Origin of the sequence: Paenibacillus sp. EKM211P, from assembly GCF_011066175.1 — a bacterium.
Lineage (GTDB): Bacteria > Bacillota > Bacilli > Paenibacillales > Paenibacillaceae > Paenibacillus > Paenibacillus polymyxa.
The window spans coordinates 1-57,136 of the sequence record NZ_JAAMNS010000023.1 but is presented as its reverse complement, the minus strand read 5'-3'; the positions used below and the strand labels follow the sequence as shown (position 1 = coordinate 57,136).

Below are 57,136 nucleotides of genomic sequence, written 5' to 3'. Positions count from 1 at the left end.
ATTCGAGAACAATTAGAAAACGATATTTAATTATATTGGTTTTGGGTTCCCCACTCACATAACCCTTCCAAAACAGGTAATAGTGTTTCCGCTTTTTCTGTGAGGCTGTACTCGACTTTAGGGGGAACTTGCGGATACTCTTTCCTATTTACCAATCCATCCGCTTCCAATTCCTTTAGCTGTGAACTCAATGTTTTATAAGTAATAGCTCCGATTTGTCTTTTCAGATCATTAAAGCGAACCACTTGGTTTTCGGCCAGAAGATAAATAATAACCATTTTCCATTTACCACCAATAACTGACACTGTATAACCAAAAGGTGTATCTTGAATGTTTTTAACTTTACCTTTATATTCAGCCATACTCATATGTACACTATCCTTTCGGGTAGTACCTATCAAATTAGTACGTACTACGTTTTTATTTGCGTTCAGTTTATACTAACCGTAATTTGAAGTAAAGGAGAGAAAATATGACTAAAACAATACGCCTGTTAATGCCGCAATGGCAAGGAGGAAACAATCCTAACTACTCTTTTGGAGCTGAACTGCTGGCTTGGCTAGCCCCAGACAATGATCAACCCCTTATTCATGTTCCAGTTCAAGCTTATGATGGAACTCCGCTTGATAACGAGAACGGTATGTATGGGAGAAAACAGCTACTTGAACAATTAGAGGCTGCTCAACATATCATTGACGCTCATAAGCCAGATCGCATAGTAATGTTTGGTGGTGACTGTTTAGTCGAGCAAGCCCCGTTTGCCTATTTGAACGAACGATACGGCGGAGAATTAGGGCTAATTTGGATCGATGCTCACAGTGATTTAGTTAGATATGTGGGCTATGATAACGGACATACATTACCACTTGGGAATCTGTTGGGAGAAGGAGATGAGGAGTTTGCAAAACATGTGAAAGTTCCTCTTAAGCCTGAAAATGTCTTTATCGCTGGATTAGCAGCTCCTACAGAAGAAGAAACAAAAGCATTTTCAGAGACATTTCAAAGGTTAGGTGTTACCACTACAGAAACAGATACTGAAGTAATTCAAAGATTAGGGATTCGAACTGCTGGGACCCAAGAGTTAACGACCAGTACCGAATCAATAAAAGAGTGGATTAAAGAAAGCGGCATCAAGCACCTGGCGATTCACCTTGATTTAGATGTACTTGATCCAAAAGCATTTCGTTCTTTATTATTCGCCAACCCTGAAGCTCCCTATAATCTTTCTCCTGCGGGAACAATGCAAATACCTCAACTACTTCATCTGATTAAAGAACTATCTGAAGAAACCGATGTAGTTGGGTTAGGTATAACCGAACATATGCCGTGGGATTCCATTAACTTAAAGAATCTGCTTGGGGAAATACCTATTTTGAATCATTAATTCTACTTACGATCTATACATGTTTTTTTGACTTAATTTTCGAAATGGAATTATTAGAAATTCGTTTGAATTAGAGTATTGTGTAAAGAAAGGACTCCTGGGGATTTATGCTGTTATGGAGTCCTTTTTTATTTTTTACTTTTTATTTTCATTTATTAATTTTAGTACTGGATTAAGGAACTCTTCAAAAAAGAAGTCGCCTCCCTCACCCGGAGTTAGTGCTTTATTATGATCAAAAGATTCGAAATCTTCTGGTACCGAAATATGATAGAGCGTGCCATTTTCCATTAATTCTCCTAAATCCTTATAAGCATTTGTTGGACGTGCAAAGCAGAGAACCCTAGAATTCTCAAGTATATATAAGTGAGTATCAGTTAACCTATATTGCATAAAATAACACCTCAATTATGTGACTTGAATAGCTCAGCACCGGATAAAAAGGAATACTCAGGAGATCAAGTAGTCGCTCGCTCTACTAATTTGAATTCCAAGGGATGTAATTCTTCATGAAGCCCCTCTAGGGCATTTCGAATCATAATGAATGCATTTTCCGCTTGCTTGTCAATCGGGTAATGAATGGTGGTTAAATCAAGCAAATGCGAAATTTCGGTGTTATCAAAGCCCACCACTGCAACATTACTCGGGATAGAAACACCGAGCCTACGTGCTTCGGTCAACAGCCCTGCAGCCAAATAATCGGTAGAACAAGCGAAGGCATCAGGCTTGTTGGATTGTTCGCCCCACCAGTGAGCAATTTGTTCACCCGCTTCTATTGAATTTAAGCCATAAAAATGCGGGAAAGCATCAGCGTTCAAATCATATTTTTTGCAAAAATCATGATAAGCCCGTATGCGCTCCTTCGTATTCAATCCCCTCATATTCCCATATACATTCACAATGCTGCGATAGCCTCTGGCATACAGATGCTCCAGCGCAAGCATGTACCCCTGATACTGGTCCATAAATACAGACGGGATTGCCTCAATGTTTACACGCTGCCATGTCACAATTGGACCATATTGGGTGTAGTGCTCAATCACACTCCACTCATTGACGCGAATCATACAGACCAAGGCGTCCAGTTGCTTTCTCCGCAACATTTCCAGTGCTTCAAGCTCCCGCTCCTTCTCTCCATTCGTAATAAATAGTGCCATATTAAAACCATGCTCCTGGGCATAGGTTGTAAATCCACGCACAAATGAACCCAATGAATCATTAAAAGAAATTGAAATAATTCCTATGAGCTTGGTCATGCCCTTTTTTAATGAAACCGCATTCAAATTAGGTACATAATCCAGTCGGTCTATGATCTCCTGTACACGCTGCCTTGTCGGTTCACTTACGTACGGATGGTTATTAATGACACGGGACACCGTTGCCGAGGATACACCCGCCAGCTTTGCAATTTCATGAATATTTGCCACATTTCTCACCTCGTTCTTTCTATTTTAGCATGTTCGTGTTTAGCATGTTTCGTGGCCCCGCCCTATAATTGTCACCTTCCCCAAATAAGTTTTTTAAAAGCGCTTGACCTGTAATGCATTACAGGGATTACAGTGAATTTGAGCTTAAGAAAGCGGTTTTAAAAAACATACTCAGGAGGCACTAACCATGAAAAAAGGCATAAAGATCGCAACTATTGGCGGAGGCTCCAGCTATACACCAGAATTAGTAGAAGGTTTTATCAAACGCTATGCAGAGCTTCCCATCCGGGAATTATGGCTGGTAGATATTGAAGCAGGACGCGAGAAACTGGAGATCGTAGGGGCCATGGCCCAACGGATGGTGAAAGCCGCCGGCATTGATTGTGAAGTACATTTGACACTGGATCGTCGGGAAGCCTTGAAGGATGCCGATTTTGTAACGACCCAATTTCGGGTAGGCTTATTGGAAGCCCGGATTAAAGATGAAAGTATTCCTTTGAAACACGGTATGATCGGTCAGGAAACCAATGGGGCTGGTGGGATGTTCAAAGCTTTTCGTACCATACCCGTTATCCTCAGTATCGTAGAAGATATGAAAGAACTGTGTCCGAATGCATGGTTGATTAACTTCACCAACCCTGCGGGCATGGTCACCGAAGCAGTGCTTCGTTATGGTCAGTGGGATAAAGTCATCGGATTATGTAATGTTCCAATCGGCGCGATCAAGAGTGCATCGGCTGTGCTGGACAAACCGGAAGAAGAGCTGTTCTTTAAATTTGCAGGAATTAACCACCTTCATTGGCACAAAGTTTATGATAAAACTGGAGAAGAATTAACAGAACAAGTTATCGAAGGACTGTATGCGCCTGGCGCAAAACCGGAGAAGGTCGTTGAAAATATTAAGAACATGCGCTTCCTGTATGATCAGGTTCGTCAATTGAAAATGCTACCTTGTCCTTACCATCGGTATTACTATATGACCGATAACATGCTTAAGGAAGAATTAGAGGAGGCCAAAAACGAAGGAACTCGGGGCCAAGTCGTCAAACGTCTGGAAGAAAGTCTGTTTGAATTGTACAAAGATCCGAATCTGGATTACAAACCAGAGGAATTATCCAAACGCGGCGGTGCGCATTACAGCGATGCTGCCTGTGAAATCATCAACTCTATTTATAACAACAAAGGCACATTGATGGTAGTTAGTACGCGTAACAACGGTGCGATTGATGATGTCCCTTATGATAGCGCCATCGAAGTAACTAGTGTCATTCGCGCGCATGGTGCGGAGCCTGTTAACTTTGGCAAATTCCCTCCAGCACAACGGGGACTGCTGCAAGTCATGAAGGCGATGGAAGAACTGACCATTGAAGCGGCGGTCACTGGTGACTATGCGACAGCACTGCAAGCCTTCACCTTGAATCCGCTCGTTCCAAGCGGCGATATCGCCCAAACTGTGCTGGATGAATTGCTGGAAGCACACAAAGAGCATCTGCCGCAATTTTTTGCTCATAAAGAGAAGGCGACAGTATAAAGCCAGAATCAATGATACTGCCGGAACACAAAAAAACTTCCTAATATTGAATTAGGAAGTTTTTGCTATACGTCCCAGGAGGGATACTCTCCCTACGGTCGAGACTGCGAAGTTTATGCTAACGATGCTTAGCTCCGACGTCCCCCCAAGGGGTTCTCATCCCACTGGAACACAAAAAAAACTTCCCAATATTGAATTAGGAAGTTTTTGCTATACGTCCCAGGAGGGATTCGAACCCCCGACCGACGGCTTAGAAGGCCGTTGCTCTATCCAGCTGAGCTACTGGGACAAAATGATAATCCATAAAACCTTATGTATTCAGTGCATTAATGATTATATCACATTTTGGGCAACTGTCAAAAGCATTTTTTCATTATACAGGAAAGCAGGCTGCAAAAGGAATCATTTGGACGCTAACGGGGTATTATGTACAAAGAACGATGCCAAAAAGGAGGGGTTAATCCGTGAGAGGCCTTTTGTCTTCACTTTGTTATTTTAGCATTTTTTTCGCACCTTTTCTGGTGCCGGTCATTGTGTGGATTGCAGTCCGGGACGAATATGTTCAGGGACACGCGAAAAAAGCCATTTTATCGCACATTTTCCCCATTATTGCGGCGATTCCGCTAGTTTATTTTATTATCACTGCCAATCATGCAGGCTCGGTTATCGGGTTTGTAATGCTATTCGTAGTGGTCTATCTCGGCGTTTTTGTCTATAACATCTACAAAGGGATCATGACGCTGCGTGAAGCGGCCTAATTCAAAAGAAGCCTCTCGCATTCGCAATTTTGACGAATACAGAGGCTTCTTCAGGGTCATTTATAAATGAGCGTTTCTCAGTTTATGACTGTTTATTTATTACCGAAGCGTCTAGGACTTCTTCGCACCTCATGTCTTACATTTTTCTCCATCACTTCTTCCGCGAACTCATTGTTATGAATATAACTGCTGCCTTTGTTTTTCTTATACTTCGCTTTGCCGTCTATGATTTCCCCCTCCTTTCACGCTGATCTGGCGATGGCGCCGGTGTCCAAATTAACAAAAGCCGAGGTAGTGCACACCATATCCTCATGCCCCGAACTCCTTGGCAAACTCTGTACTAAGCTGCCCATAGGAGAGCAACTCCCTTTTGAACTTTTCCCGTTCCTCACCAGCGGTAATGTGCGTAGAGTCCGTAAAAGCCTTGTCGGTCACTTCTTCAAATGCCGAATGCAGATTATTGTCATACCAATCCAGCTCCAGATCGGCATCATTGCGGATGATCCGTACCATGTCATAATCAGGCTGACCATCCTTCTGATTCGTAGCTGTGATATAAACCAGCAGCTCCGGGTCATCTGCGGCACCGGGACGCACTTCTACCTCAGCACAGCGCACTCCGTCAAGTTCAGTGAAGCGGCGTATTTTGGCATCCTTGATGTAGTACATTGTCTCCCTCCTTCCTCACGTGTAGGCGGGTTGCCCCATCTGTAGTTTTCGGAACGGACAGACATTTTATGCTTCATTTCGGCATATATACTGATGAACTGGGGATTTAGTTTTTGATTCATTCCAACACTGGATGAACACGACAAAGAGAGGATGAATAGACATGTGCGGAATTACAGGTTTCATACAGTGGAACGGAGATTTAATGCATCAATCTGAGCTGCTGCTGAATATGACGCAAACGCTCTCCGATCGCGGACCGGATGCTGCGGGTACCTGGATATCCAATCCGTGTGCCTTCGGACACCGAAGACTAAGCGTAATGGACCCGGAAAACGGCGCTCAGCCCATGATCCGGCAGCTTGAGGATATCACTTATACGATTGTATATAACGGGGAAATATATAACGCGCCTGAGCTGAAAAAAGAGTTGCAACAACGCGGGCATTTTTTCCGTACACAATGCGACACAGAGGTACTGCTCGAATCCTATATCGAATGGGGCCCGGATTGTGTAGATCGGTTGAACGGCATTTTTGCGTTTGCGGTCTGGGATAGTGAGCGGGAGCAGGTATTTCTGGCACGAGATCGACTGGGAGTGAAGCCGCTATTTTATAGCCAAACTGAAGATGTATTTGTATTTGGCTCCGAACCCAAAGCCCTACTCCAGCATCCAGCGGTAGAGGCAGCAGTAGACGCCGAGGGATTGGCAGAAATTTTTATCATTGGGCCTGCACGCACCCCCGGACACGGCGTCTATTCGTCGATGAAGGAGCTCCGTCCCGGGCATACCCTCACCTACAGCCGCGACGGCGTACGCATTCAAGCCTATTGGAAACTGGAAAGCATTGCGCATGAGGATAACACCGAAGAAACGGCACTCAAGGTACGACAGCTGTTAATGGATACCGTGGAACGGCAGCTTATTTCGGATGTACCGGTATGTACCTTATTGTCTGGCGGGCTGGATTCAAGTGCTCTGTCCGCATTAGCAGTTGATTATTACAAACGTACCGGGCAGGGACAAGTTCATACGTATTCAGTCGATTATGTGGACAACGACAAGCATTTTAAAGCCCATGCGTTCCAGCCCGGAGCCGATGCTCCCTGGATACAGCGGATGGTCGATGAATTAGGGACAAATCATCACTGGATTGAATTCGATACACCTGAAGTTGTAGCCGCTCTGAACAACTCCACGCTAACGCGGGATTTACCCGGCATGGCGGACGTGGATTCGTCACTGTATCTCTTTTGCCGGGAGATTAAAAAGGGCGCTACCGTTGCCATTTCTGGTGAAGCAGCGGATGAAGTGTTTGGCGGATATCCGTGGTTCCATCGGGAGGATATGCTGAACTCAGGCACATTCCCGTGGGCGGTTGCTCCCGATATGAGAGCGAGTCTGCTATCCCCTGAAGTGCGGGACTGGATCAAGCCGCTGGAGTATTTGAACGACCGTTACTCAGAAGCAGTCGGAGAAGTACCAAAGCTACCGGGGGAAACAGGAAAAGCTGCGCAAATGCGCGTCATGTCCTATTTGAACATCACCCGCTTTATGCCTACCCTGCTGGATCGCAAGGATCGGATGAGTATGGGGGTCGGACTCGAAGTACGGGTGCCGTATTGCGATCATCGGTTGGTGCAATATGTATGGAACATTCCGTGGAGCATTAAGATGACAGGCGGACGTGAAAAAGGTATTTTGCGCAAGGCGCTGGAGGGCGTATTGCCGGATGATGTGCTATATCGCAAAAAAAGCCCGTATCCCAAAACGCATAATCCCTCCTATCTTGCCGCTGTGAAAAAGCAGGCGCTGCAACTGCTGGATGATTCCTCTTCCCCACTGCTCAAGCTGATCGATACGAAAAAGATACGGGATATTGCCGCCTCACCGGAGGCATCCACCAATCTGCCTTGGTTCGGCCAGCTAATGTCGGGTCCTCAGTTGTTTGCTTACTTGACCCAAGTGGATAACTGGCTGCGCACTTACAAGGTGGCTATTCGATAAAATGTGCTAACTGCTTAAGCCGTAAACTACGAGATGGTAACCGCCTGTTTTTCTCAATGCATGCTATACGTGGAACAGAAAATACCAAAAAGGCTATCCGCGCCTATGACTGACGGATAGCCTTTTTTTCGTATATGACAGGTATATATTCAACCTGCTGCCAAACTATGCCTGTGGATTTCCCAGCTTTGTTGCCAAATTACGCAGGGCTATGCCTCGGTGACTGATAGCCTGCTTTTGTTCCAACGTCAGCTCCGCCATTGTCTTTTCAAACTCTGGCAAATAGAACAGCGGATCATACCCAAACCCACCGCTGCCCGCGGTTTCAGTCGTAATCCAGCCTTCCACGGAGCCCGTCGATTCCAACGTCTCCCCAGTCTGTGGATTATACAGAATCAAGGTACAGACGAATTGAGCCGGGCTCAGCAAAGGCTGTCCGGTATCATCACCAAGCTGCTTTGATTCCAGAACATCAAGCAGCTTGATATTGTTTTCGTGATCGCTGGCGCCTTCTCCCGCATAACGGGCCGAATATACGCCTGGCGCACCGTCCAGCAAGTCCACGCACAGGCCGGAATCATCGGCCAGCACAGGCAATCCGAGCACATCTCCCACCGCTTTGGCTTTTTTCAGCGCATTTTCGGCAAAGGTTGTGCCATCCTCAACGACATCAGGAATGTCTGGATAATCGTACATACTTCTGACTTCCTTGCCAAACGGCGCAAAAGCATGTGCAAATTCCCGCACTTTCCCTTTATTCTTCGTAGCGACAATGACAACCGGACCATCCAGTCGCATTAGGCCCCAGCTCCTGTACGTCCAGCACCGATCTTATCGGCAATCGGTCCGAGTACTTCTTTTTGGCGCTCGATCATTTGCAAAATCCCTTGTTCACCCAAGCTAAGCAGCTGATCCAATTCATGACGGTCGAATGGGCTTTCTTCCCCCGTACCTTGCAGCTCGACGTATTTTCCACTGCCAGTCATGACGAGATTCATGTCCACCTTAGCCTTGGAATCCTCTTCATAATTCAGATCCAGCAGCGCCTTGTCACCAACAACCCCTACGCTGACGGAAGCCAGAAAATCCGTAATAGGGAAAACAGGCAACTTGTGCTGGATCGCAATTTTATTTACTGCAATCGCCAACGCTACGAAAGAACCGGTAATGGAGGTTGTACGCGTCCCGCCGTCCGCCTGAATGACGTCACAGTCCAACGTAATCGTCCGTTCACCAAGCGCCTGCAAATTGACAACCGAACGCAACGCTCTTCCGATCAGACGCTGAATTTCCATAGTACGGCCTGTCAGCTTGCCGCGCGCAGCTTCACGCTGATTGCGGCTATGTGTCGCCCGCGGAAGCATGGAATATTCGGCGGTCACCCAGCCTTTTCCTTGACCCTTCATAAAGGGAGGAACGCGCTCTTCCACTGTAGCCGTACAGATGACTTTCGTCTCGCCAACCTCTATAAAAACAGAGCCCTCCGCGTATTTATTTACTCCTGCTGTCAATTTCATCGGGCGCAGCTCATCACCGTTTCGTCCGTTAGATCTACTCATGCTTTTTCCTCCTACGTCGTATGCAACCTGTTCTTATATGTTTATTTTACCAAAGTGTGCAGGCAAAAGCACCCCAATGACGATTCCCTGTCCTTAAAGAGGAATTTCGTTAATGTGCTGCGGCTTGGCTACAGGCTCTCCATAATTTTGATTATTTTGTCCAATCACGCTTTTCTCACCATTCAGTTCAATGCGAATCTTCGTTTTGACCGCATCATCCGAATTGTCCGCTGCTGTCAGTACGACCGATTCCAAAAATTCAGCAGGTACGGCCTCCCCTTTGGCAAACATATCATCCGAGAGTGATACCGTAATGACGTTATCTTTGGAGCGTTCTACCGATTTCAGCGCCGTCTCCCCTGTCATCACTTCCTGCAATCCATCCTTGGTCTGTGGACCTTGAATTAATTGATGTAGAGCGGACTGGACACGATCTTTTTCCGGACTGACCAGTCGTGTTACAGGTACATAATATTGTACTCCAGCAGGCGAAGATGAAGAGAAATATACGGTGACTGGACTGGAATCCAGAGGGGTCACACCATGACCGACCTCCAAATTAATCCCTACTGCGCGCGTGAGCGGATGGTCCAGTGGTGTGCCGCCAACAGGCATTTCGTTCAGCTTTTTACCATCCACCCAAATCTGCACGCTTTTAATATCGGGACGGTCGGTCAAGGTCCAAGTCAAGCTTTCCATTAATTTGCGTTCTTCCTGTGGCTTATAGTTGGCGAAAGATTTGTTAAATTCGACAACAGCCAGCTTGTTATCCTTGTCCACTGTCACACTTTTCACTTCTGTACCCTGAGGCAGTACACCTTTAAATCCTTCTGGTAATAAGCCGGCATAAGGCCCGCCCTCAACCAGTGTTTCCAGCGCCGACTTGGCATCTGCCTGTACATCGCCTGAAGCAATCGGTAAAGATACAGGGGCCAGCAAGCCGTTATGATCTTGCAAAAAAACAGCCCTCAACTGCCCGGTAGTGGCAGGTGCTTTTCCGGTTACAGCCTTAATCATGGACTGCTCTGTCGTGGACGGCGGAGGGTCAATGGACGCGGCTTCGTTGCCGAAAAGGCTGCATCCGGACAACAACAGGGGCAGGGATAGCAGCCCGGCTACAGAGGTCATACGCCATGGGTGTTTTATGTTCATAAATGAAGTTCCTCCCTAACAATTTTGTACAGATTGTACTAATATGTATACGAGCCCCGCGTAAAAAATAACTACTTTTTTAGCAGACTGGACACACTGGTCATAATTGCAGTAGAAAATTAGGATCTACACGAGGAGGGTAACTTCAACTTTATGGACAAGAAAAAAGTACCTTACAGCCTGAATAGTAAAAAGGTAGCCGATGCCACCCGTGAGTGGCTGCACAAGCGTGGTGTAAGTATGACTGAAATCGCAGAACTGGTTATGCTTCTACAGAAAAAATATTACCCGAACCTAACGATGGAAGAATGTATGGACAATGTGGACAAGGTGTTAATGAAGCGCGAGGTTCAAAATGCCGTGCTTACGGGCATCCAGCTAGATATTCTCGCGGAACAGGGGGCTCTTCTTCCCCCATTGCAGGATATGATTGAGAATGATGAGGGATTATACGGAGTGGATGAAATTCTAGCCTTTTCCATCGTCAATGTGTACGGCAGTATTGGATTTACCAATTACGGTTATGTCGATAAGCTCAAACCGGGTGTGCTGGAACGCCTGAACGATAAAAGCCTTGGGCCGATTCATACGTTTCTGGACGACATTGTGGGTGCGATTGCAGCCTCGGCCAGCAGTCGTATCGCCCATCGCAAGCAGGCAGAGCGCGAGCAGGAGCTTGGAGAAGAAAGCGCACCGAATACAACACGGTAACAATGACATGCCAGTTGCAAACAATGCGTTGGATTACAATAGATATATACAGGGTAAGGGAGAACTAGACATGGCAGACGTAATTGCAGGATATACATTCCGTACGATGCAGGCTGATGATTACGATCAGGCCATTGAGCTGTGGAATGGCTTAGACGGATTGGGATTAAGTGAGGCCGATTCACCGGAGCGGATTGCACGCTTTTTGCAGCGGAATGAAGGACTTAGCTTTGTCTGTGAGTACGCTGGAAACATCATAGGCACGATTTTAGCAGGCCATGATAGTCGCAGAGGGTTTCTGTATCATCTGGGTGTAGCCACAGAACATCGTGGTCATGGGATTGCGCCCAGACTGGTGGATAAAGCGTTATCTGCTTTGCTTAAAGAAGGTATTGATAAATGCCATCTGTTTGTGATGGAGCATAACATAGGAGGTCAACGCTTCTGGTCAGCTAACGGCTGGGAGAAGCGAGATGGGATTTTATTATATTCGCGAGATCTGGGATAGCATCTGAACGCTTGATCTATGTAAATTAGGAACGCCGGGGCTGCTGATTCTATTGAATTAGAAGCAATCAGACCCGGCATATAAGAAATCTCAGCTTATTGAGCGGTAATCCTGATTAAAGTATAGGCTATCTTGATTCTTAAATTGCAATCAATTTTGAGGTCGTAGTGTACGTTCCACAATGTTAAGTGTGGATTGACGAGAGAAAAATCGGGATACTTGGGCTACCCAATAGTTTTGTCGACCCGATATCATATGACTGCGCCCTTTTTCAAATGCTTTCAAGGCATTATTGACGACAGTCTGGGGTGTTTCTCTGGAACCTACAGAGGCTTCACTGGAGCCTACCACATCAAAAAATGAGGTTTCGGTTGCACCTGGACAGAGGGCGAGCACTTTGAGTCCTCGTTTTCGATTTTCGGCCCACAGCGCCTCGCTAAACGAAAGTACGAATGCTTTGGTTGCTCCATATACGGCCATATAGGGATCAGGCTGAAATGCAGCGGTGGATGAAACATTGATGAGTCCCCCATCCCGGTTACGCAACAAATCAGGCATAAATGCATGTGTGATATCGACTAAAGCAGCCACATTGAGCATCACTTCCTCATGCTGTCTTTCTCCTGAAACCTGCTCAAAGTACCCGTAGGTGGCAAAACCGGCGTTGTTAATCAGAAGATCTACCTTGAGTTGTTGATTTTGAACCTCCTGATGCAATGTTTGGGGAGCTCCCGATGAGGATAGATCGAGCGCAATCACCGTAGCTTTTACGTTATATTTAGCGGAGAGTTCTTTCGCCAGTGCTTTTAGTTTTTTTTCATTGCGCGCTACCAAAATGAGATTACATTGCTTAGCCGCGAGCGAATAGGCAAATGCCTCACCAATCCCGGATGAAGCCCCTGTGATGAGTGCTGTTTTGTTTGCATACCTAAACATGATGATGACCTCCATAGTATCGTCGTTTTATTTAAGAAACACTGTTACCACTACTCTATAATGAACTGAAGCCATCACGATGACGACCTCAGTACACTTCATATTTACGCTGGAGATGAAGAGGGTTTACATCCATCGAGCGTATTCTTCAGTGTAAATGCATACACCTCTTGGGCCATGTCCACAGTCAAAAAATGACCTGCAAATTGTAGATGTATCACCCCGTGTAAAGCTGACCACAGCATTCGGACAACCAGCAGTGGGTCCTGTTCTTTCAGTGCTCCCTGCTCCATAGCATGTATGACGGTTTGTAAGATTCGCGATAATGCCGTTGTGGTACCCTCCAAGCTCTGTTCATCCGGCTTAAAATCAGATAATGCCCCGCCAAACATCATTTTGTAATAGGCTGAATGAAGCCGCGCAAATTCCCAATATGCCCAGCATAAAGCTTCCAGATCAGCGAGTACGTTTTTCGTAACAGGTACTTGTTCAAAGGTTTCAGCCAATAGCCGGCATCCATCCAGATACATTTCATTGGCAAGACCGTCCTTACTGCCAAAAATACTGTAAATGATCTTGGTGGAACAGCTTAATTTCTGTGCAACTCGCCGTACAGTCACAGCCTCAGGCCCTTCTTCTACAAGAAGGATGCATGCGGCATCAATCACATTTTTACGGAGCAATTGCTGCTGCTGTAGCTTCACCTCAGAATAGGTTTTATAAGGTTGCGATGACTCAGACATCGTTCAATGCACTTCCTTTGCTCATCTCAGAAACACTGTTTCCTTATAGAATCATAGTATTCCATCCCTAAATGTTTGTCAAATAAAAAAGAGCGCAACATAAGTAGATACACTTACTGCGCTCTGGTTGGATGTTAAAAATGAAGCTATGTTTTGCGTTCCACGATCAATAGGCAATGCCCACCCTTGTGCGGATAAAATCGCAACTTGTCCATTGACGATAGGTAAAATCAGCTGTATCCGCAGTGGAAATTTGTGAGCCGTCTTCAGGCAGAAAATCTTTTTCCACGCGATATACACCTGTACGTCCGCCATCTGGCAAATAGGTTGGACATACGACTGTCCAATCTAGTGCCGATTCACGCAGCAATTCGTACACTCGCCGATGCTCCTCGGCCGCGCGGGTGCTGCGTCGCCGGGTATCGGAGGACTCGTACCGATACAGGCTCGGTTCGGTCCGGCTTTGCAAAATCCCTGCCGTTCCTACCGTTATGAGCCGGTGAATGGACTGCTCCTGCATCAGCCGGATCAGCAGACCTGCACTAACGGATAAGGTGGTGGTTCCATCTGTATTCAGCGCACTGATCACAACTGTTGGCCCGCCTTTCAGCGCTTGTGCTACGTCCTCCGCGTTGGTGGCATTACCTTGTACAATTTGCAGCTGTGTCCCGTATTGGGATGCGAAATTCTCCAACTTGTCCGGTGAACGAACTAGGACGGTTACGGTATGACCATCCGCTAACGCATATTCTAATATAAAACGGCCCACACGTCCGGTAGCTCCCAGCAGCACCAAATTCATAAAAGCCTCTTCCCCGGCATGCATGCCGTTCATGTTGTTCTGTCATGTTGCATTGTCATATCACTGTACTCGCTCGTTAACTCCACGCCATTATTGATAGCAAAGAGGATAAAAGCGAGTGATAGGACTCTCCTCACTCATAGAGGCTCGTTCACGGCGCACCAGCTCCACCAGGTGGGCCAGCGTCTCAGACATGGCAAACCTTAGCTGGTGAATCCCCAGCTTGTCGCCAAACACGGCAATGCACAGCTCATAAGCTGTGCTGCCTTCCGGTTGGACGAGCTGCAAGAATTTGTCCAGCCGTTCTTCATGATGCGCCAGCAATGCTTGCGTCCGTTCGCGAAAATATCCAAACGGATTGCGATGCCCGGGATATGCCCATGCCACCTCTAGCTCACCTAGGCACTGCAAGCCATCTATATAAGACTTCAGCGGCTGGGCGTCACTGCCCGGCAGCAGGCTGATATTAGGGGAAATCTGCGGCAGCACTGCGTCACCGCACAGAATAACGCCGCTATTCGGCTCATATAAGGACACGTGTCCAGGCGCATGCCCTCCAGTCTCTACGGGCATCCAGCTGCGTCCGTCTAATTCCAGACGAGCGTCTATTCCGGTAGGAATGAAGGTAATCTCAGGCTGCGGATTCACTTGCAAATAAGCCTGCCGCATATGTAATTCCAAGGCTGATACCTGTTCCAAAGGAAAGCCATGCTGGACAAAAAAGCTGGGCAGCATCTTCTCCATAGCGGTCGTCAATTCTGGAGCGTCCCACATCATCATCGCTTCCTGATGGCTGCGAGCTGACATATGTACGCGAGCCTGACCTTGCTGCTGCATCCACCCCGCCAGTCCATAATGATCGGGGTGATGATGAGTCACCACAATGTCTGAAATATCCTCAAAGGACATTCCCAGCTGTTGGAACACATATGCCCATTCCGCCTCTGTATCCAGATTGCGCGGACCTGGGTCTACAATTGTAAAACCGTGCTGTCCCTTGAGCACATAGCTATTCACCCAGCGCAACGGAAAGGACATGGATATTTTGACCTGAATGCCTCCATCTATTCGCTCACACGGCGTAAGCTCTGGCAATTTCATGGCTTCCCCTCCGGCCTTCTGTTTCAAGCCCGCACACCGACAAAAATCATTCGGGGCGAAGCATCTTCTATATATTGATCTTCATCATAACTTCCGTGCACCTGCTCTACGGATAGCCCGGCTTGTTCTAGCAATCCACGGAACTTTTCATACGGATATAGCTTTACTCGCTCATAGTACACACGCGCAGGTTGTGCGTCAGCACGAGTGGCATCCAGCTCAGAGGCTGCTTCTGTGGTCGTCACAGATGCGGCTGACCGGATGGCAATTTGCTTTTTCACAAATCCATCTTCAATGACCCGATGCTCCTCAATCCAATTTCCCTCATCCTCCCGGGACGAATGCGGTACCAAATGTGCAGCTACGTAGGAAGGGTTCAAATAATCTATAATAAAACGACCTCCCGGTTTCAACAGCCGATAAATTTCCTTTAATACCTTAAGCTGCTCCTCATCCTTCTCAAAATAACCAAAGGAGGTAAACAAATTGACCACCGCATCAAAGCTTTCATCCAGCGGCACCGCTCTCATATCCCCTTGATGCCAGCTTACCCGCCCTTCGGAATCCGCCGCATGCGCCTCTCTCAGCAGTACATTGGACAGGTCCACACCCGTCACCTTATACCCTGCATCGGCGAGCGCAAGCGAATGACGTCCCATCCCGCAGCATAAATCCAATACGCTGGAACCTTGCGGTAATTTGAGCCAGGAGATCATTTTTTGCACTTCCTGATAGGCTCCCTGAAAGTCGCGATGCTTGTATACCAATAAATAATCTTCCCCAAAGCTTTGCTCGTACCATTCTGCCATATCGTTTCTCCTCCATGAACTCATTTCGCTCTATTACATATTATATTAGCTTTTTCAAACTGGAAACTCAAAAACATTACGAATAAGCATTTTGCAAAAGCACCAAGCTTCCTGACATGAGAGCATGTTACAATAACCGTATTTGAGCTTAAATAATCATAGGAACTTCATACCCACTTCATGTGATTTATTCCATTTTATCATTAAAATGAATCATGGGAATGCCTTTAGAGAGGTTTCATGCAGGAAAGGAGCGGCAAAGTATGATTCAAATTGGACTGACGGGTTGGGGCGATCACGATGACTTGTATCCAACGGGCACTAAAGCTAACCAAAAACTAAGTGTCTATGGAAGCCATTTTCCCGTAGTAGAGATGGATAGTTCTTTTTATGCGGTACAACCTACGGATCGTATGGCACGCTGGGCGGCGGAAACTCCGGACTCCTTTTCATTTCTCGTCAAGGCCTATCAAGGCATGACCGGCCATACCCGCGGCAAACAGCCTTACTTCAAAACCATTGATGCGATGTATGAAGCGTTGCATGCATCCATACTGCCTCTTCGCGAAGCGGGCAAGCTCAAAGCTGTGCTGTTTCAGTACCCACCCTGGTTCGACTGTACACGTGAGAATGTCGCCATATTGCGAGACACGAAAAATAGGATGGGAGAGGTCCCATCCGTACTTGAATTCAGACATCAAAGCTGGTTCACACCAGAATTTCGGAAGCAAACGCTGGCATTTATGCGTGAAGAAGGCTGGATACATAGCGTATGCGACGAGCCGCAGGCAGGCCCCGGGTCAGTTCCCATTGTACCGCTGGCTACAGACAGCAACCTGACCATCGTACGTCTCCACGGACGGAACATATCAGGCTGGAATCAAAGCTCGGCACCTAATTGGCGGGAGGTTCGTTATCTGTATCGGTACAATGAACAAGAATTGACCGAATGGAAAGACAGATTGCTGGAACTGGAGCAGCAAAGCCGTGAGGTATGCGTTATATTCAACAACAACTCAGGTGGAGACGCCGCTGCCAACGCCAAGCAACTCATGACCATGCTGGGCATGGAGCCTAGACCTTTTCCACCTCGCAAGCCACCTGAAGTGGATCAAGGGCCGGAACAGCTTGAGCTATTTTGACGGCCGGGCTGTGAGTGAAAGTTTGGGCATAGCCTCTCTGAGCTTGCGTTCGTTATCCAGCAAATGCGGGTCATCTGGCAAATAACGTAAAGCGACTTGGTTGTGCTCATATGAAGCTTCCAGCTTACCTACATGGGCGTAGCAATGACTGAGTCGTACATGAGGTAACCAAGAGTAGCATGGCAGTGGGACAGGTCTCATACCAGGAAGGTGATGCTGTTGCTCCAATGCTCTTTCATACCAGTATGCGGCAGTACTCCATTCATTTCTTGTGAAAAACCAGTCCCCGATCATGCAGCACAAGTCTGCTTGCGGCACCCCGTATCGAAAAGAGCGTAACAGACGATCCAGCTGTTGCTCTGGCTTTCCGAGGTGGAGATAGCATTCAGCCGCTCGCGCACAAGCAGTAATGCGATCCTCCTGGTAGCCGCTCGGCTCCTCCAGCAGATGGTCGAAGTCCTCTGCGGCCTCGGCATATTCCTTACGGTCAAAGCATTCATTGGCGTGAAAATACAGCAGACGCCCTTCCAGCTTGCCGCTTTCGCTAATCCACCGGGCGAGAATACGCTGGTTACGGAGCGTATGGTCTTGCATTCGGCGATGTGTCACTGCCACATCCGCATGCACGATTTGCCCCTGAGGTATCACCAGATCCTCATGCAGACGCCCTTCCCAGCGGTATTGTCGCTCCCGCTTCACAAGGCGAATACGGCGTGAGCTGAACAACGGTTCACCCCGCTCACCCTCTGCCAAGTGAAGTGGCATCACCACCGCGTCGATATTTTCGGACAAACGCTGTTTTAAGGAACGAAGACGTTCACGATCGGGTTCCAGCAGCACATCATCCGCATCCAGCCACATGATATAGGAACACGTTGCCTTGTCAAACGATTCATTACGAGCGGCGGCAAAATCGTCCTTCCATTCAAACGTATATATCCGATCCGTATAGCGGGCTGCTATCGTCTTCGTCTCATCCGTTGATCCTGTGTCCACAATGATGATTTCATTCATCAGGTCTGCGACCGAATCCAGACACCGGGACAGTGTTAACGCCTCATTTTTTACGATCATGCACAAGCTGAGGGTCATTGGATGCTCATTCATGACTTCACGTCATCCCCTTTACCGTTGGCTGACTCTTCCGTTGTTTTTCCGGTAGACTTGCCATCAGTATATGCACCTCTCCTCTCAGCCTGCGTCTTGTCTATCTGTTCGACATGCGTAACCCTTTCCAACGGCAAAAGTTGTTCCTCCAGTTGTCGGATTCGCTGTACCGCCTTGTCGAGTGCAGCCTTTCGCTGATTCATTTTGCGAACATGCTGCTGCTCTACCCGTTGAAACTGCTCCTCATCCATTTTCACCCACTCATTCAGTTGCTCTGCCCCTGGCTTGGCCTCACGCAGCTCTTTCGGCTTCTTGCGACCTGCAAAGCACAAATATTTATGATGCACCTCCAGCGTTTGTTCTATAAAGTAAGGGTACAGCACACGAGAGAGGCTTCCGGCATAGTAAGTCCGTTTGTGATCGTGAAACGGATGATATCCATAAGGTACAGACAGGACGAGCATCCCCTTTTTATTCAACAGGCGGTAAGCATGAGCCAGCAGAGTGTCGGGATGCGCAAAATGTTCCAAAATCTCTCCTAAAATAATAGTGTCAAATCCGCCGGGAGGACGTTCAAATTGTGAAATGTCCTTTAACTGAAAGTGGACTCGTCCCCTGACGGGTGCAGATTCCTGTCGAAGCTCTTTTTTTGCATACGAAATGCTGCCCTCTTCCAAATCAATAGCCGTTACCTCAAAGCCTTCCCGCGCGAGCAAAATGGACGTTATCCCCTGACTGCACCCGACATCCAGCACGGTACGTCCCTGTACATGGCGGCAAATCCAATGAATTCGATTGCGGGTGGCTTCATGGGATTCCTCTGAATTGATCTGCCCGTAATAACGTTCGTTTACCTGATCACGGTTAGCCAATAGCGGCGCCCCCTCCGTCACCGGGTTGCCCCAAGATCACGACATGTCCACCAGTGCAGTGTGCAGTCGCATTACGTGTGTCGAAGACCAGCGGAGCATGGTCAACCAACTGTTGATAGTTCACCATAGAATGGTCTGTCGTGATGACTACGATATCTGCACTTTCCCACAGCTGGGCATTTGCCGTCCGCGATGGAATTTCTTCACCGTTCAGCTTAAAACCCGATACATACGGGTCGGTGAAGCTAACCGAAGCGCCCATTTTAGTTAGATGCTCGAACAAGACAAGCGCTGGGGATTCGCGAACATCATCAATGTCCTTTTTGTAGGCCACGCCTGCCAGAATAATATTGGCCTTGTTTATGGCTTTCCCTTCCTGAGCGAGCATGGATTCGATTCGCTCCGCGATATACAGCGGCATACGCCGATTCATGCGGTCTGCCAGATCTACGAATTCCAGCGGAAAACCGTGCTGTTCCGATTTCCACGACAGATATAGCGGATCAACCGGGATACAGTGTCCCCCAATGCCTGGTCCTGGATAGAAAGGCATGTAGCCGAACGGCTTGGTTGCCGCTGCATCCAGTACCTCCCATATATTGATGCCAATTTTCTCACACGCCGCTGTCAGCTCATTGACCATTCCAATGTTGACACTGCGAAACGTATTCTCAAACAGCTTGGCGGCTTCAGCCACAGTTGTCGAGCTAACCGGAACAATCTGATCCAAAAAGGATCCGTAAAAACCTGCTCCTGCTGCCAGACAATCTGGTGTGCAACCGCCGATCACCTTAGGGGTGTTGCGAATGTTAAAATGGACGCTGCCCGGATCGACACGTTCCGGTGAAAAGCACACATAAAAATCCTTACCCACTGTCCATCCCCTGCGCTGCTCTATCACGGGCCGAATCAGTTCTTCGGTCGTTCCCGGATAGGTGGTACTTTCCAGAATCAACAGCGTTTGTCTACGCAAATGAGGTATGGCCTGATCAATGGCTGTCTCAATATAGGACGTATCTGGTTGATGTTCGTCCGTTAGCGGCGTAGGCACACAAATCACGACGATATCCGCATGCTCCAGCACCTTGATATCCGTAACTGGATGCAATTGCTGCCCGATCAGACCTTTCAATGCATCATCGCCAATGTCTATGATGTACGACTTTCCTTGAAGTAGCTTGGCTACTTTGACGGGATCGGAATCCACGCCATATACATCATAACCGGCCTTTGCCATTTCCACTGCCATGGGCAGCCCTACATAACCGAGGCCGATCACTGCCACCTTTACAGTTCCTTTTGTGATTCTTTCCATAAGCTGCAAAATACCCACCTCTTTCATCGTTACTCCATACCTTGCAGTAACTCAGCAATTCCAGCGCGATCCATTAACTCATCGTCCGAGCGATATTGTTCGAAGTTCACCCGCTCCAATCCACCATATTGACTCAACAAACGCTTGTCTGCTTGCTGGGGAAGAATAACAAAATAACGATCATCATAGCGATACGTGTGCGGCACCTCATAGGGCGAAATCAGCACCTCATGTAGCTTTTCCCCACCACGTATACCAATTTCCTTCACTTTTAACTTAGGCTGCCCCGCCTGTTCTTTCATCACTTCTGCCAAATCCGCAATATTGCAACCCTTCATTTTCATGACTAGTGTCTCTCCACCAATCGCCGTAACAGAAGCCTTCAGCAGCAAGCCAATCGCCTCTCCGAGCGTGAGGAAGAAACGTGTCATGTCTGGGCTCGTCAGCGTTAAATCCTGACTTTCCGCGATCTGGCGTTTGAACAGGGGCACGACACTTCCACTCGTCCCTAGCACATTGCCGCCGCGAATACACACAAAGCGAGTACGCTCATTTAAGGCGTTGGCGCGGATCATCAATCTTTCGCCAATCGCCTTCGTCATCCCATATACATTCACCGGGTCTACCGCCTTGTCTGTAGAGACATCAATGACCTTGGCGACTCCCTGCTCTATGCTGGCCCGAATCACATTTTCCGTACCATGTACATTCGTCTTGAAAGCCTCTTCCGGCTGCTTCTCACACACAGGAACATGCTTTAGTGCCGCCAAATGGAACACATAATCTATCCCGCGACAAGCCTCCTGCAATGCCTGAAGGTCCCGAATATCTCCAATCATGAAATTCAGCCGGGGATCAGACTGGAATTGCCGCTGCATGGCAATCTGTGCAAATTCACCGCGTGAAAAAATACGAATTTCCGCTGGTCCCTCCTTCAGCAATTCAGCCGTCAGGCGTTGCCCCCAAGATCCCGTTCCTCCGGTCACCAGCAGTTTTTTTCCTTTGAACAATATAATCTCCTCCTGACCGTTACGAATTGGCAATGCCTGTGCCCAAAAATTCAGCCAGCACCGCGTTCATTTCATTTTCTGAGAGTCGATCCTTTGCCGGTACCTTTTTCACCGAAGTATTGGCGGCATGAATGACATTCACATAGTTGCGAAGCGGAATCACCTCATGCGGCAGCTCCGTTACATATCCGTGTGTGCCTTTCCCAGGAATAACGACACGGTAATCATTCAGAAATTCCTCTACTTGATAGCGGAACACATAAAAGGAAGGCGAGTGGTGAAACACAGGTGCCATCTGCCCCTCAACCGCATCCCACAAGTAACCCATTTGATTTACCAGCGCAACCGTATCCGGTTGAAACTTGTAATCATGTAATTGTTGTACAAAGGATTGGTGGTACAAATCATCGGAATCAATTCTAGCAATGAGCAGTTCGTCCGCTCCTTCGATGTACGCATTGATACGACGTTTACTTTCGATGCTCGTACCAAAACGGATGTGCTCAGGAATGGGCTCCCGTTGGGCCAGTTCCTCTTCCACAATGTCGCTGCATCCACCCGCCAGCTTGACGACAGATAAAAAATCCGTATTTGTCTGATTGAGCAGACTACGCAGCGTAAAGGTTCTGAATATATCCAGTCGCTCGCTGATCCACTCACGTGTCAGGCGGTTGGGATTCATCCCATAGTTATTAAAATTAATTTCAATCACAATCTTGCGATTCATTGATCTTCCTCCCTTTCATCCGTCTTCTCTCAAGTTATGAAGACGCTTCTGAAACGGCACGTACAGATGCAACAACTCTCGCAAAAATAGGTAGAATCGAAAAAGAATAGCCGTTCATACAAAAACCTTTTAACTTTCGACATATGATAGAATACGAAGTTTTTTGCTTTATTTGAAAAGTTGAACAAGCAGGACTGACAGGGAGGAAACGAGATATGACGGATTCAAAGTATCTGGAGATTGACGAGGTATTGAAACGTTTGAAGCTGGCACTCGATCAGCACCAGCCCTTCTCGCTCATACGTATTGGAGATGGCGAAAATTTGGTATTGGCTCAAGACACCGTCTGGCCGATGGAAAAGGTGTTACAGGAACGCTGGGCGGTCAAAGCCAATCTCGGCCAAAAGGGGCTGTTTCTGCCTAATACGGACCTACGAGACGCAGTGGCACTGGCAGTGAGCAAAGCCAGCGTCGCAGGCATTTTGCCATATGATGACGAATCTATTAAAGCACCCTCTTATATGAAGCGGGAGTTGACCGATCAGGTCTTTGCTCACTACGCTCTTTCCCCTGCGCTGACTTGCCATGCCTGCCTGAATCGATATTTAGCGGAGACACCCGCATTCTGGGACATCCTAAAAAATCGACGCATTCTGCTGGTGACCCGGACGGCCGCTGAAGTAAAGCCTGTTCTTGAAGCCAAGCCGTACGGGCTGCATATCGCGCACACGCTCGCATTTCATCAATATGAACAGATGCCGGAAACACTCGGGTGGATCACAGCACATAAAGATGACTTTGATATTGCGCTGTTCTCTTGTGGTGTCAATGCAGTAGTATTGGCGCAAAAAACGGCAGAATTAACTGGCAAAGTAGGTATAGACTTCGGCAAGGCGATTAATATCGTCATGTTCGGCAAAGCGAATTAAAGAATAAAAGTAATAGTCTGAAAAAAATCAACTTCGTTATTGGGGCTCCTCATATCAAAAAAAGCATCAGCAAAATGAAACCTGCTGGTGCTTTTTACTATCCATTGCTGCTCTAAACTTACTTAAAAATAGAATTGAGATTCTCTGTCACTTCTTTTACAATATTACAGAAACTAGCATTCATTCGAGATCATGAGGAGGATGTTGAATATGTCACATAACAAGAGATTGAAGACATATCCAATTGCAAAAACAAAGCATGTAAAGGTTCATGGTCGAACTACGCCAACACTCACCCCTCTCACTCTATTTTGGACAGGCAGCGGCATTGAATTAAATATGAAAGGCTCAGAGCTATGGATTGAAATAGAAGCCGATTATCAGGTATATGAGCCCTGGATCAGTATTGTCATCAATGGTGTCCCGATGAGTCGCCTGATGGTGACCGCTGGGCGACATTGGATCTGTCTTTTGAGAGGGTTGAACTCTGACACGGTCAAAAATGTCCGTATCGTCAAGGATGTCCAGCCTATGAGCTCGGACCCGCGCTGCTTGTTGCAAATTCATGCGCTGAAGGTTGACGGAGAATTGCTGCCGGTCCCTGATAAGCCCCTCAAAGTAGAGTTTATCGGGGACAGCATTACTTCGGGAGAAGGAACGATTGGAGCGAAGGAGGAGACAGACTGGGTTCCTATGCTATTCACAGCCCTACGCAATTATACAGCTATAACAGCCGAGGCACTGAATGCGGATTACCGAGTGTTCTCACAAAGCGGATGGGGTGTGCTAACCAGCTGGGATAACAATCCACATGGGAACATACCGGCATATTATGAGCAGGTATGCGGTGTGCTCACCGGAGAGAGAAATGAAGCATTAGGAGCATTTGCCGATCATGATTTTACCTCTTGGCAACCAGACGTGGTCGTAGTGAACTTAGGGACTAATGACGGTGGGGCCTTCTATTCTCCAGCATGGACAGACCCGGTAAGTGGGAAAGTGTATAAGCAACGTTTGAATGAGGATGGCACATTTAATGAAGAAGACGTACAAGCTTTTGAAAACGCTACCGAACGCTTTCTTGTCAAGCTTCGGAATTGCAATCCTACTGCCCATATTGTATGGGCCTATGGGATGCTTGGTACTCCGATGATGTCAGCGATCTATCGGGCGGTCGATGCGTACAAGAAAAAAACGAGGGATCGCAGTGTGTCCGTATTCCAACTGCCCAACACGACAGAAGAAACGATAGGATCTCGCAGCCATCCCGGACTCCTCGCCCATACCAAAGCGGCAGACGAGTTGACTCAGTATTTGCAAGAAATTTTAAAGAATTAGCAGCCCGTAAAAGCAAATCAACTCTGTTGTACACACCATGAAGTAATCACAACAACCATATCATTTATGTTCTCGGTGTTGTAAGGAGTACAGACAGCCACAAGCCTGCGGCAAATGTCTACCCCAGGCTGTGGCTGCTAGGCTTAAAGCGCAGCTGCCTAATCATAGGAAAACCATGAACAGGCAGCGAGCTCTGAACCGGAGAATACTTGTCTGATATATTTTACAAAAACGGAGTTGAAGCGATACCCGTGAATACTTCCGGACCATTGCGGACAGTAGTCGAAACACCGGAAATATAAGAAGAATATACCGTTTGTATGGCCCAGGGAGCGGACAAATCCTGTGCATTAAAAGCTTGCGTTTCATTAGCTCCATTCACGCCCAATACCCCCTCAGCGCGGTAGACTACCTCGTTCGGATCATAGTTAGCTCCACGTACAATCTCAACCGCATACGTATCACCAAACTCACCGATCAGACCAATCGAACCACTAAAAGTCACAATCGGACTCGGCACAAGATAAGTTCGCAGCGTAATCATACCGAATCGCTCTGGTACAGGCCCCAATTGAATATCGGGGCCCTCACCTGTTTTTGATGAATTGGTGGAGCTTCTCATATCCAGAAAAAAACCCATACCTTATCCCTCCAAATTGCAAGATACTCCATGCTATGCAAGCAATTCTTTGACGTATTGGACAAATTAGCAATAAATCTATCAATTCAGCTCCAAAAAACCGATAGTAAATACATATGGTATAAGCTTTTGAAATGAATATATAGTTAGAAAGCAGGGGTTAGATGAAACAACTGAAACGACTGAAAACATTAACACTACGCAAGAAATTGACAGCAGCTTTCCTGCTGGTCATGCTTGTTCCTAGTATTATTGTGGGCTCTTTCTCATATCAGGCAGCGTATAACCAGACAGATCGCCAATTACTGGACAGTGCAACATCTAGCGTGACTGCAGCTGATCGCGCAGTTACTCAAACGATTCAAGCCAAACTAGCTGATCTTGAATATTACTCCACAACGTTGACGGCTAGTGATAACAGCGCTGAAGCAGATGATGCCATTCTAAAAAGATTACAAGTGTATTTGAAAATGCATGCGGAAGTTGTTGATATGTTTGTAGGAACTCCCGAAGGTAAACTTATTATTGGCAAAGCCGTAGGCTCCACAAACGATCCTCGGGAACGTCCGTGGTATAAACAGGCCATGGAGAAACCCGGTCAAACCGTAATCAGCCCTGTCGGGCTCAATACGGCCAAGGTCCCCGTTGTGTATATTTCACGTACACTTCCCGACAACAGCGGTGTTCTCGGTCTTTCTCTGAATTTGAATAATTTAAAAGAAATCACAAAGCTAAGAATCGGACAAAATGGCTATATTGTGATATTTGATAGTACCAAACGTATCGTTACTCACCCGACAGAAGTCAGCGGGAGTACCGAAATGGGAGAAAAAACGCCTCAATTGTTTGACTCCAAGGAGGGTAGCTTCGATTACAATGCCGCTGGAGTAGCTAAACATCTGATTTTCAAAACCAATGAGTTGACAGGCTGGAAAATTGCCGGAACGATGGACAAATCAGAAACCCGTGCCTCCGCCCAACCTATTCTTCTCACGACAATCGTAGTGTTGGTCATTGCAGCCATCATCATTGGTGTGCTCGCAATGTGGCTGATCAACAGTATCCTTAAACCCATCCATAGATTGCGTAATTCTATGGATGCTATCAGCCAAGGTAATCTATCGATTAATGTGGCTACGAACAGCACAGATGAAATTGGCGAGTTATCAAGATATTTCCAACAAATGGTGGATAACCTGCGTAACATGATTAGAGAAATTCAAGCAATGACAGGTAATTTGTCAGCATCCTCGCAAGAACTTGCCGCAGGTGCAGAACAAACGACCCGTGCCATCGAGCATGTGACCATAGCCATTCAAGATGTCGCTGCCGGCAGCGAACGTCAGGTAGACAGTGCTAAAGATAATCAGAAACGAGTTAGCGGCATGTCTGCTGACATTACAGCTATGACCGACACCATGGCAGAAATGACCACTTATTCCGCACAAGCTATTCAGGCGTCGGATGCAGGCAGTGAGCATATCGGCAATAGTGTCATCTCCATCGATGGAATTCGCACTACCGTGGAAGAGCTCGATACGATTGTCAGCGCTTTGAGTGACCGTTCCGGACGAATCGGGACGATTGTCACCGTCATTACGGAAATTGCTAGCCAGACGAATCTGCTTGCACTGAACGCTTCTATTGAAGCAGCACGAGCTGGGGAGCATGGCAAAGGTTTTGCTGTCGTAGCAACAGAGGTCCGCAAGCTGGCTGAAAACTCAGCTTATTCCGCACAGCAAATTCGTGAACAGATTCAAGGGATACAGAGCGGTGTATCTGAAGCCCTGGTCGCTATGGAATCTGCCAAGGAACGCGTAACGGAAGGCATCAATTCCATTGATCTATCCGGTCGCTCCTTCTCACGCATCCGTAGAGCAGTAGCCAAATCAGCGAAGCAACTCGATAACGTAGCCGCTTCTACCGCGGGAGTAGCCAATGGAACGAATGAAGTCGTTAGCAGCATGGAGGAAATTACACGTATTGCTGAAGAAGCAGCATCTCATACAGAGACCGTGTCCGCAGCCGCAGAGGAACAGCTCGCCTCCATGGAAGAGATCGGTTCGTCTGCCGCAGATTTGACCCGTCTGGCAGAGCAGCTTCAAGATTTACTGACACAATTCCAATTGGATGAAACAAAATAACCATTCCTACCGATAAATACAGAGAAAGCGAATTATCAAAATGAAGGAGGATGGAACATGGATATCGCAGCATTATCCACAGGTATGAGTCAGGCCAGCTTGGCTCAAGCCGTAAGTGTGAAGGTATTGGGTATGGCTAAGGATCAGGCCAGTGAACAAGGACAGGCTTTGGTACAGATGATGGAAAAAAGCGTACAACCGCATCTTGGGGGTCATCTGGACATCCGAGCATAAGTACATCCTATTCATGATGAAAGGCGATTCTACTCAGGTCTGTACAGACCCGGGCAGAATCGTTTTTTTTCTCCCTATTTTTCGTTCAGCATAAAACGTAGTAAACTAGACATATCGTCCACAACCTCGGTTCGGAGGATAGCGCAATATAAACACGATTTACATTTAAAAGGAGGATACATAGTTTATGAGTTATACTGAATATTTTGAAAAAGCCAGAGAACAACAACTGGGCGAACTACAGGAATGGCTGTCCATTCCGAGTATCTCCGCATTATCGGAGCACAAAAAAGACATTAATCAAGCAGCCGAATGGCTGGCGGCCAAACTGACTGCTGCAGGCTTGGAAAACGTTGAAATTATTCCAACCAAAGGCCATCCGTTAGTGTACGCAGACCATTTGCATGCACCTGGCAAACCAACCATCCTTGTGTATGGACACTATGATGTGCAACCTGTGGACCCGCTTCACCTGTGGGAAACGCCACCGTTTGAGCCATCCATTCGCGATGGAAAATTGTATGCGCGCGGAGCGACAGACGATAAGGGGCAAGTTTTCTTGCACATTAAGGCGGTTGAGGCCATTTTGAAGCAGGAAGGCAAATTGCCGCTGAACATCAAGTTTTGCATTGAAGGCGAGGAAGAAGTGTCCAGTCCGAACCTGCTTGAGTTTTTGCACACTGGCGCTGAACGCCTAGCAGCTGATGCTGTACTGGTGTCTGACACCTCTCTGATCGAAAAAGGGAAGCCTGCGATTTGCACAGGTTTGCGCGGACTGTGCTCACTGGAAGTCGCCATTCACACGGCGAACACGGATCTTCATTCCGGCTCCTTCGGTGGCGGCGTGCCGAATGCCCTGCATGCTCTGGTGTCCCTGTTGGCAACCCTGCATGATGACAAAGGCCGCGTTAGCGTCGAAGGATTTTACAACGATGTTGCTCCATTATCGGCAGAGATGAGAGAAGAATTCGCGAAGCAAGGCTTCAATGAGAGCAAGCTGCAACAAGATCTTGCACTTGATTCGCTCTATGGCGAAGAAGGGTTTAGCTTCGTCGAGCGTGTTGGGGCTCGTCCTACACTGGAACTGAACGGCGTATATGGCGGCTTCCAGGGTGAAGGTACGAAAACGGTCATTCCGAAGGAAGCTCACGCTAAAATCACATGCCGCTTGGTAGCTAATCAGAATCCGCAAGATATTCTGGACAAAATCGAGCGCCATTTACGCGCACACGTTCAAGCAGGAGCTACCCTGGATATTCAACAAGGTGAGAAGGCGAACGCCTTTAACATCGACCCGTCACATGCGTTTTTACAAGCAGCAGCGGATGCCTTTGAGAAAGTATACGGTGTACGTGCCCTATTTACCAAGGATGGAGGCTCCATTCCGATCGTGGAAACCTTCTCCCGTGTGCTGAGTGCTCCAGTTGTATTGATGGGCTTCGGCTTGCCAGATGAAAACCTGCATGCACCAAACGAGCATTTTAATTTGGAGAATTTCGACAAGGGTCTGCTGACGATTGTGGAGTTTTTGAAATCTGTGTAAGCATATGACAACTTCTAATGGCTAAGTTACAATAGAGAGGGCGAAAGCCCTTTCTATTTTTTTAGAGGAGCGCTGCACAATATGATTATTCAGTTCATTCGTTTACGGTAATGTGAGGTACAGTTCATGAAAACTCAATCATTTTTTCGAAAAATGGGTTGGGTTTATTTGGCTGTGCCTTTTTTCATTCACCCAATACGAATGAACGAGGTGCTTTTCTATGTCCAAATGGAATAAACACGAGATGAAGGCTAGCCTGATCAGGAAGCATCAACATCTTTTTAGTTGTCCTGTATGTTCTCAACCCATGCGTATGGTGGAAGGTAAAAGCCTCCTATGTATGAATCAGCATTGCTATGATCTTTCAAAACACGGGTATTTACATTTATCCGCCCGATCCCATAAAACCAAATATGATAAACAACTATTTAACTCCAGAAGAATGATGTGCAATAGCGGATTTTTTGATCCTTTAAATGAAGCCATAAGCTGCACGATGATGAAGTTTATGAAACCCCTGTACGATCAAAAATCACATCTGTACTTGCTGGATGCAGGTTGCGGGGAAGGTTCCCCTTCGAGCCACATTCAGGATAAGCTTACCTGGAAGGGAATCACCGAGCTTACAAGCGTAGGTATGGACCTGTCTAAAGAAGGTATTGTGTCCGCAGCCAAAGCATATCCTCATGCTCTCTGGTGTGTTGCCGATTTGGCTCATTGCCCATTTGCAAATCAACAATTTGACGGTATACTCAATATTTTATCCCCTTCCAATTATGCTGAATTTAAAAGGATTCTTTCGGAGGATGGCTGCATTCTAAAGGTCATTCCCGAACCATATTATCTTCAGGAATTGAGATGCTTGTATGAACAGAAAAAGCCAACTTATTCAAATGACAATATATTAAGCCGGTTTAAAGATAGCTTTAATCTTTTATCCGCCGAACGAGTAACCTATCGCTTTATGCTAAATGCCGACCTTGTGGAGCCTTTGCTCCATATGACTCCCTTATCGTGGGGAGCTACGGAAGCAGACTGGCAGCGAATGCAGGAAATAGATTTACCGTATGTCACCGTAGATTTACTCATCTTATGTGGTAAAAAATAACATACCAAAAAGCATTCACAGCATGTGATTACGCATGCTCGTGAATGCTTTTTTTCGTTAATGCCGTCGCTTAAGGAAAACGAGTGTAGCGCAACAGGTGAACCAGCCGATTCAGCCGTTCTATCTCCCGATCCAGCTCATGCAGTGGCTGCCCCGCCAAAGCAGCGTTCGCTCTCCGATCACGTAGCGGATTTATTTTCCGGCCAATGAGTTTCAGCACGGTGGCCTTCCCCATGTTATTCACCACCACATATTGCGTTAGCGGATCAAGCTCAATCCACAATACATGGTGCTGTTGAAAAAACAACAGTAATTGCTTTTTTAACTCATCCAGCTCATGAGGCTCACCTGCAATTTGCGGCTGATGATGAAAAGCCACATAGCCCATCACACGTAGGTCACTTATGATTTGTTCCAAATGAAGCGTTTCGTTTATGTACACATTGTTCGTGCTCATGCGGTTTCTTGCACCATTCGTACGATTTTCCCGGATGACGTTCACCACCTGACTATCGTTTATTTTAAGGTTTATCTTTCCCCTTTTTCACTGTAGCGCAATCGGTTTTAAAAAATCAGAACGTATACAAACCTTATGAACAAAAAAACAACCGGCTTATACGCCAGTTGTTTCCCGTTCCACAAAATACTTATTGGTCATATAATGAGCCTTGCCTCTAGAAGTATCAACCATTCCCTTTTTGTTGTCGAGAAAAACAATCTCCCGGCATTTGGTGCAGTACCACTTGGTCCGCTTGAAGGGGGATTCTGTTACATACGATGTACCACATTTGCAATCTACTTTAATTAAGGTTTCTGTTGATTTGTAAGCTTGAGACAGCTCTCTTAAGCCAGTATCCGGCTGTTGAATCGGGATAATGACCTCCTGATAGCTTGAATACTGATTGTGCACTTTAAAGTCAGCCACCAGTTCCGCATGCAGTCCAAAGTACTCTTTGCCAATCTCGGTTACAAATTTCTTGCCGATTCTGTAACACTCAAGCCATTCCTGTATCTGTTGATTAGACAAAGGCACCGTGCCCTTGATACCACTATTTAATGTGTAAGTCATGATGTATAAAGTATCATCTTGTCTATGTCCGTACATGAGAAGCCTCCTTATAATACACTTGATAATGTACTACAAAGCGTACAAAACATCAATTTTATTATTTGGCAAAAGATATAGTAGCATTTCCAAGTATGGATTTAATATATGGTGAAAAGCATATAAAGACGCGTGCGAGTCTGTTAGAAAAGCAACTGACAATCTGTCAGTTGCTTTGTCTTTCTACATAGTATTTGTTGGTCATGTACCAGGCCTTGCCTGTATTCGTATCCACCATGCCCTTTTTACGATCCAGGAACACAATATTGTTGCATTCCTTGCATGACCACTTGGTTCTCTTATGAGGTGATTCTTCTATGTAGGAAGCACCACATTTACATTCTACCTGAATTAATGTTTTATACTGACTATACGCTTCTACCAAAGGGTCCAGATCTACAGCTTTACGTTCCATTACAGGCTGTATCATGGATATGTGTTCTCTCTGCTCCGAGTATTCATTATGTACCTTGAAATCTGCTACCAACTCAGGGTTTAAACCAAAATATTGTTTACCCACAACTGTTACAAATTTGCTGCCGATTCGATATGCTTTAATCCATTCCTGCACCTGTTTACTGGATAGGTCGACTGTTCCCTTTATACCGCTGTTCAGCGTGTAAGTCATTGAGTGTTGGTTGGGTGTCATATGTCTTATCGTTCACCTCCGATCAAGAATATACCACAGGTAGTCCTAAGCAAAAACCCGATTCAACTTCCATCCTGTCGTCATGCTAATTTGTATTTCATTCTTAGACTATCACCAGATGCATTTCTATCTAAATACAACTTTGTGGTACAGCTTCCACCTCAATTATTCATATAACTTATTGGAAAACGCATGGTATTTTCTTCCTTATCTATATAGTACACCACTTATACACAAATTCCCACATATTTCAGCGGTTTAATCGTTTTTTTCGTCATATCCTCAGCATGATCAAAACAAAAGCCTTCCCGACCACCCTTCATTGTTGAAGGATCATCGAGAAGACTTTGTACCCCGCAAGGAACGAGAGGTCAGATTTTTAATTCGCCAAGCCTGATTAATTCTACGACCGCCTGTGAACGACCTTTTACGTTCAGTTTCTGCATTACGTTGGAAATATGGTTACGCACCGTCTTCTCACTAATAAATAGTTGTCCGGCGATGTCACGCGTTGTTTTGTCCTGCACGAGCAGTTCAAATACTTCACGTTCACGGTGAGTTAACAAAAACTTGTTTTTCTGGTCGTTACCCTTCGTCAATTTCACCCCTCCTTGCTCGGGTTTTGTGTGGTGTAACAAGGTTAAGGGATACAGTCAACACATTTTATGTCATGTGCTCAGGTATGGTTCAATGTGCGGATAAAAATGGGCATAGGCACCTTACTTGTAGCTTTAATGACGAGTTGAACTTTGTGTCTAAAATATGTATTGACAGGCATATAGGCCAGCCTTATGATAAGAAAAAATGCGACTGATAATCATTATCAAAAATGATAATTCGTTATAGAGATCGCGCTACAGACTATGGTTCAGGGCCAGTTTGGCCAGAAAGGGTGTTCATTGATTATGAAACTACGTTATGCCGTACCGGCCGGAGTGCTGGTCTCTTCTATTCTGTTTGCAGGTTGCGGACAAGCCGGAACTGCGGATCAGCAGCCTGCTGCAACATCCAAAGATACAGGAACAACAACACAGACCACGACTCCTGCGGCGACTGCTCCCAATTTTGATCAAGCGGTTGCGGCTTACCGTACCTATGCAACCGAGCAATGCGATACGTTTGTGAAAAAGACAGAAGAATTCACGAACGCAGTCAAAGCTGGCGAGCTGGATAAAGCCAAGGCTTTGTATGCTCCAGCACGTATGTACTATGAACGGATTGAACCGATTGCGGAAGCACTGGGCGATCTGGACCCGAATATTGACGCTCGTGACGGTGATGTGGATGCAGCGGATTGGCGCGGATTTCACCGTATTGAGAAAACATTATGGGAAGAAAACACCACCAAAGGACTGGACGAGTTTTCCGACCGCCTGCTGAGTGATGCCAAGCTGCTGCGTGCCAAAGTAGAAACAGTTAACATTGATGCCAGCTTGATGGTAACAGGTGCAGTCGAGTTGCTGAACGAAGTATCTACCTCGAAGGTAACGGGTGAAGAGGAGCGTTATTCTCATACGGACTTGTACGACTTTGCGGCCAATGTAGAAGGTGCTCAAAAGATTTATGACATTTTGAAAACAGATCTGAACCAAAAAGACGCGGCGTTGGAAAAACAAATTGGTGAGCGCTTTACAGCCTTACAGCAGGAGCTGGCTCCTTTCAAAGACGGCGAAGGCTATGTATCGTATACCAAACTGAAACCGGAAGAAATTAAAAAGCTAAGCCAGAACCTTGATGCTTTGGCAGAACCGTTGTCCCAAATGGGGAAATTGTTAGGAGTGTAATGATATGAAAGGCTTTAAGCGGCAAAAAGGACAAGAAAAGTCGCAGTATGCGGAATCCCGTAATGAACAGTCTGATCTGACAGAAAAGGATGCTCAGCGAGCGGATGATGAGCGATCAGGAAAAGGTAAATCCGTATCACGCCGTGATCTATTGAAGCTGGCCGGGGTAGGTGGATTAGGTCTGCTGCTTGGCGGCGGTGGCGTGGGCGCTGTGCTGTCAGCCAGTCAACGCCTCGAAAGCATGATGACGGAGGCAGATACCAAAGATGTAGTTCCTTTTTACGGCAAACATCAGGCGGGGATTGTAACTCCGGCACAAGATTTTATCTGTTTCGCCGCTTTCGATCTAACGACCCGGGATAAGGAACAGGTGCGGAATCTCTTCAAGGCCTGGACGGAAGCAAGTGCTACAATGACTTCTGGTGTGCTGCTTGGCACCGATAATGAAAATATCAACCTCCCTCCTTCCGATACGGGCGAGGCAGCGGGATTATCTCCGTCCCGGACGACGATCACTTTTGGGGTGGGCCCCTCCTTTTTTGATGGACGGTATGGCCTGGCAGGGCTCAAGCCTGCCGGGTTCCGTGAGTTGCCTCGTTTTCAGGGAGACGCCCTGGATGAGCAATGGTGCGGCGGTGATATCGGAGTGCAGGTATGTGCCAATGACTTGCAGGTAGCTTTCCATGCCCTGCGTAATTTGGCGCGTATCGCCAGAGGAACGGCGGTACTCCGTTGGACGCAGGAAGGTTTCCAGCGGACGGCACAAGCTGATCCTGCGGGCAGCACACCGCGCAATTTGCTCGGCTTCAAAGATGGCACGGGAAACCCGGACACGTCCAAGGCAGACGAGATGAATCGGCTGGTGTGGACACAGACCAATGACGGACCAGCATGGATGGGCGACGGCAGCTATATGGCTGTACGCCGTATTCGTATGCGAGTAGAGGTGTGGGATCGTTCAACATTAGGTGACCAGGAGGATACCTTTGGACGCCATCGCAGCAGCGGTGCCCCACTGGGCAAAAGCAAAGAGTTTGACAAGCTGGATCTGGCGGCTACAAGCCCTGAAGGCAAGCCGCTTACGCCCCCTACCTCTCATGTGGCATTGGCTCATGGGAACGGGAGCATTAATATTTTGCGGAGATCTTATTCCTATTCAAGCGGATTAGACAAACAAACAGGACAGCTCGATGCCGGACTGCTGTTCATCAGCTACCAGCGTGATCTGTTCAAGCAGTTCGTTCACATTCAGGAGAAGCTTGCACGTAATGACAAGCTGAACGAATACATTGTACACAAAGGCAGCGCGGTGTTCGCCTGCTTCCCAGGTGTGTCGCAAGGCGGCTACATCGGGGATACGTTATTTTAGCAGCAGGCAAGGAAGGGGATTTATATGAATCGGCGCAATAAAAGCTTAGGGTGGGTGTTTGTGCTGGTGGCGGCTCTGCTGCTGACAGTAACTCCCTTCATATCCGGCTATGGGTCGGCCGTTTTCGCACAATCAAATGCTAAAGCTGTCTCTAATGATCAGCTGATGCCTGTGGTCGGCGGAGCACTGGTGGAGGCGGGACAAGACCAATGGACGGAAGCGTCCAAGGACCTAAAGGAATTCCGTGGTTTATGGGAAGCTGTCAAAGCAAATGGCGGGGATTCAGCCCATATCGCGGCCGTAGATCAAGCTCTGACCGATGCAGAAGAGGCGCTTGCCCATGGCGGCGGGGATTCAGCGAAAGCTGCGTTATCCGTGCTGGCGCGCTCGGTCAATGAGTTTGTGACGGCTGCCGAAGGAGATCAACCGGCTCCCGCCGGAGCTAAAGCAGCGGAAAAACTGCTTCCTATGGCGAAGGGCAGTCTGGCTGCCATGCAAAAAGGCGATTGGGCTGCTGCGCGGGTGGATTACGACCGAATCGTTAAAGCCTGGTATCAGGTGGAGACCCCGATTCGTCTGGACCATTTTTCGGTATACAGTTCGCTTGAAACAAAAATCAGCCTCATTCGCATCTCTATGCAAGCAGAGCCCATACGTCAAGCACAGGCTCTCAAGGAAATGCAGGAGTTAACGACGCTGCTGTCTGATTATAGTCAGGGCAAACTTGTGAACACAGATCAAGGGGCAGATGCAGGCAATGCCGCTGCCGGAGCAGCGAATGGTTCAACAGCTTCCCTCGGCGATGCAGTCACCCTGCTCGAATCCGCACGCCAAGATGTTGTAGCTAATCAGCCAGAGCAGGCCGCAGACAAGGTAGGGCAGTTTATCGCTGTATGGCCTTCTGTCGAAGGACATGTACAAATTTCCGATCCGGCGTCTTACACTGCGATTGAAAATCAAATGACCGAGACTTCTGGATATCTGCTGTCTTCCCCACCGAATATGGATAAAGCCTTGCAGACTCTTGATCAGATGCTGGACAGGCTCCGTCCGTTGACCGAGGAACGTTCTTATACTGCATGGGACGCCGCACTGATTTTGCTGCGCGAGGGTCTGGAGGCCATTCTCGTGCTCGCAGCTCTGCTGGCGTATGCCAAAAAAAGCAGCGAAGCTGTGGCTGGACGATGGATATGGGCAGGAGCTGGTACAGGACTGGTGCTAAGCGGAATACTGGCGGTGCTGTTCACCTCGCTGGTGGCAGCTGCTGCATCGGGCAGTATGCGTGAGCTGCTGGAAGGTGTCACCGGGCTGGTGGCTGTTGTGCTGATGCTAACGGTCGGTAACTGGCTGCATAGCAAATCCAATGCTGCTGCGTGGAACCGCTTTGTGGAAAACAGCGTGGGCAATGCGCTAGCACGGGGCAGCCTATGGTCGCTCTTTGCGGTTTCTGCGCTCGCGATTCTACGTGAAGGGGCCGAGACAGCTATTTTTTATATCGGTATGGCTCCGGCCATTGAAACCTCGCAATTGCTGATCGGTATTGGCTCGGCAACGGTTATACTGGTCGTCCTTGCTTTAGCGATCATCAAGTTCAGTGTAAGGTTGCCAATTCGCGCCTTTTTCCTGACCGCCACTATACTGATCTACTATCTCGTATTCCGATTTCTGGGCGAAAGTATTCATTCCCTTCAGGTGGCAGGCAAGCTGCCGGGACACACTGCGTCCTCGCTTCCTTCTATTAGCTGGTTGGGAATGTATCCAACTTGGGAAACATTTGTCCCACAAGCCCTTGTGCTGATCTTTATGGTATGGCAGCTTGTCCGTCAGGAAATACGCAGCTCCCAATCACGTTAAGTCAATACTACAATGCTGAAAATGTAAAAAACGCCAAATCACAGGTCCGATGGATATCGGCTCCTATGACTTTGGCGTTTTTACATACTTACATCACATCCTCAGGCAACGCAATCATACGCTGATGGTGCAGCAGGTCCGTGCGATCACCGTGTTCACGAATGACATGCACTTCCCCGCGATAATCGAGCAGTTCCGCTGGAGTAGCATGTCCCAAAAAATATAATGGGCTGTAGCTTAATCCATAGGCTCCTGCGTTCGGAAAAGCAATATAATCGCCTTCGCGAATCGGGGGCAGCTCCGCTTTTTTCACAATACAATCCTCGGGTGTACAAAGCGGACCGACAATGCTTACCGTCTCCAGCGCCGTGGAAACCTCTTCTCCCACTTGTCTGCGCATAATTCGCACCGGGTAATTGTCCCTTAAGCGGCGTCCCCGAAAGGTAGCTGAGACGTAGTGATTCATGCCGCCATCAGCCACGACAAACTTCTCTCCCTTGGATTCCTTGGTATACAACGCCCGGCAGACATACATGCCTGATTGAGCGACCAAATACCTGCCGCTTTCAATGATCAGCCTAACCCCGGGCATACTGGATCGAGTCTGTTCCGCGAGTGCATTGAGTCCGTCAATGACGTGATCCATATCGAGCGGCTGTTCATGAGCAAAATAAGGTACACCAAACCCACCGCCCAAATTGACCGTATGCATCGCCACACCATACTGAGCCTGCACCCGTTCTGCCAACTGCAAGGTATTCGCAAATGAAGCTAAAATCTGATCCGCTTTCAGCATTTGCGTACCTGTATACACTTGAATACCTTGAAAATATACGTGCGGGCAATCTTCCAGCACCTTAAAAAAGTGATCCAGCTGCCCTTCATCGACTCCAAAAGGGCGCGGAACACCGCCCATTTTAATCGTTGCTCCCGACAGGTCATTATCGGGATTAATTCGAACCGCAGCTCTGACAAACACGCCTGTTTGGGCAGCAATGTCCTCCAGTAGACGTAGCTCTCTCACCGATTCAACATGGATGCAGCCGATCCCACAGGCTATCGCCTCGCGCAGCTCGGCTACCGTTTTCCCCGGCCCAGCGTACAGCACATCCTCCGCAGCATACCCGGCCTCCATGGCGACGAACATTTCTCCAGCCGAGGCAATTTCCACACCGCAACCTAACGAGCGCAGCAACCCAGCCAAGGCTACGTTACCATTAGCCTTGAGCGCGTAATGTACACGCACGGCCGGATGTAACCGGGCCAGCAACGAGCTGACGTGAGCATGCAGCGCGTCCCCATCATAATAATAAAAGGGTGTCGGATGCTCGCCGAATCGCTCCAGTAAGACTTGATCCTTTTGATCCATCTGCCGAATCCCTCCTTTCTTTGCTTGGATACTCTGTATTTGGTATTACTCGAATTTCACCGATTGAAAACCACAATCATACTCATATGGCATAGATCGCCTCGCCTGAGCGTGCTGCTTGATGAATAGCTGCCAGCAGTCTGACGCGTTCAGCAGCCTCATGAAATGGAATGGGCTCCGTTTCACCCCGGATGATGCTGCAGAAGGCATCCAACTGATTGACATAATAGTTCATGGGCTCAAAAACCGTTTTGCTATGCGAGGATGTCTGTGATAACAAGGACTGTGCTGCCGTATCTGTTATATTCACCGCGATATCCTTCTTTATTTCCGTCTTGAGTGTCATTTTATAAAAGCCTAAATTCGCCCGAAAGCAATCCTTTAAGGTGACTACTGCCGAATCAAAGGTCAGTACATGAGCACAGCGATAAGGTCGCTCAAATGAGAAGAGGGCAGATGCCTCTAGTCCGCTTGGGTAACGGGCTTGTGCACGAAATGTCCAGTCACAGCCATGGGGGCCATCGAAATCCGATTGACTGTGGAATTCCGCCTGCTCCAATCCAACGACGGCCTGAAGCAATTGGAGCCAGTACACACCCAGATCCCAAAAGCAGCCCCCGCCTTGCTCCGATCGGGATCGGTAATTGTCCGCATGACCTTCTTTTGCCGGAATACACAGACTCGTCTCTATGGAGCATAAGCGACCATAACGACCCGATTCTACAATTCTGCGCAGCTCACGCTGCCAAGGATGATGCTGTACCATGACTCCCTCCAGCAGGTAAGCGTTGCTCTGTTCGACGATAGCTGCCAAAGGAGCCAGATCAGCCGTATTCAGGCATAACGGTTTTTCCACCAGCACGTGCTTATGAGCTTGTAAGGCTCTGCCAATCCACTCAGCATGTAAATCGTTGCTGAGCGCAATATATACAGCGTCGATGTCTGGGTCTTTTAACATATCCTCAGCATGACCATAAACGACATTGACTCCATAACGCTCTGCCATTTCTTCCGCCTTGGCAACCGTACGGTTCGCAAGCGCGGTCACGCGTGCTCCTGCAACATGTCGGATCGGTTCCAGCAACGCACGAGGGGCAATGGCAGAACAGCCAATGATCCCAAAGCGAATATCTGGCATCGCAGGTTCTTGCGCAGCCGCGGCCGTGTTCATGATCCCTGCTCCATTCCTGATGGCACTTGAATGCTCTTCACATAGGACTCTATATAACGCGGCGTCCGACTGCGCAGCTCTACGATCCTCCGATGCATTTCCTCCAGAATCTGAGCACTGGCGCCATAGGTTCCAATCCACGTCTCGTAGCGCATGCCTAACCCCAGACGTTCCCATAGATCCGCATTATGCTTCTCATGCACACCAAACGGCTCCAGCATAATCAGCGGAGTAGCTGTAGCGAACGAATCGGTCAGGCTGCCGCCACCGGGCTTGCTGACAATGGCCTGGGCATGACATGCTCGGTCCAGCATGCAATGGTAATCCGGTCCGACCTGATACACCGTTTCCTCACCCATTTTCACCTCTCCGAAAGGTGGAAATGTATGCTCCCCGGCTTCATTTCGTTGCCATGTTCTCCATTGCGGGTCCATCCGAAAATAGCGTATACTGTCCCGCTGTTCATCTGGCTGATCCTGATCATACAGCAGCAGATCCAGTTCCCAGCCCGCTTCTTCCAACCGTCCAACCTTCTCACGGTAGGTGCCCATCCCCCAACCGCCGCCATGTACGAATAAGCGGGATTGCCGTGCTTCAAAAGGGATATGCTCCACTGCCGGGATGTCAATATAGTGGCTGACTCTATTTTTATCGTTTTCAAACAGGGTCGTTTCTCCACAGCCATCAGCAAAATGCGGATGATGCTTGGCTAGATTTTTCCAAGAAGGAGAAGGTGTCGAATCCATATACACGATGTCCACATACACCGACTCCGGCTCTCTGCGCTTGCGATACTCCTCCAGTACATACATCCAATGACCGGATAAGCATATAAAATACCGCCGATCCTCTTCTATCCATTGGTTCAGCAGTACTTCCATCGCTGCGGGGTCCAGTGAATGACGCATATCCTGCGGAACCTTTTGCGACATTAAGGCCACTGCAAAATTGTCATGGTAAGCTTTCCGACTTTTGTCGACCTTGAGACGGGCCGATTCTGGCAGTACATTTTCAAATACATGGATCGCCGTATCCACGCCCAGCCTGCGAAGACCTGCTTGCAGCAGCAAGCCAGGGGTATAAAAGCCCAATCCGAAACCGGAACACAAAATCGTTACCTTCATAAGCTTCTCCGTACTCTTACGCATGCTTATACGCCTCCCGTTTAATTCAGCACTGTAAAATGTCGCTCTGCCAAAAAACGCTCCAGCTTGGTAGTCAATCGCATTTTTTCCTCATCGCTCGCAGCAACCAGTTCCAAATAAAGCCGGCCTTTGCCTCGTGCCCGTTCATTTCCGTCAGCTTCTTGTTTACCATTCAAATCAGGCTGACTCATGCCGTTCCCTTCTGGTCCGCCATCGCTGGCTCCAATCCCACTTACGCGAACCTGCTTGGCAGATGATCTGCCTCCGCGCCCGGTTGTGTTTCTGCTTGGCGTGGTTGTATGACCTGCAGTCTTGTTCTCACCGTCTCGTCCACCTGTGTTTACATATAACGTATTGGCTCCCAGAGGCATGACACCTTCCTCACGCTCACCTGTGAATAGCAATCCCTCGCCTTTCAGCCCTTCCAGCAGTTCTTCATAGGATAGACTCCCATCATGGGACAGCGAATAATTCGTCAACGTGCCATGCATATTTTTCCCGGCCAGATAGGTATCGAGCTGATGCTTGATCAAACTCATCGACTTTCTGGCATTAATTTCGATAATGGGCTCCAGCTTCCCGCCGCGAAGTGTCATGGAGTCAATACAAACATCGCCATAATATCCATCCCGATACAATTGCTGCCCCACGTCCTGCATCAAGCTAAAATAGCCGTCGCGCTCCAGGCGCTCCATAAAAGCCCTGTCCGGCGATAGGGATTCTCGATAGGCGAATTGAGTATTAGCCAGCCATTGCACAGATATAATGTCTACACGTCCATCATCGCTAATCGTGAATTGGCATGAAAAATCCTGCTCTTTCTCCAGGAAAGGCTCCAGCAGGAACAGCACCCGTTTGCCTTTGCGCTCCTGTCCACGCAAATACGATACGACCCGGTCCAGCATTTGTGTCGAGGTAATGTGTAAATTGCCTTTGCCCGATACGCCAAAATCATCCTTGATTAAAAAGCTTCCATCCCGCAGCAGTTTACGTCCTGCTTCAGCGACATCCGCAAACGAAGTCACAATATGGCCTGGATTGCGCAGACCTAGATTGCGTTTTAGCTCAGAGGAATAGGTTTTGGCATTTACCTTGCGAATGGTTTCCAGCGGTGGCTGATGCAATGTAATTCCCCAAGCACGTGCGGCCTCCTCCACATGCGGCAACCCCGCAAATGGACTAAGCACACAGCCCTCCAGCTGAGGAAAACCTTCACCGGCATCCGTCTTGCGACTGCTCAGTAGCTCAAAAACGGATGCGGCCGACACATTGCCCGCCAGTTCCATTCCGTCAGTCAAATCCCGTTCGTTTACAGCCGGATGAAAGCCTAGCTGCGCGATATACTGACGATGCACAGGCGAAATGGCATAACGTGTCAACAAGGTGTCTCCCGGCTGGCAAAAGCTAAATAGCAATTCATCCATAGCCGCTACAATGGCCGAAGAAGACCGGTCAGGCAGGGCGGGCAGGGAAGCTAGCTCGGTATCTCGCCAGTAAGCCTCCGCTTCGAACGTGCCCATATATAAATGACGCTGGTTCGGTATCGCATTCATATGATTCGCTTCCTTTCCTGCTTCATTATGAACCTACTACACGGTAGCCCTACTGGCTCGCGCTCGTATAATCACGTAGAGCAAACTGCCATATCAAGCGGATAACCGCCAGCAGCCAGAGAGGTGCGAGAAATGCCCATAGTATCAAACCGGGTTGCATTTTACCGAGAATGAACATGGGCGGAAAATTACAGATGACAAACACCGGAAGCACAAACAAGCCAATACGCTGAATCAGGTTACTGTATACGGCCATTGGCACATAGTTTGTCTCGAAAATGCTGTTGGACAGCTCTGTAACACCGTTCGTGCGGATAATCCAGAAGGCCAGCAATTGGGGCAGCAAAAACACGGAGTATGCCGTAAGCACTCCGCATCCGAGCAGCACAGCGAATCCTCCCACGGTTTCCACATCAAATGGCAACCCCAGATGATACCAGCCAATGCCTGTCATGATTCCACCGCCCACGACATTCGGCACAGTATAGCCCAGTTCAAATTGACGCAGTGTCACCATAAATTGCAGCGATACTGGTTTGGTCATGAGCACGTCCAGTGAGCCAGTCCGAATTTTGTCAGGCAGGCTTGTAAAATTACTGTAAAATAATCCACTATAAAATCCGCTCATCATCGTAAACACGCCGATATATAAGAGCATGGCATCGGGAGACCAGCCGTTAATGTCCGTCCCAGCGCGATATGGAAGCGATGCGTATAGCAGCTTGATAAACAAATAAGCGGTTTCAACCAGGCATGCACTTATAAAATTAGTGCGGTATTCCATTTGCGACATGACGGAAAACTGGACAAATTTCCAGTACAGTCTGAGGTAACGTCCAACGTTTCGAAAAACATTTTTCATGTTAACCTCCCACCGAGACAAAGCGTTTGACTCCGGCTTGCCACACCCAGCGCGATACGGCAGCCAGCACTGCAATCCAGATCCATTGCACGCCAATGCCTTCAGCGGCTTCCAGCACAGTCAGCTTGCCCGTCAACGCATTCACCGGAAAAAATACGGTATAGCTGAACGGCAGCAGACTGAACAAACGGGCCAACGCATCTCCAAAAATCGTCAGCGGAAACACGGTACCGCTAGCTACATAAATGACAAGCGACACCGTATAAAAAAGTCCCGCCGATTCTGTCATCCAAAAAGCTATGCCACTCAGCGCATAATAGACCACAAAATTAAGCACAAGTGCTCCCGGCAACGCCAATATGTAAAGCAGGATGTACGATAGCTCGAAGCTAATTTGTCCTTCCAGGCTAAGGCATAACAGCAAAATAGCAGCCGCCAGCAGCACAACTGCGGACTGAATGACTTTACCTCCAATAAACCGGCAAAAACGGTAGGCAAAATAATGTACAGGCTGTACCATGAATTTTGCCAGTCCACCTTCCTTGATATCTGTAGCAATTTCGTATTCAAAGCCTGTAGCAATCAGTTTTCCAGTTACTCCCGCCATAACCACATACACCAGCATTTCCGGCAGAGAATAGTCCACCACTCTTGCTTGTCCTGAAGAACCGAATACCGCAAGCCAGAGAAAAATTTGTGTCATGATCGGCAGCATAAATCCCGCCATTTGTAGCCAATAATTGGCTCGATACTCCATTTCGTTTTGCATACCAAGCTGGAGCACCTTCACATATTTGTTATTTCGCATCGGCCAGCCTGCCCCCATCATACAAATTGGCTATCCCCTCTTCCAGCGGGACGTCCTCAATCGTAAAATCAACGACAGGCAGTGCATCCAAAATCTTTTTGGACCAAGTCAACGTATCTTCTGCGTCCAGCTCAAATACCGCCTCCAGCTCCGAGTTGGAGCGAAGCTTGCCGAGCCCCGCCAACGTCAGGTTGGATACAGGGGTCTCCAATCGAACCTTGAGCAATTTACGAGCACCCATGACCTCATTCACCTTGTGCAAGTCTCCGTCATACACCAATCTGCCCCCACTGATAATGATGGACCTAGTGCATAAATCCTCAATGTCCTTCATGTAGTGGCTTGTCAGCAAAATGGTCGTCCGGTGTGTACGATTATAAGCTTTGAAAAACTCCCGAATCCGCCGCTGAGAAACAAGGTCCAATCCGATGGTCGGCTCATCCAGTAAAATGACTCGTGGGCGATGCAGCAGCGCGGCGATTAGTTCCATTTTCATACGCTCGCCGAGCGATAGTCGCCGCACCTGCACATGAAGCTGCTCCTCCACCCCAAGCAGAGTGACCAGCTCATCCAGCGCCTCTTTATAACGGTTATCATCGATTTCGTAGATAAGCTTGTTCAGCTCGAACGACTCGCTTGCAGGCAAATCCCACCAGAGCTGGTTTTTCTGTCCCATTACGATGGAAAACTGACGTTTAAACTCCTTTTGGCGCTTCCACGGGGTAAAGCCGAGTACCGATGCCTCCCCGTCTGTGGGATGGAGAATGCCGGACAGCATTTTGAGCGTCGTTGTTTTGCCCGCCCCGTTTGGGCCAAGAAATCCGACAATCTCACCTTCCTCAATGCTAAAGCTAACATCCTGCACAGCCTTTTTGGTCAGCTGTTCACGCTTAAACAAATTTTGTAACGATTTGCGCACGCCCGGCTCCTTTTTGTAGTACGTAAACGTTTTCGACAATTGGTTTAATGTAATGGACGGCAATGAATTCCCCTCCTCTTTCCTCTGTGCGTGATACCTAGATGAACATGCCTGATATAGCCGAATGCTTAGACTACTCGGCTGCTTGCTCAGCTAAAATCATCAATTCCTCCAGCATATGGCGCTGTCTTTCAATCAAATGCAGAGCCCGCTCTGTAATCTCAGGCATCCGATGCTTGCGCAGTTGGAGTCCTGTTTTGTAAATATGCAGATTAAGCTTGTGCCAATCCCTGTGAAGTGCCTGTGCCAATTCAATGACATGCTGGGTTTGCGGCCCAAGCGTATCTTGATGCAGCCGGCAATAATCAGCTGTATAATCTGTCAAATGAAGAGCGCTGCCTAATCGCAGATTGTAATAGATTTCATGACAGTACGTCCGAAACTCCTGATCCTCCATGTCTTCTAACAGATGGAAGTCATCGACAAATGCCCGGTAACCTGCATCTCCCCGCTTGACCAGCTGGTCTGTTGCAACTTTCTCACCCGTCACATACTGACGAATATGGTAAGCACACGCAGCATGCAGCTCCCTTGGCGAAAGCGGGACAGGCTGCTCCACTAGCCATGCATACTCAATAATGCCCTGCATGAGGTCGTCGAGCCGGGCTGAGCCCACATAAGTCATCGCATGTCCCGAGGAATCGAGCAGGAAGCTATCATTCACCTGTGCCGTCCGTTCTTGCAAGTCCAATCCGCACAATTCAATCACATGGCCCCTTGGATAATTTTTCACATATACGTCGTGATAGGTTAAAGCGGTGCTGGACGTATGCAGCATCGTACCATAGCCGGATGTGAGCACCTGCAACAGGTCGGTTTCATTGCTGACTCCTTCGATCCACGGTTCTACCCGAATAACCGGTCCGCCACTGGCGGCCATTTCTTGAAGCTGCTCCGGATATTTCTCCGGCCCGAAGCGCTTCAAATCTCCACCATACTCTGCGCACATACTCCCACACAGCATGAACAGCTCAGCTTCCGCCATGTTCATCCCATACCTCCGCAATGAAGTACGCAGGGAAGAATATACGCAATGTTTCCCTGGGAGAGCGTTTGCGATTTCTTCTGCACTATGGTCAACTATGGAATCATGATGAGTCCCCATATCGGATTGCGGCCTAGGTCTTGTCTGTTCAGCGCCCTTATGCATATTTGCCCAGCAGACGCTCAATGCCTTGCAGTGTAGATAAATGCTCCAGCACCAAATCGTCGTCCTCCATCGTAATATCAAGCTCATTTTCTAATTCAACAATTAATTCAACAGCAGATAAGGAATTCAGCCCCAAGGTTCGCAGGTCCTGATCCGGAGTGAGCTGTTCCAGCTCGCCGGGAGCCAGCTTCAAAACCTTTTCCAGTAATGGTACTACATGGTATACGTCTGTTTTCATTCTCGATTCCCTCCTAATTTATGAGCATCCTAATCCAGCAATGATACCTTCCAATTTGTGCGCATAAGCATCAGCTTCCTGCCAACTGTCTGCCAAAATAAGTGTGAAAATCCGGTTCACATAGCCCCGCTTCACAGGAATACCAGACAAAGTGCCCGCCGTATAAACAAACACCCCTTCAGGTCGCTCGGGTGTATATAGCAGGCCTTCCTCCGCCAGCAACCCGCACAAACGGCTGTAGGTGAGAGGTGTAGTGGTCACGTTGCGATAATAACGGGACAAGGTCTTATGCTGTTCTCCCAAGACAGAGGACAGGAACGAGATGTAAGTAGACAGGGTAAATCTGCCGTTAATCTCGATCACTGGAACCAGCAAACCATCTTCGTCAACAAAACCGTCAATGGAAGCCATTCCCGTATACCCGATGGAATAGAGATACGTTCCCAACTGATAGGCGCATCGTCTCACTTCTTCCTCCAGCGTTTCGCCAATATCAGCGGGAACCTGGGACCCGATATAGACTGTGCCGTCTACGTTTTGCCTTTTTAGTGAAAACATCGTCACCCCACCGCCCTCGTCAATGCAGAGCTGGTAGTTCAGATCCATTTGCTTATTGTGCCAGCGCTCCACCAGCCAGCCGCCAGAAGACGATGACGAGCCGCCGAAGCGTCTCATCACACTCAGCAGTGTATCCAGCTTGGACAGCTCGTCCAGCATATACATGCCTTGTCCCGAGGCACCGTGCGGCTGCTTAATAATCAGCTTCACGGGCTCGTCCGATAAGCCAGCCAATCTCTCACATTCTCTGCGAATTGCCGCTTCATCTGCACACACAGCGCCTTCACTGACAGCAAAACCAAGCTTTTGTGCTGTCAGACGGCTAAATATTTTATCATTCACCTGGGCGCAGACCGCAGATGGAGCGCCGATTAGCTCCAGCCCACAACGCTCCGCAATCGCTTCCTCCTGCGGTGTAACCGCATAGGGTACGAGCCATGCTTTGGTACCACCGCTGCTATGGCCTGCATCAGCAACTGCGCGCAGTCGTGCCAAAAGCGCGTCATCCGCCAGCACCAGCTCTGAAATCGGCGTTAGCGGATCAGAAGGCTCTGGCACCTCAATACGCGGCAGGCTGAAGCCTAACCGCTGAAGCATGTCCAAAAATGCCTCATCCGGCTGTTCACGGAGTACGATGACATCCTGACTTCGACATAGCAGGAGATTCATTTCCTCCATCCGGTTTACAACCTGCTGTTCATCCCGGTCTACCATGCCCCCCTTCCGGGGGGATGGATGCCACACTTGCTCTGCGCCGATATTAAACAGCCAAATCAGGACCCCATGATCCCGTTCATGAGCAAGTGCTTCCACAAGGTTAATCGTTTTAGTCGTCACGTCTTGTCATCATCCCTCTCTCTTCCATCTAGTAGCAAACAATATCCATAGGAGATCCATAGGAAACTAAATGTATTTCAGAGAGCCTGCCCCGTGCAGATACAGTACACTGCATTTGGAGCACACCGGCGTTAATCCTTCATGGTTAATCTTTTGACGGGTTTTTTCATACGCATCCGAATTCCATATTTCCTTCAGACTGTGCTCACGCAAACTTCCAATTGTGAACTCACTGAAAAATTTGCAAGGCATAACCTTTCCGTCTGGTAAAATATCTGTTCTGGAGGTGAGCGCCAAGCAATGATTGGAACAACGGCTGACCATTTCCTCGCCATGTATAAATTTATCAATTTCCTCATAATCCAAGCCGGGCTGATAGCGCACGCGAATGTTCCATACCCGCTCATTGATCCGCTGTAATTCCTGCATCAGAGGGTCAATGTTAGCCGGGTTGATTTTATATTTGAAAGCATGCCAGCTACTAATATTTTTTTCTTCAAGTTGTCGGAGCCAGGAGAAATTACGTGTAAAATATTCATCCATTTTAAAGGAGGTTTCTTTGGAAATGTACCAGGGGAACGTCAGCAGCACCAGATCCAGCCTCTTGTCCTCCAACATTTGCAGAAATTCGTACATCCGTCCGATCATGTTATCGTTAATGACCGCATGGACAGTTACCCGTCCCTTGTACAATCCCTGATCGCGAAGTTCAATCAGCTTATCCATCTGCCGCATTGTTTTTTGAAAGGTGCCTTTACCGCGTATTAAATCGTGTTCTCTTTCAAAACCTTCAATCGCTATTAACAATTCCAGATTTTCAGACAAGTCCAAAATCCGGTCCAAATATTTATCAATGAGTAGTCCATTTGTACAAAAGGTCATTTCACGCCGATCTTCCGCCAGCACGTCCAAAATTTCATCAAAGCGCCGGTGAAACATCGGTTCACCACCCCACATGTACAGTCGGGACTTAACTTCCTTCGTTTCGCTCAAAATCTGCCGGAGCATGTCCGGGGCAAGATCCATATTCTGTTCTTCTTTATCCATCTGGTGATGATAGCCTTCCTCGTTCCATTCAAAGCAGTGCGTGCATCTTAAGTTGCAACGGTTGGTCAGCTTAATACCGATCGTCTGGGGCATGTCCGTTTTGAAAGCAGGGTCCTGTGTTGCGTTACGATAAGACACGGAAGCGTTTTTCAGGTTACGCTTGATGAGCTTGAAAGCCTTCTCATCAATCAGCACATTGCTTTTGGGCTGCATGCTAACACCTCGTTTAATGGATTTTCAGGCAAAGTCTACCCTACGTTCAGACTGTCTCCATACCTTCCGGGTGCGGCACTTGCTCCGCATCGCTCATTTCTTGAATGTAACTGCAAAACGCATCTACTGAACGGAGATGTTCCAGCTCAAAGGAATCAAAATCAATCTCCACATCAAATGCATCCTCCACTTGCAGCATGAAATGAACCAACTGCAACGAATCCAGTCCTGCATCATGAATAATGTCCGAATGTCCATCCAGCTTAGCGACCAATTCAGGATCTTCCTTGACCGCGCTGATCATTTCAATCACTTGGCTTTGCATAGCAAACTCCTCCTTGTGAATGAGATACTACTCTACCGTCCAACGATGCCGTCTAAAAAGCTCCTAGAAAATTTCCTTGCTTGGAACTATATTCAATTATACTCCTCCATTGAAGAGACAAGTCAATAGGTTGTTTTGTAAGTAAAAGTCGCAAGATGTAAATTAATGTATGATTACTTCTACAAATTTTTCTGCATTCATTATTCATTTTATAGAAGCTACACTTGAAAGCGATCAGCCTCTCTCCTCTTGTATGAAGAGCGTAATTATTTTACAATATACACGAAAATATTTTTCTTTATTTTATCGAATTAAACGATACTTTTTTTCACAAAAGCATTATATAGCTAAAGGAGCACAGCCCATGTCCCCCATTCTTCATACATTATCCCATCGACTGGATCAGTTGCCCGTACAAGAGCGTAAGCTGGCGGAATCTATCCTGCAAGCCCCGGAGAATGTGCTGCACCTGGGTATTCGGGAACTGTCAGAGCGTTGTGGTGTGAGTGCCGCAACCGTTACACGGTTTTGTAAATCACTCCATTTTAAAGGGTATCCCGATTTCAAAATGAAGCTGGCCGCCGAGTTGTCCCATTCCAACCTTACAGGTGAAGAATCCTATCAGGACATTGTGGCTGGAAATTCACTTTCCCGCATCGTGCAAGCTATTCAGGCAAACCATACGGCCTCCATCGCGGACACGACCCGGCTGCTGGATTTCGACAAGCTGGAGCAGGCCATTGCATGGCTGTCAGCCACAAGCCGTATTGATCTCTATGGGATGGCGACATCCTCGATTGTGGCGCAGGATTTTTACCAGAAGCTGATCCGTATTGGCAAGAATAGCACTGCCTTCGCGGATTCTCACATGCAGATCACCTCTGCCTCCTCGCTCGGAGCGGAAGATGTAGCCTTTGCCGTCTCTTATTCAGGAGAAACCCAGGAGACGATTGCGGCTCTCCGCTGTGCAAAGGAACAGGGTGCCAAAACATTATCCCTGACCTCCTTCGGAAACAATACGCTGGCAAGCCTTGCGGATATTGCGCTATTTTCCTCTTCGTTGGAGGAAGGAATGCGACGTGGAGACATGGCCTCCCGCATCGCCCAGCTTCATATTATAGATATCCTGTTTACAGGTATGGTGAGCGCTAATTTTGACAAATATATTCCGAGATTGGAAGGTTCATATCAACAAGTGAGTAAGCTCAAAAAACAACCAGGGGGTCACTAAAGATGAACATTCGCATTTTGAACAGCCGTGAAGACCTGAACGCTACTGCTGCCACTGTGATCGCCAGCTTGCTGCTGTCCAAACCACAAGCTATGCTGGGCTTGGCCACCGGTAGTACGCCGATAGGCATTTACCGACATCTTGCAGATATGTACCGCAAGGGACAGGTGAGCTTTGCACACGCCTATTCCGTCAATCTTGATGAATACGTTGGCCTTGCCCCAGAACATCCGCAGAGCTATCGCAGCTTTATGAATGAGCACTTGTTTCAGCATATCGACATTCCCATATCTCATACACGCGTCCCTAACGGGGATGCACTAGATCTCACAGCAGAATGTGCAGCACACGAGCAGGCCATTTTGGATCATGGACCTGTGGATCTCCAATTGCTTGGCATTGGTCATAACGGTCATATCGGCTTTAACGAACCCGGTCACAGCTTGACCGGAGCCACCCATGTTGTAGATTTGAAAGAAAGAACGCGCTCAGCGAACGCCCGATTTTTTGGTGATATAGATGCAGTCCCCAGACAAGCAGTGACGATGGGAGTTGGCACCATTCTGAAGGCGAAGCAAATTATACTGGTGGCCTTTGGCGCAGAGAAGGCCGACATTATAAGGCAGGCTTTAACTGGCCCCGTCACAACGGAGTGTCCGGCTTCCCTGCTGCAATGTCACCCCGATGTGCTTATTTTATTGGATCAGGAAGCAGGAGGATGGTTCAAATGAAGTCAGATGAACTGAACGGTAACATACCGCAGCTATTGTATGGTCAAGTCGTCGTTGGGAATGACATCATCGACAACGGAGTTGTCATCATTGAGGGGCAATCCATTGTATACGTTGGTTCTGAGGAGGATTTGCCCGTGGATTGGACCTCAGTGGTCTTGGGCAATCCGGAAGAAGGTGCCACACAAGCGGCGAATATTGTTCGTCTGGAAGGGGGTTACCTGCTACCAGGCTTTATCGATATTCATGTTCACGGCGGTAACGGCGAGGACTTTATGGACTCTGATTCGAGGGTGCTGGATACCATCACCTCCTTTCACAGTTCGCAAGGAACGACGGCTATGCTGGCTACCACGATGACCGCGCCCAAGGAACAAATTGAACAGGTATTAAGAGAAGTTCACGCCTATATGGCACTTCCCATGCCCCATGCTCAGTTGGAGGGTGTGCATCTGGAAGGGCCATTCATCAGCCCGAACTGGGCAGGAGCACAAAACCCGGAACATATCGTGCCTCCAAGCCTCGCTTGGGTAGCAGAATGGGAGCAGCGCTATCCGGGCCTTGTTCGCCAGGTCACACTTGCGCCTGAACAAAAAGGTGCCCTTGAACTCATCGCATGGCTGCGTAGTCACGGCATTACCGCTGCTCTCGGTCATACGGATGCTACGTATGAAGAGGTTGAACAGGCAGCATCGGCGGGCCTGAACCATGCAGTCCACACCTTTAATGCCATGACTCCGCTGCATCACCGCAAGCCGGGAGCTGCGGGAGCTGTACTCGCTGATCCGCGCATTGAAGCAGAGATCATCGCAGATGGAATTCATGTGCATCCTGCCGCCATTTCCCTGCTTGCCAAATTAAAGCAGGACCATAATCTCATCCTCATCACCGATGCCATGTCTGCTACTGGACTAGAAGACGGTCATTATACACTCGGCGATTTGCCAGTGATTGTACAGGACGGTGTCGCACGATTGGAGGATGGCGTCACTTTGGCAGGAAGCACACTAACGATGATTGAAGGCTTCCGCTATCTGGTTCAACAGGTAGGCTTGAGTATTCCCGAGGCATCACAAGTGGCCAGCCTGAATCCGGCTCGATCCCTGAACATAGCTGATCGAACAGGTTCACTTGAAGCAGGTAAACAAGCAGACATCTTGTTGCTGGATGCTGACTTAAATTTGCAAGGGATATGGATTAAAGGAGTTCGCAAATCGTTATAGTTATATAATCCCCGCAAAAGAAAGAGCTATTCCATCAGCGTAATTGCCGAGATGGGATAGCTCTTTTTTGGATATTCACATTTAAGGGTTTGAATTAGCGATGATTCATTGGTGCGGGCGTATTATTTTGTGGACGTGTTGGTGTATTCTGCATTGGACGGTTTGTATCTGCCGCCGAAGTCGGGAATACACGTTCAATCACATCCACCATTTCATTGCTCAAGCCTCTGATCGGATGACCATTTTGTACACTGCGTGTAAAGTCAGAGGTTTGTTTAACAAAGTCCGGGTTAGCCGATACATGCACCTGTTCAATGGAAGGAGCAAATTGCTTAATCTTGTTAGCAATACGACTCTTGACTGCATCACTTGGTTCATATGCAGTTCTTGCTCCCTCGATGGTGTTGTTGCCGTTATCTGTGCGATTGTTGTTGTTCGTCAAGCCACGCAACATACCATACGAGCCTGTACCCATTGTTCCGTACAAACCGTCGTCACGACGTGCAGGTGTTCCAATCCCGGTAACTCCATTATCAGTCATTCCAGGCGTTGTAGTACCTGTAGTACGGTTCCCTCTAGTGCCATTCACACCATTCACACTCGGTACATTTCCGTTACCCCCAATACTATTAGCACTTGGAGTACCGTCAATGCTTGGAGCATTGACACCCGTTCCGTTGGCTTGGTCTTTCAAGGAAACGGCTACATAGGCATGTCGTTCACCGACCAGCACTGTCGCAGACTTTACATCCGGCATCTCGGATATACGTTTGGACAAATTGCGATCGACTTGCAGATTACGGATTGGGTGTCCGGTTCTGTTGCCATTTTCATTCAGTGACATTCCGTCCATACCATTGGATTTTACCCCATAACGATTTACACCGTCCATACGGTTTACACCATCTAAACCATAACGATTCACACCATCCATATTAGGCGTGCTTTGCGCATTATAGCGGGTAGCGTTCGTACGGACGTTATGATTTGCAGTCCCACATCCTGTCAAAGCAGCCATGCTGGCAAGTAAAGCAGCAGAAATCGTCAAACTGATGACCTTCTTAGTTCCTGGCATGAACTCATCCTCCATACATATAAAATGTGTGACGAGATTAGCATGCGCCATCAATCTTAGGGATATCCTGACTAAAAAATGACTAAAAAAATAAAATTTTAATGTAAATATGAAATACAATTGATGATTTACCACAAGATGGCATGTATAATAAGTTTGAAATACTTAATTTTACAAAAAGGAGGATTTACAGTTTGAAGAAGCTCACCGTTTTGATGCTCATTTTTTTGTTATCCGTCACTCTTATCCCCGCCGGTGCTTTTGCAGGCTCCACTACACCTGAAGCACCGAAAGCTCCCGCCGGAAGCTGGACAGAAGGCCCAGCACCTAATCGCGTTGATCCTGCCAAGCCTGCATTATTGTTTGTACATGGTTTGAACAGTAGCGCCGAAGTGTGGACCAAGAATAATAACGATATGCTTCAGAAAGCCCGTGACGCTGGATACCAGACGGCCAGCATTAATCTGTACGATGCGAATGGCACATCCCAGGATATGTGGGACAATGGCAAGCTTCTAGCCGACAAAATCAAAGTCATTAGTAATCATTTTGGAAAAAAACTCATCATCATCGCCCACAGCAAAGGTGGAGTGGATACTCAAACCGCTCTCGTGTATAACGGAGCAGCTCCTTATGTACAACGTGTCATCACCCTCAGCAGTCCCCATCATGGCTCACAACTTGCAGATCTCGCCTACAGCAGCTGGGCCGGATGGCTGGCAGATATCGTCGGCTCACAAAATCCCGGCACCTCTACTCTACAAACATCTTATATGAAGTATTTCCGAACTAAAACCGATGCACTCAGCAACGCGACTACAATTCCGTTCTTCACGTTTGCTGGTGATAACTGGTCTGGTGGCACTGCTTCCTACATACTGGGTGGACTTTATCTCTCATCCTTCGGCAAAAATGATGGAGTGGTCACAGTCGACAATGCTAAACTTCCCGGCGGACGTGTAGTTAAAGTCGGTTCCTGGGATCACGCCAAGGTTCGTACCGGTTCTTACGTCTTCTCCCTGATCCTACCTTACCTCCAAGCGAACACTCCAGCATTGAATCAGGAAACTGAGGCATTTTCAGCAGCATCTTCCCTGACTGCTTCTGCTGTACAATCCACCTATAACGAGATCGATAATTCATATTTTATTCGAGGCGGCGATTATAATGGAAAAGCCTCCGAAACCCTTACGGTTGAAAATGGTGTCCAATCCATTGATCTGGACTGGATCAGTGATAAACGTGTAAGTCAGCTTGAGCTGACCAAACCTGACGGTACTAGCGAATTGCTTCAAGTGAAAGCAGGTCGTGATGAAGAAATCTTTGCTGGTGCCTGGCATCATAGTGCAGTAGTTACCAATCCCCAACCAGGCATCTATAAGTTGAACGCCAATATTCCTGATCATGGTGCGTATCTCCTGATTGCACGCTATCATGCCGTTCAAGTCCCTGAGCTTAAATACAATCTAAATGCAGTGGGTCCAAGGCTAAACCTGAAGTCCCAGGATTCCCCGGCCAGCGTCACACAAGTCACTTACCAAGTTCAATACTATGGTGATCCGCAACAAGGAATCACTACAGCGTCCAAAGGTCTGACGTTGCAGCAAAAAACCGTTAACCCTACTGGGCAAATTGAGCTTTCTAAAGCGGACAAGCCGGGCATCTATTCCGTAACGTATGAAATTAACGGTACCACAGCAGCAGGATATCCTTACCGCCGCACAGCAGTTCAATCCATCTATATTGATGCTGACGGTAACAAGTATGTTGACTAAATAAAACTACAATTTAATAAGCCTGCAAACACCTATTATAGTATGGGCGTTCGCAGGCTTATTTATCATTCCAAACATCTTTAATAGAGATAATACGATGTAATCTATGCATTGTGTTCTGTTCAATCCGTTGTCTGATTCTTCAGTTTATTCAGCCAATAGTAGCGATGTAGCTCCATAATAAAATGAAAAAGAACAAATGCAAGCATGGAATAAACACACATCAATACTGTAGCAACGAATTGTTGTGTAGCAAAACCAAGGGAAAGATTGGCTATCAAATAACCAGCCCCGGTAAATGTGATCATTGTTACTACAGCTTCTCGCTTGTGTTTTTTCTTCACTTTTGGTTCTTTCTTATAAGTTGAAGGATCTTTGAATTTCGTCAGATGATATTTGATATAGCAGTATAAAGCGATTCCATAAGCGGCAAAAGAACTTATAAAATACCATGGGGTATCCAGACCCAACATACCATAAGCAAACTTTTGTGTCATGATCATGAAGCCAATAGAGCATACCAAACCAAATACACCACGGAATAAAACATAATTCAATTGCAATTTGCTTGGCATTATGACCAGTACAAGAGCCCAAATATTAATCACAACAATCGGTGGCATCAGCACATAAACATAGACTGCAATGTAGGGGTTTCCCATTAAGGGAATAGTTAAAAACAGATCTAACAGCAATAAAACAAGAATGATAACATTGGAACGAATACGGTTAACTGGATACAACTTCATATTTTTTTCAAATAAAGCCCTGCGATCACTCATAAACATACAAGCCCTCCGTCACATAAGTTAAACCTACCGATAAGGATAGACAAGACTATATCCAATGTCCACTTTTCTAGATCTCTGTCTTCAGCTCTTGCCGCAATTCTTCAATAAAATCAACCATGATACTTTGAACAGCATCTTCACGGGACATACGTATATACCGACTCGTCCTCTGAATGTCTTCCTCGAACAAATAAAGTATCCTGCTCATGGCCTCCTGATCCCCACGTTGTGCTAATTTGAGCCATTGGACGAACTCAGCATCCGAAATAACTCTTTGAGCATTTTCTTTTTCCATTTATTCACCGCCTGTTGGGATAGCTTTAACTCTTTTGAAATCTGTGCTTCGGTTTTATCTAGTATGTAAAGGTCAAAGATGATCATTTTTCCGATCTCAGAAGATAGAGAGTTGATAAGCTGTAGTGTGTACATATTAGAGTTTACAGATTCTGCAAAAGATGGGGCGCTGATAGTTTCGTTCTTTTCCATTACAAATTCATGATTGGTTTGTACCCGAGCACGATACTGGATTCTCCAAGCAATGCGGTACAACTTCTTACGGTATTGTTCGACCAATGTTAGCTGAGATTTATCCAATATAAATCACCCTTTCTCTTTGGATTTGACTTTTTCTAAATCCTCATATTATAGGGTAATTTGCAATCCTGTTTTACAACCAAAACAGAACATTTGTTCTTATTTATTATACTATTTTTACAATCAGTTGTATATGGTTCTTTTAATTTACCTTCCTTTATATATGGCTAAAAAGGAGGGAAATACATTGCAGATGGATGATGCTCTTTCTCTGGTTACCAACGTAGGCTTTCCGGCTGGGCTTTGTTTTATTTTATTGCGGCACATCCTGCACACGATGGAAGAAAAGTTGGATAAGCTGGATCTCTCACTTCATGAGCTGATTCAGGTCATCCAAGATTTAAACGTCAATAACAGCCCTTCTTCCAAAAGCAGCAAGCCTGATGAATAACGCACACAAAAAAGCTCCACGCGGCGATTAGGGACTGACCCCATAACGTGAGACAAATCAAAACACTTTCGAGAGAATCAAGCCATGTCGTAAGATATGGAGATA

At 47.5% G+C, this 57,136-nt stretch carries 58 protein-coding genes, 1 tRNA gene and 1 pseudogene; 22 read left to right on the top strand and 38 right to left on the bottom strand.

Translation table 11 applies throughout. The features are described from left to right. Positions 1–26 precede the first annotated feature (26 nt). The gene (locus G9G57_RS23815) at positions 27–368 is read right to left on the bottom strand and encodes a winged helix-turn-helix transcriptional regulator (RefSeq protein WP_107734868.1); all 342 of its coding nucleotides are present in this window, start codon (positions 366–368) and stop codon (positions 27–29) included. 104 nt (positions 369–472) lie between these two features. Here G9G57_RS23815 and G9G57_RS23810 point away from each other — a divergent pair, with 104 nt between their 5' ends. Beyond that, a complete protein-coding gene (locus G9G57_RS23810; RefSeq protein WP_045244852.1) occupies positions 473–1,384 on the top strand; it encodes an arginase family protein in 912 nt (303 codons plus the stop codon). A 135-nt stretch (positions 1,385–1,519) separates the two neighbouring features. Here G9G57_RS23810 and G9G57_RS23805 read toward each other — a convergent pair whose 3' ends face one another. Together G9G57_RS23805 and G9G57_RS23800 are read right to left on the bottom strand one after the other, a co-directional pair. Next, positions 1,520–1,774, bottom strand: coding sequence for a hypothetical protein (locus G9G57_RS23805; RefSeq protein WP_143069147.1), 255 nt, complete (start codon positions 1,772–1,774; stop codon positions 1,520–1,522). A 65-nt stretch (positions 1,775–1,839) separates the two neighbouring features. Continuing rightward, positions 1,840–2,808, bottom strand: a complete 969-nt coding sequence (locus G9G57_RS23800; RefSeq protein ID WP_117289135.1) for a LacI family DNA-binding transcriptional regulator — start codon at positions 2,806–2,808, stop codon at positions 1,840–1,842. A gap of 187 nt (positions 2,809–2,995) precedes the next feature. On the opposite strand from G9G57_RS23800, the gene G9G57_RS23795 reads away from it, so the two are divergent. After that, on the top strand, positions 2,996–4,339 hold the full coding sequence (locus G9G57_RS23795; protein WP_025365679.1) for a 6-phospho-beta-glucosidase: 1,344 nt from the start codon (positions 2,996–2,998) through the stop codon (positions 4,337–4,339). A 215-nt stretch (positions 4,340–4,554) separates the two neighbouring features. Here the strand turns inward: G9G57_RS23795 and G9G57_RS23790 are convergent. Then, positions 4,555–4,628: transfer RNA gene (locus tag G9G57_RS23790), tRNA-Arg, on the bottom strand. A 175-nt stretch (positions 4,629–4,803) separates the two neighbouring features. Here G9G57_RS23790 and G9G57_RS23785 point away from each other — a divergent pair. Continuing rightward, positions 4,804–5,097 carry a DUF4870 domain-containing protein gene (locus G9G57_RS23785; protein ID WP_031462107.1) on the top strand — a complete coding sequence of 98 codons (294 nt, stop codon included), beginning with the start codon at positions 4,804–4,806 and terminating at the stop codon, positions 5,095–5,097. Positions 5,098–5,406: 309 nt separating this feature from the next. On the opposite strand, the gene G9G57_RS23780 is transcribed toward G9G57_RS23785, so the two are convergent. After that, a complete protein-coding gene (locus tag G9G57_RS23780) occupies positions 5,407–5,766 on the bottom strand; it encodes a hypothetical protein (RefSeq protein WP_031462108.1) in 360 nt (119 codons plus the stop codon). Between the two features lie 163 nt (positions 5,767–5,929). Between G9G57_RS23780 and asnB the strand changes: the two genes are divergently transcribed. Beyond that, positions 5,930–7,774, top strand: a complete 1,845-nt coding sequence (asnB, locus tag G9G57_RS23775; RefSeq protein WP_113050794.1) for an asparagine synthase (glutamine-hydrolyzing) — start codon at positions 5,930–5,932, stop codon at positions 7,772–7,774. 165 nt (positions 7,775–7,939) lie between these two features. Here asnB and G9G57_RS23770 read toward each other — a convergent pair whose 3' ends face one another. The 3 genes from G9G57_RS23770 to G9G57_RS23760 form a co-directional block, all read right to left on the bottom strand. After that, on the bottom strand, positions 7,940–8,572 hold the full coding sequence (locus tag G9G57_RS23770) for an XTP/dITP diphosphatase (RefSeq protein ID WP_013372746.1): 633 nt from the start codon (positions 8,570–8,572) through the stop codon (positions 7,940–7,942). Further along, the gene (gene rph / locus G9G57_RS23765; protein ID WP_016818533.1) at positions 8,572–9,333 is read right to left on the bottom strand and encodes a ribonuclease PH; all 762 of its coding nucleotides are present in this window, start codon (positions 9,331–9,333) and stop codon (positions 8,572–8,574) included. The genes G9G57_RS23770 and rph overlap by 1 nt, the downstream gene beginning before the upstream one ends. A 93-nt stretch (positions 9,334–9,426) precedes the next feature. After that, positions 9,427–10,485, bottom strand: coding sequence for a GerMN domain-containing protein (locus G9G57_RS23760; RefSeq protein WP_016818532.1), 1,059 nt, complete (start codon positions 10,483–10,485; stop codon positions 9,427–9,429). Positions 10,486–10,638: 153 nt separating this feature from the next. Here G9G57_RS23760 and G9G57_RS23755 point away from each other — a divergent pair, with 153 nt between their 5' ends. Together G9G57_RS23755 and G9G57_RS23750 are read left to right on the top strand one after the other, a co-directional pair. Further along, a complete protein-coding gene (locus G9G57_RS23755) occupies positions 10,639–11,196 on the top strand; it encodes a phosphatidylglycerophosphatase A family protein (RefSeq protein WP_016818531.1) in 558 nt (185 codons plus the stop codon). 70 nt (positions 11,197–11,266) lie between these two features. Beyond that, positions 11,267–11,704 carry a GNAT family N-acetyltransferase gene (locus G9G57_RS23750; protein ID WP_031462109.1) on the top strand — a complete coding sequence of 146 codons (438 nt, stop codon included), beginning with the start codon at positions 11,267–11,269 and terminating at the stop codon, positions 11,702–11,704. A gap of 150 nt (positions 11,705–11,854) precedes the next feature. Here G9G57_RS23750 and G9G57_RS23745 read toward each other — a convergent pair whose 3' ends face one another. The 5 genes from G9G57_RS23745 to G9G57_RS23725 all read right to left on the bottom strand — a co-directional run bounded on the left by G9G57_RS23745 (position 11,855) and on the right by G9G57_RS23725 (position 16,095). Continuing rightward, complete coding sequence (locus tag G9G57_RS23745) at positions 11,855–12,640, bottom strand: SDR family NAD(P)-dependent oxidoreductase (RefSeq protein WP_025365685.1); 786 nt, start codon at positions 12,638–12,640, stop codon at positions 11,855–11,857. A 104-nt stretch (positions 12,641–12,744) separates the two neighbouring features. Further along, positions 12,745–13,383: a TetR/AcrR family transcriptional regulator gene (locus tag G9G57_RS23740; protein ID WP_102998246.1), complete on the bottom strand. Its 639-nt coding sequence runs from the start codon at positions 13,381–13,383 to the stop codon at positions 12,745–12,747. Positions 13,384–13,549: 166 nt separating this feature from the next. After that, complete coding sequence (locus G9G57_RS23735; protein ID WP_090890324.1) at positions 13,550–14,185, bottom strand: NAD(P)-dependent oxidoreductase; 636 nt, start codon at positions 14,183–14,185, stop codon at positions 13,550–13,552. 90 nt (positions 14,186–14,275) lie between these two features. Then, complete coding sequence (locus tag G9G57_RS23730) at positions 14,276–15,286, bottom strand: MBL fold metallo-hydrolase (protein WP_102998244.1); 1,011 nt, start codon at positions 15,284–15,286, stop codon at positions 14,276–14,278. Positions 15,287–15,309: 23 nt separating this feature from the next. Then, entirely contained in the window at positions 15,310–16,095 is a 786-nt protein-coding gene (locus G9G57_RS23725; protein ID WP_019688453.1) for a class I SAM-dependent methyltransferase, read from the bottom strand. 263 nt (positions 16,096–16,358) lie between these two features. Here G9G57_RS23725 and G9G57_RS23720 point away from each other — a divergent pair, with 263 nt between their 5' ends. Further along, positions 16,359–17,237, top strand: a complete 879-nt coding sequence (locus G9G57_RS23720; protein ID WP_102998243.1) for a DUF72 domain-containing protein — start codon at positions 16,359–16,361, stop codon at positions 17,235–17,237. Here G9G57_RS23720 and G9G57_RS23715 read toward each other — a convergent pair. From G9G57_RS23715 to G9G57_RS23695, 5 genes are read right to left on the bottom strand one after another with little or no spacing between them, the layout of a single operon-like run. Further along, positions 17,229–18,344 carry a glycosyltransferase family 2 protein gene (locus G9G57_RS23715; RefSeq protein ID WP_164965639.1) on the bottom strand — a complete coding sequence of 372 codons (1,116 nt, stop codon included), beginning with the start codon at positions 18,342–18,344 and terminating at the stop codon, positions 17,229–17,231. The two genes, G9G57_RS23720 and G9G57_RS23715, sit on opposite strands and share 9 nt — an antisense overlap. After that, positions 18,341–19,216 carry a class I SAM-dependent methyltransferase gene (locus tag G9G57_RS23710; RefSeq protein ID WP_164965638.1) on the bottom strand — a complete coding sequence of 292 codons (876 nt, stop codon included), beginning with the start codon at positions 19,214–19,216 and terminating at the stop codon, positions 18,341–18,343. Before G9G57_RS23710 ends, G9G57_RS23715 begins: the two co-directional genes overlap by 4 nt. Beyond that, a complete protein-coding gene (locus G9G57_RS23705; RefSeq protein WP_164965637.1) occupies positions 19,209–20,558 on the bottom strand; it encodes a nucleotide sugar dehydrogenase in 1,350 nt (449 codons plus the stop codon). The genes G9G57_RS23710 and G9G57_RS23705 overlap by 8 nt, the downstream gene beginning before the upstream one ends. Positions 20,559–20,560: 2 nt before the next feature. Then, the gene (locus G9G57_RS23700) at positions 20,561–21,541 is read right to left on the bottom strand and encodes a polysaccharide biosynthesis protein (RefSeq protein ID WP_017427368.1); all 981 of its coding nucleotides are present in this window, start codon (positions 21,539–21,541) and stop codon (positions 20,561–20,563) included. Positions 21,542–21,560: 19 nt separating this feature from the next. Then, the gene (locus tag G9G57_RS23695; protein WP_107734882.1) at positions 21,561–22,268 is read right to left on the bottom strand and encodes a glycosyltransferase family A protein; all 708 of its coding nucleotides are present in this window, start codon (positions 22,266–22,268) and stop codon (positions 21,561–21,563) included. 215 nt (positions 22,269–22,483) lie between these two features. On the opposite strand from G9G57_RS23695, the gene G9G57_RS23690 reads away from it, so the two are divergent. Both G9G57_RS23690 and G9G57_RS23685 read left to right on the top strand, forming a co-directional pair. After that, the gene (locus G9G57_RS23690; protein WP_164965636.1) at positions 22,484–23,197 is read left to right on the top strand and encodes a GT-D fold domain-containing glycosyltransferase; all 714 of its coding nucleotides are present in this window, start codon (positions 22,484–22,486) and stop codon (positions 23,195–23,197) included. A 210-nt stretch (positions 23,198–23,407) separates the two neighbouring features. Beyond that, a complete protein-coding gene (locus G9G57_RS23685) occupies positions 23,408–24,535 on the top strand; it encodes an SGNH/GDSL hydrolase family protein (RefSeq protein ID WP_164965635.1) in 1,128 nt (375 codons plus the stop codon). A 223-nt stretch (positions 24,536–24,758) separates the two neighbouring features. On the opposite strand, the gene G9G57_RS23680 is transcribed toward G9G57_RS23685, so the two are convergent. Beyond that, on the bottom strand, positions 24,759–25,175 hold the full coding sequence (locus G9G57_RS23680) for a hypothetical protein (RefSeq protein WP_016818516.1): 417 nt from the start codon (positions 25,173–25,175) through the stop codon (positions 24,759–24,761). A 164-nt stretch (positions 25,176–25,339) separates the two neighbouring features. Here G9G57_RS23680 and G9G57_RS23675 point away from each other — a divergent pair, with 164 nt between their 5' ends. The 5 genes and pseudogenes from G9G57_RS23675 to G9G57_RS23660 all read left to right on the top strand — a co-directional run bounded on the left by G9G57_RS23675 (position 25,340) and on the right by G9G57_RS23660 (position 30,204). Then, positions 25,340–27,319 carry a methyl-accepting chemotaxis protein gene (locus tag G9G57_RS23675; RefSeq protein ID WP_164965634.1) on the top strand — a complete coding sequence of 660 codons (1,980 nt, stop codon included), beginning with the start codon at positions 25,340–25,342 and terminating at the stop codon, positions 27,317–27,319. Positions 27,320–27,376: 57 nt separating this feature from the next. Beyond that, on the top strand, positions 27,377–27,553 hold the full coding sequence (locus tag G9G57_RS23670) for a YjfB family protein (protein ID WP_016818514.1): 177 nt from the start codon (positions 27,377–27,379) through the stop codon (positions 27,551–27,553). Between the two features lie 187 nt (positions 27,554–27,740). Next, positions 27,741–29,096 carry a dipeptidase gene (locus G9G57_RS23665; RefSeq protein ID WP_017427362.1) on the top strand — a complete coding sequence of 452 codons (1,356 nt, stop codon included), beginning with the start codon at positions 27,741–27,743 and terminating at the stop codon, positions 29,094–29,096. A gap of 220 nt (positions 29,097–29,316) precedes the next feature. Next, positions 29,317–29,472: pseudogene (locus tag G9G57_RS26320) on the top strand (putative RNA methyltransferase); the annotation flags it as partial. A gap of 132 nt (positions 29,473–29,604) precedes the next feature. Beyond that, positions 29,605–30,204, top strand: coding sequence for a methyltransferase domain-containing protein (locus tag G9G57_RS23660; RefSeq protein WP_231124977.1), 600 nt, complete (start codon positions 29,605–29,607; stop codon positions 30,202–30,204). Between the two features lie 70 nt (positions 30,205–30,274). On the opposite strand, the gene G9G57_RS23655 is transcribed toward G9G57_RS23660, so the two are convergent. The 4 genes from G9G57_RS23655 to G9G57_RS23640 form a co-directional block, all read right to left on the bottom strand. Then, positions 30,275–30,661 (bottom strand): hypothetical protein, encoded by a 387-nt coding sequence (locus G9G57_RS23655; protein WP_174821069.1) that lies wholly within the window; start codon positions 30,659–30,661, stop codon positions 30,275–30,277. Positions 30,662–30,817: 156 nt separating this feature from the next. Beyond that, positions 30,818–31,309, bottom strand: coding sequence for a hypothetical protein (locus G9G57_RS23650; protein ID WP_013372771.1), 492 nt, complete (start codon positions 31,307–31,309; stop codon positions 30,818–30,820). 166 nt (positions 31,310–31,475) lie between these two features. Beyond that, positions 31,476–31,958, bottom strand: coding sequence for a hypothetical protein (locus tag G9G57_RS23645; RefSeq protein ID WP_016818510.1), 483 nt, complete (start codon positions 31,956–31,958; stop codon positions 31,476–31,478). Between the two features lie 371 nt (positions 31,959–32,329). Then, complete coding sequence (locus G9G57_RS23640; RefSeq protein ID WP_013372773.1) at positions 32,330–32,557, bottom strand: helix-turn-helix domain-containing protein; 228 nt, start codon at positions 32,555–32,557, stop codon at positions 32,330–32,332. 306 nt (positions 32,558–32,863) lie between these two features. Here G9G57_RS23640 and efeO point away from each other — a divergent pair, with 306 nt between their 5' ends. From efeO to G9G57_RS23625, 3 genes are read left to right on the top strand one after another with little or no spacing between them, the layout of a single operon-like run. Further along, on the top strand, positions 32,864–33,742 hold the full coding sequence (gene efeO / locus G9G57_RS23635; RefSeq protein WP_117289139.1) for an iron uptake system protein EfeO: 879 nt from the start codon (positions 32,864–32,866) through the stop codon (positions 33,740–33,742). Positions 33,743–33,746: 4 nt separating this feature from the next. Further along, on the top strand, positions 33,747–35,111 hold the full coding sequence (efeB, locus tag G9G57_RS23630) for an iron uptake transporter deferrochelatase/peroxidase subunit (RefSeq protein ID WP_117289141.1): 1,365 nt from the start codon (positions 33,747–33,749) through the stop codon (positions 35,109–35,111). A gap of 24 nt (positions 35,112–35,135) precedes the next feature. Then, positions 35,136–36,965: an FTR1 family iron permease gene (locus G9G57_RS23625; protein WP_164965633.1), complete on the top strand. Its 1,830-nt coding sequence runs from the start codon at positions 35,136–35,138 to the stop codon at positions 36,963–36,965. A gap of 88 nt (positions 36,966–37,053) precedes the next feature. Here the strand turns inward: G9G57_RS23625 and G9G57_RS23620 are convergent, their stop codons facing one another. The 12 genes from G9G57_RS23620 to G9G57_RS23565 all read right to left on the bottom strand — a co-directional run bounded on the left by G9G57_RS23620 (position 37,054) and on the right by G9G57_RS23565 (position 49,220). Beyond that, the gene (locus G9G57_RS23620; RefSeq protein ID WP_016818506.1) at positions 37,054–38,334 is read right to left on the bottom strand and encodes a type III PLP-dependent enzyme; all 1,281 of its coding nucleotides are present in this window, start codon (positions 38,332–38,334) and stop codon (positions 37,054–37,056) included. 82 nt (positions 38,335–38,416) lie between these two features. After that, complete coding sequence (locus G9G57_RS23615) at positions 38,417–39,505, bottom strand: Gfo/Idh/MocA family protein (RefSeq protein ID WP_164965632.1); 1,089 nt, start codon at positions 39,503–39,505, stop codon at positions 38,417–38,419. Beyond that, positions 39,502–40,653 carry a UDP-glucuronosyltransferase gene (locus tag G9G57_RS23610; protein WP_164965631.1) on the bottom strand — a complete coding sequence of 384 codons (1,152 nt, stop codon included), beginning with the start codon at positions 40,651–40,653 and terminating at the stop codon, positions 39,502–39,504. Before G9G57_RS23610 ends, G9G57_RS23615 begins: the two co-directional genes overlap by 4 nt. A gap of 17 nt (positions 40,654–40,670) precedes the next feature. Continuing rightward, on the bottom strand, positions 40,671–42,203 hold the full coding sequence (locus G9G57_RS23605; protein WP_164965630.1) for a hypothetical protein: 1,533 nt from the start codon (positions 42,201–42,203) through the stop codon (positions 40,671–40,673). Positions 42,204–42,252: 49 nt separating this feature from the next. Next, entirely contained in the window at positions 42,253–43,065 is an 813-nt protein-coding gene (locus G9G57_RS23600) for an ABC transporter permease (protein WP_044787339.1), read from the bottom strand. A 1-nt stretch (position 43,066) separates the two neighbouring features. Beyond that, positions 43,067–43,873: an ABC transporter permease gene (locus tag G9G57_RS23595; RefSeq protein ID WP_016818501.1), complete on the bottom strand. Its 807-nt coding sequence runs from the start codon at positions 43,871–43,873 to the stop codon at positions 43,067–43,069. Next, a complete protein-coding gene (locus G9G57_RS23590) occupies positions 43,863–44,855 on the bottom strand; it encodes an ABC transporter ATP-binding protein (protein ID WP_016818500.1) in 993 nt (330 codons plus the stop codon). Before G9G57_RS23590 ends, G9G57_RS23595 begins: the two co-directional genes overlap by 11 nt. Before the next feature lie 70 nt (positions 44,856–44,925). Continuing rightward, positions 44,926–46,002, bottom strand: a complete 1,077-nt coding sequence (locus G9G57_RS23585; protein WP_181969099.1) for a hypothetical protein — start codon at positions 46,000–46,002, stop codon at positions 44,926–44,928. After that, positions 45,995–46,240 carry an acyl carrier protein gene (locus tag G9G57_RS23580; RefSeq protein ID WP_016818498.1) on the bottom strand — a complete coding sequence of 82 codons (246 nt, stop codon included), beginning with the start codon at positions 46,238–46,240 and terminating at the stop codon, positions 45,995–45,997. Before G9G57_RS23580 ends, G9G57_RS23585 begins: the two co-directional genes overlap by 8 nt. An 18-nt stretch (positions 46,241–46,258) precedes the next feature. Further along, positions 46,259–47,635, bottom strand: coding sequence for a preATP grasp domain-containing protein (locus G9G57_RS23575; protein WP_016818497.1), 1,377 nt, complete (start codon positions 47,633–47,635; stop codon positions 46,259–46,261). Between the two features lie 66 nt (positions 47,636–47,701). Beyond that, positions 47,702–48,895 (bottom strand): radical SAM/SPASM domain-containing protein, encoded by a 1,194-nt coding sequence (locus G9G57_RS23570; protein ID WP_016818496.1) that lies wholly within the window; start codon positions 48,893–48,895, stop codon positions 47,702–47,704. Between the two features lie 46 nt (positions 48,896–48,941). Next, on the bottom strand, positions 48,942–49,220 hold the full coding sequence (locus G9G57_RS23565; protein WP_016818495.1) for an acyl carrier protein: 279 nt from the start codon (positions 49,218–49,220) through the stop codon (positions 48,942–48,944). Positions 49,221–49,584: 364 nt separating this feature from the next. Between G9G57_RS23565 and G9G57_RS23560 the strand changes: the two genes are divergently transcribed. The 3 genes from G9G57_RS23560 to nagA are packed head-to-tail and all read left to right on the top strand — an operon-like array spanning position 49,585 to position 52,405. Continuing rightward, positions 49,585–50,451 (top strand): MurR/RpiR family transcriptional regulator, encoded by an 867-nt coding sequence (locus G9G57_RS23560; protein ID WP_025365707.1) that lies wholly within the window; start codon positions 49,585–49,587, stop codon positions 50,449–50,451. A 2-nt stretch (positions 50,452–50,453) separates the two neighbouring features. After that, complete coding sequence (gene nagB, locus G9G57_RS23555; protein WP_164965629.1) at positions 50,454–51,182, top strand: glucosamine-6-phosphate deaminase; 729 nt, start codon at positions 50,454–50,456, stop codon at positions 51,180–51,182. Then, positions 51,179–52,405, top strand: a complete 1,227-nt coding sequence (gene nagA, locus G9G57_RS23550; protein WP_164965628.1) for an N-acetylglucosamine-6-phosphate deacetylase — start codon at positions 51,179–51,181, stop codon at positions 52,403–52,405. Before nagB ends, nagA begins: the two co-directional genes overlap by 4 nt. A 94-nt stretch (positions 52,406–52,499) precedes the next feature. Here nagA and G9G57_RS23545 read toward each other — a convergent pair whose 3' ends face one another. Further along, a complete protein-coding gene (locus tag G9G57_RS23545; protein WP_017427348.1) occupies positions 52,500–53,480 on the bottom strand; it encodes a YhcN/YlaJ family sporulation lipoprotein in 981 nt (326 codons plus the stop codon). 194 nt (positions 53,481–53,674) lie between these two features. Here G9G57_RS23545 and G9G57_RS23540 point away from each other — a divergent pair, with 194 nt between their 5' ends. Continuing rightward, positions 53,675–55,255, top strand: a complete 1,581-nt coding sequence (locus G9G57_RS23540; RefSeq protein WP_164965627.1) for an esterase/lipase family protein — start codon at positions 53,675–53,677, stop codon at positions 55,253–55,255. 122 nt (positions 55,256–55,377) lie between these two features. Here the strand turns inward: G9G57_RS23540 and G9G57_RS23535 are convergent, their stop codons facing one another. Both G9G57_RS23535 and G9G57_RS23530 read right to left on the bottom strand, forming a co-directional pair. After that, positions 55,378–56,043, bottom strand: coding sequence for a hypothetical protein (locus tag G9G57_RS23535; protein ID WP_164965626.1), 666 nt, complete (start codon positions 56,041–56,043; stop codon positions 55,378–55,380). Positions 56,044–56,113: 70 nt separating this feature from the next. Beyond that, a complete protein-coding gene (locus tag G9G57_RS23530) occupies positions 56,114–56,341 on the bottom strand; it encodes a helix-turn-helix domain-containing protein (RefSeq protein WP_080561191.1) in 228 nt (75 codons plus the stop codon). Between the two features lie 486 nt (positions 56,342–56,827). On the opposite strand from G9G57_RS23530, the gene G9G57_RS23520 reads away from it, so the two are divergent. Next, the gene (locus tag G9G57_RS23520) at positions 56,828–57,031 is read left to right on the top strand and encodes a hypothetical protein (RefSeq protein WP_016818486.1); all 204 of its coding nucleotides are present in this window, start codon (positions 56,828–56,830) and stop codon (positions 57,029–57,031) included. The last annotated feature ends 105 nt before the right edge of the window (positions 57,032–57,136 follow it).

What these genes read in the sequence shown, in the direction of transcription:
- G9G57_RS23815 (WP_107734868.1), bottom strand. Translation starts at nt 368, where the DNA reads ATGAGTATGGCTGAATATAAAGGTAAAGTTAAAAACATTCAAGATACA.
- G9G57_RS23810 (WP_045244852.1), top strand. Translation starts at nt 473, where the DNA reads ATGACTAAAACAATACGCCTGTTAATGCCGCAATGGCAAGGAGGAAAC.
- G9G57_RS23805 (WP_143069147.1), bottom strand. Translation starts at nt 1,774, where the DNA reads ATGCAATATAGGTTAACTGATACTCACTTATATATACTTGAGAATTCT.
- G9G57_RS23795 (WP_025365679.1), top strand. Translation starts at nt 2,996, where the DNA reads ATGAAAAAAGGCATAAAGATCGCAACTATTGGCGGAGGCTCCAGCTAT.
- G9G57_RS23780 (WP_031462108.1), bottom strand. Translation starts at nt 5,766, where the DNA reads ATGTACTACATCAAGGATGCCAAAATACGCCGCTTCACTGAACTTGAC.
- asnB (WP_113050794.1), top strand. Translation starts at nt 5,930, where the DNA reads ATGTGCGGAATTACAGGTTTCATACAGTGGAACGGAGATTTAATGCAT.
- G9G57_RS23770 (WP_013372746.1), bottom strand. Translation starts at nt 8,572, where the DNA reads ATGCGACTGGATGGTCCGGTTGTCATTGTCGCTACGAAGAATAAAGGG.
- rph (WP_016818533.1), bottom strand. Translation starts at nt 9,333, where the DNA reads ATGAGTAGATCTAACGGACGAAACGGTGATGAGCTGCGCCCGATGAAA.
- G9G57_RS23760 (WP_016818532.1), bottom strand. Translation starts at nt 10,485, where the DNA reads ATGAACATAAAACACCCATGGCGTATGACCTCTGTAGCCGGGCTGCTA.
- G9G57_RS23755 (WP_016818531.1), top strand. Translation starts at nt 10,639, where the DNA reads ATGGACAAGAAAAAAGTACCTTACAGCCTGAATAGTAAAAAGGTAGCC.
- G9G57_RS23750 (WP_031462109.1), top strand. Translation starts at nt 11,267, where the DNA reads ATGGCAGACGTAATTGCAGGATATACATTCCGTACGATGCAGGCTGAT.
- G9G57_RS23745 (WP_025365685.1), bottom strand. Translation starts at nt 12,640, where the DNA reads ATGTTTAGGTATGCAAACAAAACAGCACTCATCACAGGGGCTTCATCC.
- G9G57_RS23740 (WP_102998246.1), bottom strand. Translation starts at nt 13,383, where the DNA reads ATGTCTGAGTCATCGCAACCTTATAAAACCTATTCTGAGGTGAAGCTA.
- G9G57_RS23735 (WP_090890324.1), bottom strand. Translation starts at nt 14,185, where the DNA reads ATGAATTTGGTGCTGCTGGGAGCTACCGGACGTGTGGGCCGTTTTATA.
- G9G57_RS23730 (WP_102998244.1), bottom strand. Translation starts at nt 15,286, where the DNA reads ATGAAATTGCCAGAGCTTACGCCGTGTGAGCGAATAGATGGAGGCATT.
- G9G57_RS23725 (WP_019688453.1), bottom strand. Translation starts at nt 16,095, where the DNA reads ATGGCAGAATGGTACGAGCAAAGCTTTGGGGAAGATTATTTATTGGTA.
- G9G57_RS23720 (WP_102998243.1), top strand. Translation starts at nt 16,359, where the DNA reads ATGATTCAAATTGGACTGACGGGTTGGGGCGATCACGATGACTTGTAT.
- G9G57_RS23715 (WP_164965639.1), bottom strand. Translation starts at nt 18,344, where the DNA reads ATGAATGAGCATCCAATGACCCTCAGCTTGTGCATGATCGTAAAAAAT.
- G9G57_RS23705 (WP_164965637.1), bottom strand. Translation starts at nt 20,558, where the DNA reads ATGAAAGAGGTGGGTATTTTGCAGCTTATGGAAAGAATCACAAAAGGA.
- G9G57_RS23695 (WP_107734882.1), bottom strand. Translation starts at nt 22,268, where the DNA reads ATGAATCGCAAGATTGTGATTGAAATTAATTTTAATAACTATGGGATG.
- G9G57_RS23690 (WP_164965636.1), top strand. Translation starts at nt 22,484, where the DNA reads ATGACGGATTCAAAGTATCTGGAGATTGACGAGGTATTGAAACGTTTG.
- G9G57_RS23685 (WP_164965635.1), top strand. Translation starts at nt 23,408, where the DNA reads ATGTCACATAACAAGAGATTGAAGACATATCCAATTGCAAAAACAAAG.
- G9G57_RS23680 (WP_016818516.1), bottom strand. Translation starts at nt 25,175, where the DNA reads ATGGGTTTTTTTCTGGATATGAGAAGCTCCACCAATTCATCAAAAACA.
- G9G57_RS23675 (WP_164965634.1), top strand. Translation starts at nt 25,340, where the DNA reads ATGAAACAACTGAAACGACTGAAAACATTAACACTACGCAAGAAATTG.
- G9G57_RS23670 (WP_016818514.1), top strand. Translation starts at nt 27,377, where the DNA reads ATGGATATCGCAGCATTATCCACAGGTATGAGTCAGGCCAGCTTGGCT.
- G9G57_RS23665 (WP_017427362.1), top strand. Translation starts at nt 27,741, where the DNA reads ATGAGTTATACTGAATATTTTGAAAAAGCCAGAGAACAACAACTGGGC.
- G9G57_RS23660 (WP_231124977.1), top strand. Translation starts at nt 29,605, where the DNA reads ATGAAACCCCTGTACGATCAAAAATCACATCTGTACTTGCTGGATGCA.
- G9G57_RS23655 (WP_174821069.1), bottom strand. Translation starts at nt 30,661, where the DNA reads ATGAGCACGAACAATGTGTACATAAACGAAACGCTTCATTTGGAACAA.
- G9G57_RS23650 (WP_013372771.1), bottom strand. Translation starts at nt 31,309, where the DNA reads ATGTACGGACATAGACAAGATGATACTTTATACATCATGACTTACACA.
- G9G57_RS23645 (WP_016818510.1), bottom strand. Translation starts at nt 31,958, where the DNA reads ATGACACCCAACCAACACTCAATGACTTACACGCTGAACAGCGGTATA.
- efeO (WP_117289139.1), top strand. Translation starts at nt 32,864, where the DNA reads ATGAAACTACGTTATGCCGTACCGGCCGGAGTGCTGGTCTCTTCTATT.
- efeB (WP_117289141.1), top strand. Translation starts at nt 33,747, where the DNA reads ATGAAAGGCTTTAAGCGGCAAAAAGGACAAGAAAAGTCGCAGTATGCG.
- G9G57_RS23625 (WP_164965633.1), top strand. Translation starts at nt 35,136, where the DNA reads ATGAATCGGCGCAATAAAAGCTTAGGGTGGGTGTTTGTGCTGGTGGCG.
- G9G57_RS23620 (WP_016818506.1), bottom strand. Translation starts at nt 38,334, where the DNA reads ATGGATCAAAAGGATCAAGTCTTACTGGAGCGATTCGGCGAGCATCCG.
- G9G57_RS23615 (WP_164965632.1), bottom strand. Translation starts at nt 39,505, where the DNA reads ATGAACACGGCCGCGGCTGCGCAAGAACCTGCGATGCCAGATATTCGC.
- G9G57_RS23610 (WP_164965631.1), bottom strand. Translation starts at nt 40,653, where the DNA reads ATGCGTAAGAGTACGGAGAAGCTTATGAAGGTAACGATTTTGTGTTCC.
- G9G57_RS23605 (WP_164965630.1), bottom strand. Translation starts at nt 42,203, where the DNA reads ATGAATGCGATACCGAACCAGCGTCATTTATATATGGGCACGTTCGAA.
- G9G57_RS23600 (WP_044787339.1), bottom strand. Translation starts at nt 43,065, where the DNA reads ATGAAAAATGTTTTTCGAAACGTTGGACGTTACCTCAGACTGTACTGG.
- G9G57_RS23595 (WP_016818501.1), bottom strand. Translation starts at nt 43,873, where the DNA reads ATGCGAAATAACAAATATGTGAAGGTGCTCCAGCTTGGTATGCAAAAC.
- G9G57_RS23585 (WP_181969099.1), bottom strand. Translation starts at nt 46,002, where the DNA reads ATGCATAAGGGCGCTGAACAGACAAGACCTAGGCCGCAATCCGATATG.
- G9G57_RS23580 (WP_016818498.1), bottom strand. Translation starts at nt 46,240, where the DNA reads ATGAAAACAGACGTATACCATGTAGTACCATTACTGGAAAAGGTTTTG.
- G9G57_RS23570 (WP_016818496.1), bottom strand. Translation starts at nt 48,895, where the DNA reads ATGCAGCCCAAAAGCAATGTGCTGATTGATGAGAAGGCTTTCAAGCTC.
- G9G57_RS23565 (WP_016818495.1), bottom strand. Translation starts at nt 49,220, where the DNA reads ATGCAAAGCCAAGTGATTGAAATGATCAGCGCGGTCAAGGAAGATCCT.
- G9G57_RS23560 (WP_025365707.1), top strand. Translation starts at nt 49,585, where the DNA reads ATGTCCCCCATTCTTCATACATTATCCCATCGACTGGATCAGTTGCCC.
- nagB (WP_164965629.1), top strand. Translation starts at nt 50,454, where the DNA reads ATGAACATTCGCATTTTGAACAGCCGTGAAGACCTGAACGCTACTGCT.
- nagA (WP_164965628.1), top strand. Translation starts at nt 51,179, where the DNA reads ATGAAGTCAGATGAACTGAACGGTAACATACCGCAGCTATTGTATGGT.
- G9G57_RS23545 (WP_017427348.1), bottom strand. Translation starts at nt 53,480, where the DNA reads ATGCCAGGAACTAAGAAGGTCATCAGTTTGACGATTTCTGCTGCTTTA.
- G9G57_RS23535 (WP_164965626.1), bottom strand. Translation starts at nt 56,043, where the DNA reads ATGTTTATGAGTGATCGCAGGGCTTTATTTGAAAAAAATATGAAGTTG.
- G9G57_RS23530 (WP_080561191.1), bottom strand. Translation starts at nt 56,341, where the DNA reads ATGGAAAAAGAAAATGCTCAAAGAGTTATTTCGGATGCTGAGTTCGTC.